This window comes from Burkholderia sp. LK4, from assembly GCF_001043615.1.
GTDB classification, from domain to species: Bacteria; Pseudomonadota; Gammaproteobacteria; order Burkholderiales; family Burkholderiaceae; genus Burkholderia; species Burkholderia cepacia.
On record NZ_LDUL01000108.1, the window covers coordinates 1 to 41,745 of the forward strand.

A 41,745-nucleotide genomic window follows, 5' to 3' on the forward strand; every position below is an offset into this window, starting at 1 on the left:
ATAGGCCCTGCAGCCACTGCAGGTCGGCAGGTGTACTCGCACCTGCAGGCGCTCATGCAGGGTCAGATGCCGGTCGAGCGCATCCGACAGCAGTCGCGTCACGTCAGTACATTTCCCCGGCAGCATCTTCGGTCGTCAGTCCTTTTTCACTGAGGCAGGTTCGCAGGCGCGTGCGCGCCCGATACAGCAGCACGCTGCAATGATTCGTCGTCAGCGTCAATTCGCTGCAGATGTCCGTAATCTCGACATCGAGGAATTCGCGCATCATGAACACGCGCCCGATCTGCTCCGGCAGGTGGTCGAGGCAGGTCTGGAACAGCGTCCAGAACTGCTGTTGCTGCAACAGCGTTTCCGGGCGCGGCCACGGTCGCGGCTTCGCATGCGCGGCCCAGTGCCCGTTTTCCTTGAACAGCTCGCGATCGAGCACCGATTCGCCGTCGAGCTCGGCATCGAGCGCCGACAAGCTCACCGTCCGCTGCCGCGCGCGCAGCACGTCGATCAGCTTGTTGCGCAGGATGCCGAACACCCAGGTCTTGTGGGCCGACAGCCCGGCGAAATCGCCCGCGTGCGACCACGCGGCGGCGAGCGCTTCCTGCACGGCGTCTTCGGCCGCGTCGGCATCGCGGAGCTGGAGTCGCGCGAAGCGCAGCAGGTCGCGCCGCAGTTGCGCGAGATAGGCGGGATCGTCGTATTCGGACGGCATGTCTGGGTTGCGGTGTCTCGAGGCAATCGCGTGCGCCACCGAGCGGGCGCGTCGCGGTGCGAGCAGCTTACTGGGCGCGGTGCCCGCCTGCAATGCATGTTCCGTCGCGAATTCACGAAACCGGTCGACGCGCTGCGCTATGCTTGCCGAACCCAGTGTCGTGTGTCGACTTCGACACGCGGCGGGCAATATGTAACGTCAGATCATAACGGCCAAGTTATCCACAATTTCTGTGGAAAACCTTGTGGAAAGTCGGCCGGGCGGCCCCGTGGGGCGGTTCGCGGGCTGGCTTGCCTATAAACAGACCTTTGTCGCTCGTTCGGAAGCAATCGATCCGATTCCTCGCTCACCGGAAGGAGAATGTCATGTCCTATCGCATCGCCGTGGTCGTCGGCAGCCTGCGTCGCGCTTCGTGGAACCGCGCGCTCGCGCACGCCGTGATCTCGCTCGCCCCCGCCGATTTCTCGTTCGAGTTCGTCGAGATCGGCGAACTGCCGCTGTACAGCCAGGACTACGACGCGGATTTCCCGGAAGTCGCGAAGCGCTTCAAGCAGTCGATCGAAGCCGCCGATGCGCTGCTGTTCTTCACGCCCGAGTACAACCGCTCGATTCCGGGCGTGCTGAAGAATGCGCTCGACTGGGGCTCGCGCCCGTGGGGTTCCAATTCGTGGTCGGGCAAGCCGGGTGCGGTGCTCGGCACGTCGCCGGGTGCGACGGGTACCGCGCTCGCGCAGCAGCACCTGCGCAACGTGCTCGCGTACCTCGACGTGAAGACGCTCGGGCAGCCCGAGATGTTCATCAAGCACGATCCGGCACGCATCGACGATCAGGGCCAGATCGTCAGCGAAGACACCCGCAAGTTCCTGCAGGGTTTCGTCGATCGCTACACGGGCTGGGTGCGCTTGCTGAAGTCGGCCTGAGCGTCGCCCCGTTCATGCCGCCGGCGCCGGCCCGCGCGTAGCGGGTCACGTGCCGGTGTGCCGCGCGTGCCGTGCGTCGCGCGCTTCGCGGATGCCCAGCAGGATCTCGTCGAGCAGCGCGATGTCGAACGGCTTCGACAGCACGCGGACGTTGACGGTGCGCGTGCGGTCGAGTTCCTCCGCGTAACCCGTGACGAGAATCACGGGCAGCTTCTCCGGCCGCTTCTCGACTGCTTCGGCGAGGTCGATGCCATTCAGGTGGCCCGGCATGTGGATATCCGAGATCACGAGGTCGAACGCGTCGTTCGCAGCGGCGCCTTCGATCAGGTGCAACGCGTCGTCGGCGGTGGGCGCGTAGGTCACGCGGTGACCGAGCAGTGACAGCAGCGCTTCGGTGCCGGCCGCGACTTCGCTGTTGTCCTCGACGAGCAGCACGTGCAGGCCGGCGAGCGCGCCCGTGCCCGTGCCCGCGTCGTGCGCGACCGCCGGCGGCCGTGCGACGACATCCTCGGCGCGCGCGCGCGGCAGGTAAAGGCGCACCGACGTGCCTGCGCCGACCGCGCTGTCGATCGTCGCGAGGCCACCCGAGCGTTCGCAGAACGCGAATACCTGCGGCAGGCCGAGCCCCGTCCCCATCCCCTGAGCCTTCGTCGTGAACAGCGGCTCGAACGCGCGGGCGAGCACGTCGGGCGCCATGCCCGAACCCGTATCGTCGAGCGAGATCTGCACGAAATCGCCGGTCAGCGGAAAGCCGTCCTCGCGACGCAGCGTCACGTTGCGCGCGCCGACCGTGAAGCGGCCGCCGGCCGCCATCGCGTCGCGCGCGTTGACCGCGAGGTTGATCACCGCGAGTTCGAGCTCCGCGACGTCGACGCGGATCGGCCACACACCAGGCTCGATCGCGACGACCAGCGACGATTTCGAACCGAGCGACGTCTTCAGCAGTTCGCGGCATGTGCCGACCCATTGCCCGACGTCGATCGTCTCGTTGTGCAGCGGCTGCTTGCGTGCGACACCGAGGAGCTGGCGCGTGAGCGACTGCCCGTTCTTCAGCGCGCGTTCGATCGCGCCGAGTTCCTTGTCGAGATGCTGGACCCCGCGCCGCCGCACGATCTGCACGTTGCTCGAGATGATCATCAGCAGGTTGTTGAAATCGTGCGCGACGCTGCCGACGAGGTTGCCGAGCGCCTGCATCTTGCGCGACTGCCGGTACGCCGATTCGATCGAACGTCGCATCGACGCTTCGGCCTGCCAGCGATCCCACGCCTCCTCTTCCGCCTTCAGCCGCTTGAGCGACAGCCAGATCACCGACCACAGCGCGACCGACGGCGCGAACATCGAGAGGAACAGCACGCTCAGGTGTTCGTACCATTCACGCCAGATCGCCGACGTGCGATACGAGCACGTCACGTAGACGGGATAACTGCCGACCTGGCGATACGCGACGATCTCGCTGCTCCCACCGTCGTGGCGCACCCGCACGACGCCGGCGCGCGGATCGTTGCGCGCGTCGCCGAACGTGGCGGCGCGATCGGTATGCGCGAATGCCGGCGGCGGCGGATACGACGCGATCACCGCGCCGTCCGAGCGCGCGAGTGCCATCGTCATCGGCGTGCTCGCACCGCCGAGCAGGTCGCGGTAGAACGCGTTGAAATACGACGACTTCAGCGCGATCGACACCATCCCGGCGAACGAACCGTCGCTATGGCGACGCGCGACGCCCGTGTTGAACACGGGAATGTTCTCGAGCTTGAGCGGCCCCATCATCAGCCGCGAGATGTGTTCGATCACCTTGCCGTCGCGAATGCCGGCGAAATCGTCGCGGTTCGCGATCGACGCATAGGGCGCCGGATAGTAGAGGCTGTTCGCGAGCAGCATCCCGCTCGCGCCGAAGATCGACACGGCCGCCACCTGCGGATAGCCGCCGCCGATCGTGTTCAGCGCTTCATGGATGTCGGACTCCCTGTTGCGCACGGTCGCGTCGTCCATGTCCTGCACGAGATCGACGATGCGCGCATCGAGCGTCTCGCTCAGGTCGAACACCTTGAGCGCGTGCTCCTCGGCAACCCGCACGGTGCGCATCGTCACGTCGCTCGCGGCGGCCTCGCGCGTCTTCAGGTCGTTGTACGCCATCACCACGACGTAGATGCAGGGCAGCACGATCGCCGCGACGAGCAGCACGATCAGCGTCACGCGCCGCACCGCGAAATCGTGCTCGGGCGCACCGGACGCATAGTTGCCGTCGTCCTGCCAGTCGTCGGCGGGCGGGGAGGCGGGAGCGTGGGAATCGGCGGGCCGGTCGGACGTCATCGAGGAAGCGGGTGAGGCGAAGGTGCCTGCCATCATAAACGAGTTGCGACGGCCCGCCGTACAGCCCCGGATGCACCCGGACGCCAGTAATCCTGTCGATTCCGACAGGCGGAAATTGTCAGATTGAAAACGCGACGAATCCGGCAGCGCAAACGTACACAAGGAAAAATTTTGCGTGCTTATCTCGAAAATGGTCGCGGCTGTTTTCGGAATGGCGCATGTTCGGACCAATTCTGTCCGAAATGGTGAATATGGCGAGTTGCATCGCCTCCGGTTTACTCCGAGAATCGCGCCTTGCTTTCCCTATGACAGATATCTGCGCCTGCCGGCATTCGCCGCGCGGCGCGTCGCGCGCGCCCGCGTTGCGGCGCCCGCGCGCGGTTGCAAGGCGGCTGCCCGCGCCCGAACGCATTGGCGCCTCAAGAAGTGCGCCGCGCGGTCGTTAACGCGAGAGAGACCATTCCGTATACCGCTTCGCCCCATGCCTTTGCCGATTGTAATTGCCGACGATTCGCTGCTCGCTCGCAAACTTCTGACAAAGGCGCTGCCGGGAGGCTGGGACGTCGATGTCGCGTATGCCGCGAATGGTCGAGAGGCCTTGGCGCTGTATCGTGACGGCAAAGCTTCCGTAATGTTTCTGGACCTGACGATGCCCGACATGAGCGGATATCAGGTGCTGGAGACACTGCGCCACGAAGATCTGAATACGTTCGTGATCGTGGTATCCGCCGATATCCAGCCGCAGGCGCAAGCACGCGTGCGCGAATTGGGCGCGATCGCATTCGTTGCCAAGCCCGTGACGTCGGAGGCATTGCTGCCCATTCTCAAGGAGTATGGGTTGTATGCCTGACTCGGTGTTCACGGCGGAGCAACGCGACGCGTTGCAGGAGATCGCCAACCTCGCAATGGGCCGTGCCGCCGCACGGCTCGCGTTGTTGCTCGGGCGCTTCATCGAACTGTCGGTGCCGCGCGTGCGGGTCGTGAAAGCGACCGACGCGGGCGATGCGCTGCGCGAGATGACGGGCATCTACGACAACGTGACCGCCGTGCGCCAGGGCTTCCGTTCCGACATCAAGGGCGAGGCGATCGTGCTGTGCCGTACCGCGAGCATCGCGCGGCTGATGTCGGTCGTCGACCGCACGTTCGGCGAAGGCGTGTACGGCGGGATGGCGACACCCGACGAAGTCGTGTTCGACGTCGCGAACGTGCTGATGGGCGCCTGCGTCGCATCGATCCTCGACGAGCTCGGGCGCAAGCCCGTGTTCTTTCCGCCGGGGCTGCTCGGCGCGAACGTGTCGTTCGACGACGTCTTCCAGCCGACCGAGCTGGCATGGAGCGTGGCATTGCTGCTCGAGGTGAACTTCGGGCTCGAGGACCACGCGTTCCGGGCTCACTTCGTGATGCTGATGGCCGAGGATTCGATCCGGCTGATGGGCGACGCGCTCGACGCGTTGCTGTCCGCGCTATGACGGCCGCTGCCCCGTCGCTGAGCGATCTCGTGATCGAGCGGGTGGGCTTCGGCCTGTTCGTGCTCGACCGCGCGATGACCGTGCTGATGTGGAATCGCTTCATGCAGGACCACAGCGGCATCCCGGCCGCCGACGTGATCGGCCGCAACCTGTTCGACTGTTTTCCCGACCTGCCGCGCGCGTGGCTGTCGCGCAAGCTCGAGAGCGTGTTCCAGCTCGGCAGCTTCGCGTTCAGTTCGTGGGAGCAGCGGCCCTACCTGTTCCGCTTCGAGCACGACCGGCCGATCACGGGCGGCGTCGACTACATGCAGCAGGACTGCACGTTCATGCCGCTCACGCGCGGCCGCGACGTCGAAGCCGTGTGCGTGACGATCTCGGACGTCACGCACGTGAGCGTGATGCAGCGTGAACGCGAGGAAGCGGTCGCGAAGCTGCGCGAACACGCGAATCGAGACGGCCTGACCGGCATCGCGAACCGGCGCTTCTTCGAGGCGCGGCTCGGCGACGAATTCGCGCGCTGGCAGCGCTACGGCGGCGACATGTCGGTGCTGCTGTTCGACCTCGACCACTTCAAGACGATCAACGACCGTTTCGGGCACGCGGCCGGCGACGCCGTGCTGCGCGAGACGGCGCGCCGCGTCGCGTCGATCGTGCGCGCGCAGGATACGTTCGGCCGCTTCGGCGGCGAGGAATTCGCGCTGCTGCTGCCGTGCACGAATCTCGACGAGGCGATGCTCGTGGCCGACAAGGTGCGCGATGCGATCGGCAGTGTGCCGGTCGATGCCGAGGGCGTCAGCGTGCCGGTGACGGCGAGTGTCGGCGGCGCGTGTGCAAAGGCGGGCGCGGCCACTTGCGACGTGCTCGTCAACGAGGCCGACGCCGCGCTCTATCGCGCGAAGCGCCTCGGGCGCGACCGCTCGGTGGCCTACGCGTAGGCGCACCCGCACCGCCCTGCTGCGCGCGCAGCGAATGCGCCCCGCGCGTGCCGTGCTCAGCTTTTCGCGATGTCGGCCAGCACGCCGGCCAGGACGGCCGGCTGCGACATGAACGGCGAATGGCTGCTGTCGAGCTGGTGCACGTGGGTCGGGTTGCCGGGTGCGAACGCGTCGGCTTCGTCGATGAAGCGCTGCTGCAGCGCGGGCAGGATCACGCGATCCTGCAGGCACTTGATGTAGTGGCGGTCGATCGCGCCCCAGCGCGCGGCCGTCGTCGGGATCGCGGTCGCGAACGGTGCGGCCGGCACGTCGCAGGTCATCAGGTTCGCGACGGCTTCGAAGTCGGCTTGCGGCACGTCGTCGTACAGCGCGCGCTTCGCGAGTTCGCGATACGCGGCGTCACCGCTGCGCGGATCGATGCGCAGCGCACCGGCGACGCGCGGGCTTGCCAGCATCAGCGGGCCGAGCATCTCACCCTTGTTCTCGGGCGCGCGCACGTAGTCGAGGCCCGGCACGCCCGACGCGGGCATGAAGGCCGAGAGATAGACGATCTTCGCGATTTTCTCGGGCGCGCGTTCGGCAGCCGCCGTGATCGCGAGGCCGCCCATGCTGTGCCCGACGAGCACGACCTTGCCGCGGCCGAGCGCGTACGCGTCGTCGACCGCCTGCATGACCTGCGTCGCGTAATCGTCGAGCGTCGTGTTCGCGACCGGCGACGGCTCGGCGCCGAACGCATCCTTGTCGAGCGGGCGGGTGAAGTAGGAAACCGGAAAGCGGGCGTTGATGCCGTGCGCGGGCAGGTCGCGCGCGATCGACAGGTGGCCGCGCTCGGCCAGCGCGGCCGCAACGTGCGCATAGCACCACGCGCCGTGCCAGGCGCCGTGCACGAGCACGAAAACGGGATGATCGGACTGCGGGGTGGCGCTTGCGTTCGTCTCCATGGTGTCCGGGTCTTCAGATTTTGAGAAAGGTGTCATCTTAGACGAACCCGCGCGCACCCAGACGGGCCGCTTTCGATCTGTCCCTCTTGTCTCGTACAGGCCACATTTCGTCCGTATCCGATATGAATTTATCCCGAAGCGCGCTAATTTGTTGCTTTGCCTGCGATTGCGCCCCATGAACGTCGACTATCTCTTCTATCGGAAGCCGAACAAACCCGGCCCCTATTCGCTCGACGACCTGGGCGACATCGCGCCGCCGATCGGTCCGGGCGACCTGATACGCGCGGGCATCGCACGCGTGTTCGCGCAGATCGACTGGCAGGAATCGCCCGACGTGCCGGGTGCGTGGTTCGGCACGGGCGGCGCCGTGTTCCAGTTCACCGCGGAGCCCGACGGCCACGTGACGAGCTTCATGGGCTCGCGCCTCGAACGCCGCTCGATGTTGCAGCTCACCCGTGAAATGGGGCTCATTGCGCTCGACCTGCAGCGCGACCTCGTCTACGGCTGACGCAGCGCCGGCGCCGCTTCCTGCCCGGGCCGGGCGCCCTTGCCGGTCAACGGCCTCCGGCATGCCGCCGCATGCGGCGAGTGTCCGCCATCGAACTTCAAAGATTGCTATACTTTCGCCCAATTCCGGCTTCCGGCCGGTAATTTGTGCCTGTCTGCGTCGATCGTTCGCATATCTCGCACGCATTTGACGCCCTGACCATCCCAGCCGGGCATGGCTTCTTCAATCGCCCCGCGTGGGTGTCTCCGTGGAGCTTGTCTTGGCCGTTTCCAATTCCGTCGTGGACGAACAAGAAACCGACGCCGCTGCCGTCACATCGGGCAGTTCTTTCTATCTTGCGATGCGCATCCTGCCGGCCGTGCAGCGCGATGCGATGTTCCAGGTCTATGCGTTTTGCCGCGCGGTCGACGACATCGCCGACAGCGACCTGCCGCGCGCCGAGCGCAATGCGGGCCTCGATCGCTGGCGCGCCGACATCGACGCATGCTACGCCGGCCGCCCGCCGCGCCACCTGGCCGCGCTCGACCGCGAGATCCGTGCCTTCAACCTGCAGCGCGACGACTTCCACGCGATGATCGACGGGATGGCGATGGATGCGGTCGAAGACATCTGCGCGCCCGACGAGCCGACGCTCGACCTCTTCTGCGATCGCGTGGCGAGCGCGGCCGGCCGGCTGTCGGTGAGGATTTTCGGGATGCCTGAAGCCGAAGGGATCAAGCTGTCGCATCACCTCGGCCGCGCGCTGCAACTGACCAACATCCTGCGCGACATCGACGACGATGCGGCGATCAACCGCTGCTACCTGCCGCGCGAGCTGCTCGCGCGCGAGGGCATCGCGATTACCGGCCCGGCGACGATCGTGCGCGATCCGGCGCTGCCCCGCGTGTGCGCGACGCTCGTCGAGCGTGCGCTCGAGCATTTCCGCCAGGCCGACGCGGTGATGGATACGTGCCCGCGTGCGCAGGTGAAGGCGCCGCGCATCATGTCGGGTGCGTATCGCTGCATTCTCGAAGCCGCGGTTGCACGCGGCTTCGCCTTCCCGCGCGCGCCGCTGCGCAAGCCGAAGGCGCGCATGCTGATGATCGCCGCGCGCTACGCGCTGTTCTGAGTCGACCGAGTCGATGCCCAGGACCGTCCACGTGATCGGCGCCGGCCTTGCCGGCCTGTCGGCCGCGGTCGAGCTGCAACGCCGCGGGCGGCGCATCGTGCTCCATGACGCGCACGCGCATGCGGGCGGCCGCTGCCGCTCATGGTTCGACGGGACGCTGAACACGACGCTCGACAGCGGGCTGCACACGGTGTTCGCGGGACAGCCCGCGACGCAGCGCTACCTGCGCGCGATCGGCGCGGCCGACCGGCTCGCGGGGCCCGCGTTGCCTGAATTCCCGGTCGTCGACGTCGCGTCGCAGCAGCGCTGGACGCTGCGCTTCGGCGACGGGCGCTGGCCGTCGTGGCTGTTCGATGCCGCATCGCGTGCGCCGGGCACGACGCCGCTCGACTACCTCGCGCTCGCCCCGCTCGCGTTCGCACGCATGGGCCGCTCACTCGCACAGACGATGCGATGCGACGGCATGCTGTGGGAACGTTGGCTGCGGCCGTATTTCCTCGGTGTGCTGAACGTCGAGCCGCGCCACGCGAGCGCCGAACTCGCGCGTGCGGCGCTGTGCGGCACGTTTGCCGCGGGCGGCCCCGGCTGCCGTCCGCTCGTCGCGCGCCAGGGTCTCGGCAGCGCATTCGTCGAGCCGGCGCTGCGGATGCTGCAGCACGGCGGCGCGCAGATCCGGCTGAACTCGCGGCTCGACGCGTTCGAATTCGGCGCGCACGGCAATGCGGTCGATGCGGTCTCGGTCGGCGGCGAGCGGATCGATCTCGCACCGGGCGACGCCGTCGTGCTGGCCGTGCCGCCCGAGGTCGCGCAGCCGCTCGTACCCGAGCTCACCGCGCCCGACACGTTCAGCGCGGTCGTGACCGCGTATTTCGCGATCGAGGCGCCGGCCGGCACGCCGCTGCAGACGGCGGTCGTGAACGGTGTCGTCGATGCGGTGCGCACCGGCGGCGGCCAGCTCGCGGCGACGATCCGCGACGCCGGCCGCTGGCTCGACACGCCGCGCGACTCGCTTGCGCGGCGCATCTGGGAAGACGTCGCGCGCGTGACGGACGCGAACCCGGAAACCATCCCCGCGTGGCAGCTCGTCGTCGAGCCGCGCGCGGGCTTTGCGGCGGTGCCGTCGCAGGAAATGAAGCGTCCGGCCGTGCGTACGCGCTGGACCAATCTCGTGCTGGCGGGCGACTGGATTGCCACCGGCTTGCCCGCCACGATCGAGGGCGCGATCCGCTCCGGCCAGCTGGCCGCGGACGTGCTCCAGACACAGTAAGCAACAGAGGGACCGATGAACGATCTCACCGAAATGGCTACCTTGTCCGCCGGCACCGTGCCGGCCGGCGTCGATGCGGCCGTCGCGCGTGCGACCGACGCGCTGCTGGCCGCGCAGAACGCGGATGGCCACTGGGTCTACGAACTCGAAGCCGATTCGACGATTCCCGCCGAATACGTGCTGCTCGTCCACTATCTCGGCGAGACGCCGAACGTCGAACTCGAACAGAAGATCGGCAAGTATCTGCGCCGCATCCAGCAGGCCGACGGCGGCTGGCCGCTGTTCACCGATGGCGCGCCGAACATCAGCGCGAGCGTGAAGGCGTATTTCGCGCTGAAGGTGATCGGCGACGACGAGAACGCCGAGCACATGCAGCGTGCGCGCCGCGCGATCCACGCGATGGGCGGCGCCGAGATGTCGAACGTGTTCACGCGCATCCAGCTCGCGCTGTACGGCGCGATTCCGTGGCGCGCGGTGCCGATGATGCCGGTCGAGATCATGCTGCTGCCGCAGTGGTTCCCGTTCCACCTGTCGAAGGTCTCGTACTGGGCGCGCACCGTGATCGTGCCGCTGCTCGTGCTGAACGCGAAGCGCCCGCTCGCGAAGAACCCGCGCGGTGTGCGCATCGACGAGCTGTTCATCGATCCGCCCGTCAACGCCGGCCTGCTGCCGCGCCAGGGTCACCAGAGCCCCGGCTGGTTCGCGTTCTTCCGCGTGGTCGACCATGCGCTGCGCGCGGCTGACGGCCTGTTTCCGAACTACACGCGCGAACGCGCGATCCGCCAGGCCGTTTCGTTCGTCGACGAGCGCCTGAACGGCGAGGACGGCCTCGGCGCGATCTATCCGGCGATGGCCAACGCGGTGATGATGTACGACGTGCTCGGCTACGCGGAAGATCATCCGAACCGCGCGATCGCACGCAAGTCGATCGAGAAGCTGCTCGTCGTGCACGACGACGAAGCGTATTGCCAGCCGTGCCTGTCGCCGGTGTGGGACACGTCGCTCGCCGCACATGCGCTGCTCGAGACGGGCGACGCGCGGGCCGAGGAAGCCGTGCTGCGCGGCCTCGAATGGCTGCGCCCGCTGCAGATCCTCGACGTGCGCGGCGACTGGATCTCGCGCCGCCCGCACGTGCGGCCCGGCGGCTGGGCTTTCCAGTACGCGAACGCGCACTACCCGGACGTCGACGATACGGCGGTGGTCGCGGTGGCGATGGATCGCGCGCAGAAACTCCGGCAGAACGACGCGTATCGCGATTCGATCGCACGCGCGCGCGAGTGGGTCGTCGGGATGCAGAGCAGCGACGGCGGCTGGGGCGCGTTCGAACCGGAAAACACGCAGTACTACCTGAACAACATCCCGTTCTCGGATCACGGCGCGCTGCTCGATCCGCCGACGGCCGACGTGTCGGGCCGCTGCCTGTCGATGCTGGCGCAGCTCGGCGAGACGCCGCTGAACAGCGAGCCGGCGCGCCGCGCGCTCGACTACATGCTCAAGGAGCAGGAACCGGACGGCAGCTGGTACGGCCGCTGGGGGATGAACTACGTGTACGGCACGTGGACGGCACTGTGCTCGCTGAACGCGGCCGGCCTGACGCCGGACGATCCGCGCATGAAGCGCGGCGCGCAGTGGCTGCTGTCGATCCAGAACAAGGACGGCGGCTGGGGCGAGGACGGCGACAGCTACAAGCTGAACTATCGCGGCTTCGAACAGGCGCCGAGCACGGCGTCGCAGACGGCCTGGGCGCTGCTCGGCCTGATGGCGGCCGGCGAGGTGAACAACCCGGCGGTGGCGCGCGGTGTCGACTACCTGATCGCCAACCAGAACGAAGAAGGCCTGTGGGACGAGGCGCGCTTCACGGCGACGGGCTTCCCGCGCGTGTTCTACCTGCGCTACCACGGCTATCGCAAGTTCTTCCCGCTGTGGGCGCTCGCGCGCTATCGCAACCTGAAGCGCGACAACACGACGCGCGTCACGTTCGGGCTGTAACGCGTGGCGACGCAATCCACCGGCATGCTGCCCGTCATCGCCGTGACGGGGATGGCGTTCGAGGCGCGCATCGCGCGCGGCGACGGCGTCGAAGCGGTCTTCGCCGCGCGCGCCGACCGGCTCGAACGCGCACTGACGGAGGCGACCGCGCGCGGTTGCGCGGGCATCGTGAGCTTCGGCACCGCGGGCGGGCTCGCGCCCGACCTCGCGCCCGGCGCGCTCGTGATCGCGAACGCGATCGACGGGCCGTTCGGCCGCGTCGAGACCGATACGCGCTGGAGCACACGGCTCGTCGCCGCGCTGCACGACACGCCGGTGTGGGCGCGCGTCACGCGCGGCACGATCGCGGCCGTGGGCGCACCGGTCGTCGGCGAACAGGAAAAGACGGCGCTGCATCGCGCGAAGGGCGCGCTCGCCGTTGACATGGAGTCGCATATCGCGGCGGCCTTCGCGGCGGCGCGCGGTGTGCCGTTCGCGGTGTGCCGCGCGATCGTCGATCCGGCGTGGCGCACGTTGCCCAGCGCGGCGACGGCCGGCCTGCGCGACGACGGCAGCACGGCGATCCTGCCGATCCTGCGTGAACTGCTGAAACAGCCGTCGCAGCTCGGCCCGCTGCTGCAGGTGGCCGGCGACGCGCGCGCGGCGCGCACGACGCTGATCCAGGCCCGGCACGCATTCGCGCGTGCGGGCGCGATGCGGATCGTCTGAGCGGCGTTCGCCGCTTTTTTCTTTCCCTCCTCTTCCCGTTTCTCGCCGACGAATCGCGGACAAATCGCGGACAAAAAAAGAGCGCTGCAGATTTGAACTGCAGCGCTCTTTTTCCTTGCGGCGGTGGCCGTTGCAGCGTTACTGCGCGGCCGGACTGCTCGCAGGCGTTGCCGGCGCGGTTGCCGATGCCGCGGCAGGCGCAGCAGCCGGCGTGCTCGCCGGCATCGCACCGTCCGCACCCGGATCGTCGTACTGCGGCAGCCCCGGCGCGGCCGGCGCATTGTTCGGCGCCGCGCCCGGTGTACCGCCCGACTCGCCCGGATCCTCGTAGTTCGGCAGCCCCGGCACGGCAGGTGTCGCGGCCGGCACGGCGCCCGATTCACCCGGTTCGTTGTAGGTCGGCAGCGTCGTCGCCGACGACTGGCTGCGGTACGTCAGCGACTTGCGCTGCTGCAGGTATGCGTCGCGCACGAACGAATACGGATCGAGCGCGGCCTGCTTCAGCAGGTCGGTCGCGCCGAGCAGGTCCGAACGCGCGCTGATGAACTGCGCGATGTACATCGGGTTGCGCGCGGCCGGCTCGATGTAGTTGAGCAGGTTGAAGCGCACGTCCACCGCGCGGCCGACGCCGTCGCGGAACGTGCTCGGCCCGAACACGGGCAGCACGAGGTACGGGCCCGACGGCACGCCCCAGCGTGCCATCGTCAGGCCGAAGTCCTGGTGATGCTTCGGCAGCCCGGCCGGCGTCGCGATGTCGATCAGGCCGGCGACGCCGAACAGCGAGTTCATCGCGACGCGCATCAAGTCCTGCGTCGCATCGGTGATGCGCAACTGCAGCAGGTTGTTCGCGATGTTGCCGAGGTCGCCGAGGTTCGAGAAGAAGTTGCTGATCGCGGTGCGCACGGGCGTCGGCGTGACCTTCTGGTAACCCTTCGCGATCGGCTGGGCGATGTTCGTGTCGACGGTGTCGTTGAACTTGTACATCGCCCGGTTCATCGGCTCGAGCGGGTCGTTGGGGTTGCGGTTCGGTCCCGTCGCGCAGCCGGTCAGCACTGCGCTGGCGGCAACGGTCGCCGCAATGATTCGCACCTTATTCATTGATTCCTTGCGATTGGTTCTTGGCGCGTTTGACGCGCGGTTTGCCCATCAGGACGGGCTGGAACACCACGGCGCCGATCAGCGTGCAGGTCAGGGCCAGCGCGAGCAGCTTGCCCATGCTCGACGTGCCCGGATGGTGCGACAGCCACAGGCTGCCGAATGCGGTCGCCGTCGTCGCGGCGCTGAACAGGACGGCGTGCGTGAGGCTCGAGTGCAGCAGCCCGGTTTGCCCCCCGCGCCACGCCATCACGAAATACACCTTGAACGCGACGCCGACGCCGAGCATCAGCGGCAGCGCGATGATGTTCGCGAAGTTGAGCGACATGCCGAGCACGACGCACAGTTCGAGCGTCACGATGCCCGACACGAGCAGCGGCACCAGCGTGCGCAGCACGTCGCCGAAGCGGCGCAGCGTGACCCACAGCAGGATCGTGATCGAGATGATCGACCACAGGGCCGCATGCAGGAACGCGTTGATGATCGTGTCGGCCGAATGCAGGATCGAGATCGGCCCGCCGGTCGCGCCCGGTTCCGCGGCCTTCACGGTCTTCGCGAAGCGGCGCAGCATGTTGTCGTCGTTCGGGTCGACGCCCTTCGGCACCTTCGGCGAAATCTGCACGAGTGCATGGCCGTCCGGTGCGACCCAGTCGCGTACGAGCTGCGGCGGCAGCGATTCGCGCGTGATGTCCTGCGGCTGCAGCAGCGAGGCGAGCTGGTTGAGCGCGATGCGCAGCGTGTCGGAGAACGCACGCTCGGCGCGGTCGCGCGTCGCGGCGTCCGCGGCGGCGAGTTTCGCGAGCGAGGCCGACAGGTGCTGCGCGGCGGCCGCACCCGGGCCCGGATGATCTTCGGCCGCGTAGCTCAGCAGGTCCGACACGCGCTTGAGCGCGGCGACGCGCTGCGCGTCGGTCGCGGGCGGCGCGGCCGGCTGCGTCAGCGCGGGCAGCAGGTCGCTCGCGGCGGCTGCGATCGCCGCGCGCTTGGCCGGCTGGTCGGCGGGGATGAAGGTCGACAGCGTGGTCGTGCGGCCCACTTCGGGCAGTGCGTCGAGGCGCTTCGCGGCCGCGTCGGCATCGGCGAGCGACGGCGCGAGCAGCGTGACGTCGTTGACGGCGGCTTCCGGCGAATCCTTCAGCGCGAGCAGCGTCGCCATCGATTCGCTGTGCGGATCCTTCAGGTGCAGCGGGTTGAAGTCGAAGTGGAGAAATGCGAGCAGCGGCAGCGCGCCGACCACGACCACGAGCGTGCCGATCAGGATCGGCTTGCGATGGCGATCGAGGTAGTCGTCGACCGGCGCGAGCCACGGGAAGCCCGGCGTCTTCGATTCGCCCGGCGGCGCGAACAGGCGCAGCAGCGCCGGCAGCAGCGTGATCGTGGTCAGCAGCGCGACGAACATCCCGACGCCCGCGATCAGGCCGAGTTCGGACACGCCGCGATAGGCGGTGGGAATGAACGAGAAGAAGCTCGCCGCGACGGCCGCGGTGGCCAGCGCGAGCGGCATGCCCATCGAGTGCGCGGCGCCGATCAGCGCGTGATCGATGCGCGGATCGCGGAAGCGCTCCTCGCGGTATTTCACGCCGTACTGGATCGAGAAGTCGACGCCGAGGCCGACGAACAGCACCATGAACGCGACCGAGATCATGTTCAGCGAGCCGACCATCGCGAGGCCGAGCGCGGCGGTCACGACGAGGCCGACGAACAGCGTGACGAGCACCGAGCCGATCATCCGCTTCGAGCGCAGCGCCAGCCACAGGATGACGAGGACGGCGAGCAGCGTGAGCGCGCCGTTGAGCGCCGCGCCATCTTCGACGGACGCGAATTCGTCGTCGGCGAGCGGCTGTTCGCCGGTCAGGCGCACGGCGGCGCCGTAGCGCTTCTCGAGGTCGAGCGAACGGGCCGCGTCGCGGATCACCTGGCTGGTTTCCGCGCCGGCCTTCAGCGCGCCGTAGTTGACCACCGGCTGCACGGTGACGAACGCGCGCGCGGGCTGCCGCGCGGCATCGTTGTCGACCAGCGCGCGCCACGAGAACGCGGCCGGCTTGCCGGCCAGCACGTCGTCGACCGTCGCGGCGCTGCGTGCGAGCAGCTTCGCCATCGCGGGCAGTTTCACCTGGCCGGTCAGGAGCGGCTGGCCGAGCGTGGTGGAGAGTGTGGTCGCGAGGCCGGTCAGGCTCGGGTTCTTCGCGAGTTCGTTGACGAGCGGGCGCGCGCTCGCGAGCTGCGAGGTGGTATCCGTGACCTCCTGCGGCGACAGGAACAGCAGCCCGTTGTGCTCGAAGAACGGCCCGCCGCCGGGCTCGGCGACCTGGCCGATGCGGCCGGCGTCGGCATCCTTGCGCAGCGCTTCGGTCAGCGCATGCGCGGCGGCGTTCGCGAATTCGGGCGCCGGCGCCTCGACGACCGCGAGGATCGTGCCGTTGCGTTGCGGGAACGCCTTGTCGACGGCCTGCCCGAGCGCGGCCCATTGCGGCTCGGCATCGACGAGCTTGCTGATGTCGGTGTTGATCTTGAAATGCTGCGCGACATAGACGCCGCTGAACGCGGCGATGACGAGCGACAGGACGACGACCCAGACGGGGCGGCGCACCGACCATGCAACGAGTCGGACGATGAGAGATGTCACCATGTGGCGGTGGGGAGCGGCTGGCAAGGGCAAAGTAGCCAAGTATACCGGCGCAGCGTGGCGGCGGTCGTGACGTTGGGGGTTTCGGGGCGGGAAGGAGATTTGTTCGCGACGGCGGAATCGATACCGATGGTTCGCCGGTTTGTAAGGGGATATTTACATAATCGGCGCCGCCGTGCCTCGTCGTGCCGCCGCACGCCTGTGACAAAGGAACCTGAAAGGTAACAGTCGGTCACGGCGGCGCACCGAGGCGTCGGGCCCGGTATACTTTGCTCCGTCGGCCGGTGCAATGAACCGGTCGTTTTTTCTCATCGAGCGATATTCGTATGAAACGTCATCTGTTTGCTTTCGTCGCGGCGGCCGCCGTGTCGGTTTCCGCTTTTGCGCAGAGCGCGCCGGTCGATATCGTCCGCAATGCGGTCGAAGGTACCGTCAACGCGATGAAGGCCGATTCGGCCGCACGCGGCGGGGACATGGCGAAGGTCTCGGCGGTCGTCGAGCAGCGCTTCCTGCCCGCGACCAACTTCGAGCGCACGACCCGCATCGCGGTCGGCGACGCGTGGAAGCAGGCCACGCCGCAGCAGCAGCAGGAGCTTTACAAGCAGTTCAAGCTGCTGATGACGCGCACCTACGCCGCGTCGCTCGCGCAGCTCGGCAGCCAGGACGCGAAGTTCTCGTTCAAGGCCGGCGGCGCGTCGGGCGCCGACGCGCTCGTGCAGTCGACCGTCACGACGCCGGGCGACAGCCAGTCGGTCGGCTATCGTCTCGGCAAGGTCGGCAACGACTGGAAGATCTACGACATCGACATGTCGGGCGCGTGGCTGATCCAGGTCTACCAGGGCCAGTTCAAGAGCCAGCTCGCATCGGGCGGGATCGACGGCCTGATCGCGTATCTGCAGAAACACAATTCGCGGACGAACTGACCGCTGCTGCGCGGTTCGGAATCCGGATGCATGAAGGGCGCCCTCGGGCGCCTTTTTTCATGGCTGTGCGTTGGTTGCGCGTCAGGTGCCGACGCCGAGCATCCGCAGGCAATCGTCGACCACCGCGTCGACGAACGCGGCGCGATCCGTTTCCGGCGCCGCGATGATGTGGTCGGTCGCGCCGTGCACGCCCGCATAGATCAGCAGCGCGGTGACCTGCGGGTGCGCGAGCCGCCAGGTGCCGGCCTGTGCGCCGCCGTCGAGAATCGCGCCGAGCTGTTCGAGGATCGCGTTCTTGTCGGCATTCGCGCGATCGTGGTGATGGTGATTCGCGTAGACGATGTCGTGCGTGCGATAGGTCGCCGCGTAGGTTTCGATGTTGGTTCGGATCCACGCGCGCAGGCGTGCGAGCCAGTCGTCGGCGTCGTACGCGTCCACCGCATGCTGCAACCGGTCGAGGAACGACGCCGTGTAGCGCTGCGCGAGCGCGGCGAGCATGTCGGATTTCGATTCGAAGTAGTGGTAGAACGTGCCCTTCGCCACCTGCGCGTGCTCGACGATCTCGCTGATGGTCGTCGCTTCCACGCCCTGCGCGAGGAACAGCGTCTCGGCCGCGGCCATCAGCTCCTCGAGGCGCACTTCCGCCGGCTTCGTGCGCGGCAGCTTGCCCGCCGGCGCGTCGTCCTTTCCTGTCGTGGTTCCTGCCTTTGTCCTGTCCGTCATCGCGCGGCTCGACGCCCGTTCGTGCAAAGCCCGCAGTTTAGGCCAGCGCCCCGTTCGCGGCCAACGCAATCCATTGACCGACGGTCAGTCGATATATATGATGCGAATCATTCTCATCTTCGTGCCCGTGAAGGGCCGACCTCCATGCCTCGCTACCGTCGCGCCGCACTCGTCCTGGCCGCCTGTCTCGGCACCTTTCTCGCCACGCTCGACATCAGCATCGTCAACGTCGCGTTGCCGACGCTGCAGACGGCGCTCGATACCGACATCGGCGGCCTTCAGTGGGTCGTCAACGCGTACGCGCTCGCGCTGTCGGCGTTCATGCTGTCGGCCGGTCCGCTCGGCGATCGCTACGGACACAAGCGTGTGTGGCTCGCCAGCGTGGTCCTGTTCACGGCCGGGTCGGTGGTCTGCGCATGCGCGAGCCGGCTCGAGCCGCTCCTGATCGGGCGCGCGATCCAGGGGCTCGCCGGCGCATTGCTGATACCGGGCGCGATGCCGATCCTCACGCATGCGTTTCCCGATGCGCGCGAGCGCGCCCGCGCGATCGGCGGATGGTCCGCGTTCAGCGCGCTCGCGCTGATCCTCGGGCCGCTGGTGGGGGGCCTGCTCGTCGAGCATGGCGGATGGCAGGACATCTTTCTCGTCAACGTGCCGATCGGCATCGTGACCGTGCTGCTCGGCGCGTGGGGCATTCCGGAGCGCCGGCATCCGCAGCACGCGGCGTTCGATCCGCTCGGCCAGGCGCTGAGCGTGGCCTGGCTCGGGTTGCTCACGTACGGGCTGATCGGCATCGGCGAAGCCGGCGCGTCGCACGTGAAGGTGCTCGCGCCGCTCGCGGGCGCCGCGGTGGCGTTCGTCGTGTTCGTGCGTGTCGAAACGCGCGTCGAGCGGCCGCTGCTGCCGGTCTGGCTGTTTCGCGACCGGCGGCTGGTGCGCGCCAATCTCGCGTCGTTCGTGCTCGGGTTCTCGGGGTACAGCAGCCTGTTCTTCCTGTCGCTGTTCCTGCAGCAGGCGCAGGGCCGCACGCCCGCCGCCGCCGGCTGGCAACTGATGCCGCAGTTCGTGATGACGGCGATCACGTCGATGCTGTTCGGACGCATCGCGGCGCGCATTCCGTTGCACGCGCTGATGGTGGCCGGGTACGGCCTGGTCGGCGCGATGCTCGCGGCCATGGCGGGCTTCGGTGCGGGAACGCCGTATGTGCCGGTCGGCATCGCGCTGGCGGTGCTCGGGGTCGGCATGGGGCTCGCGGTGCCCGCGACCGGCATGACCGTGATGGAACTCGCGCCGGCCGAACGCGCGGGCATGGCGTCGGCGACGATGAACGCGTTGCGCCAGACGGGGATGAGCATGGGCATCGCGGTGCTCGGCAGCATGATGAGCGTCGGTGCGCTGCACCGGATGACGGCCGCAATGCAAGCGGCCGGCAGTGCGCAAGCGGATACGCTGGCGCGGCAGGCGGTGATGGAGCATGTGTTTGCGGCGGGACAGCCGGCACTGCTTGGCGCATATCGGGATGCGATGGCGCACGGGTTTTCGATCGCGGTCCTGTGTTCCGGAATCCTCAGTATCGGTATTGCGGTGATGCTGATGATGTGGCGTGAAACGAAGAAGCAACCGGGGCGCGCGGCGGCGGCGCGTGTGACGTCTTCACGGCCGGAATGATGCGGCTTGCCGGCCGGCGAGCCTTTTGCGGCAGATCGCGGCGCCGAGCTACCTTCGCCGATGCTCGACCGCGAACTTGATCAGCTCGGCCTGTCCCTCGATCTCCAGCTTGCGCTTCAGGTTGAGCCGGTGCGTCTCGACCGTGCGCACCGACAGCCCCGTCTGCTGCGCGATCTGCTTGCTCGACAGCCCTTCCGCCAGCGCGTCGAGGATGTCGCGTTCGCGCGGCGTGAGCCGGTCGAGCGGCGATGCGGTCGTGCTCGCGTGGATCATCCGCGCGGCGAGCCCTTCGCTGAAGAACGTCTGGCCCGCCAGCACCGTGCCGATCGCGCGCACGATCTCGCTCGCGGGCGAATCCTTCAGCAGGTAGCCGCTCGCGCCGGCACGCACGGCCTGCGTCACGTATTCGACGTTGTCGTGCATCGACAGCATCAGCACGCGGATGCCCGGAAAGCGTTCGTGAAACACGCCCGCGAGCGTGATGCCGTTCATTCCGTTCATGCCGATATCCATCAGCGCGAGATCGGGTTCGAGCGACGCGGCGAGCGCGAGCGCCTCGTCGGCGTTGCCGGCTTCGCCGACCACGGACAGGTCGGCCGCTTCGAGCCGCATCCGCAAGCCGTCGCGCACGAGCGGGTGATCGTCGACGAGCAGCAGTCGGGCGACGGGCCGGGCGGTGTCGGGGGCGCTCATGCGAAAGGTCTCCTGTTGTGGGGGGGGCGTCGTCACGCGTCGCTGCGCAGCGGCACGCGCGCGGCGACGATCGTGTGGCCGACCTGCGACGTGATCGTCAGCGTGCCGCCGAGCGCGTCGAGGCGCTCGCGCATGTTGCGCAGGCCGATGCCGTGGCGCACGTCGGCCTGCGAGCGTTCGGCGTCGAAGCCGCAGCCGTTGTCGGCGATGGTCAGCGTGACGGATTGCGCGCCGACGTCGAGCGTGACGGCCGCGCGCGACGCCCGCGCATGATGCACGATGTTGCTCAACGCTTCCTGCGCGATCCGGAACAGCGCGGTATTGACCGCGGCGGGCAGCGGCCGGGCGCCGCTGTGTGCGACCTGCGTATAACCGATGTCGACGCCGCTTTCGGCGCCGAGCTCGCGCACCAGTTGCTCGAGCGCCGCCGCGAGGCCGAGATCGTCGAGCATCGCGGGGCGCAGCGCATGCGAGATGCGCCGTACTTCACGCAGCGTGTCGCCGAGCCGCACGACGCCCGAGGTCAGCGCCTGCTCGGCCTCGGGCATGCGCGCGGTACCGCGTTCGAAGCGCGCGAGCGCGGATTCGAGCATCAGCTTCGCCGATACCATCATCTGGCTGATCCCGTCATGCAGCTCGCGTGACAGCCGCGCCCGCTCCTGCTCCTGCGATTCGACGACGCGCTGCGCGAGCAGCTTGAGCTTCGCGTCGGCACTGCGCGACTCGCTGACGTTCAGCACCAGCGCGCACACGGCGATCGCGGCGGCACCCGTGAGTGCGATCGCGGTGAGCCAGCTCATCGTGCGCTCGATGTTCGCGGACGCGCGCGCGTCGATGCGCTGCAGCGCGGTGTCGACATCGTCGAGATAGATGCCGGTGCCGACCATCCAGCCCCAGCGTTCGAGCGCGATGACGTAGCCCAGCTTCGGCGCGACCCGGCCCGTCGACGGCCGCTGCCACGCGTAGCGCACGTAGCCGCCGCCGCTCGACGCCGCGCCGATCAGCTGCTGGATCGTCAGCGCGCCCTGCGGGTCGCGCATCGACCAGTAGTTGTGGCCGACCCGCTCGGGCTCGCGCGGATGCATCAGGGAATTGCCGTGCAGGTCGTACACGAAGAAATAACCGTCCGGGCCGAAATCCATCTTCTGCAGCATCGCGAGCGCCTGCGTGCGCAGCAGCGCGTCGTCGCGCGCGTTGCGGCCGCTCGCGTCGTAGAGCGGCATGATCGCGCTCGTCGCGAGCTCGACGTAGTGCTTGAGCTCGACCTCCTTGCTCGACAGGTACGCGGCCTGGATCGTCGCATGCTGCGTGCGCGCGAGGGACGTCGCCTGCTGGCGCACGCCGAAACCGATGCCGGCGATCGCGAGCAGGAACGGCACGATGGCCAGAAGGAAGATCTTTGCCTTGAGTCTCATGGTGGTGCGAAGCGGCCGCGACCCGCGCGGGCCGGCCGGGCCAGGCAGCCGCGCGGCGGCGTGTCGAGGCGACATTGTCGGCGATTTTGCGCGCGGGCGGCGACAGGGGCCGGCCAGCCGCCCTGCCGTCGCCCGGCGGTGGCCCGTTCAGGCCCGCCGCGCCGCGAGGCCGCCGGAGGGGGCCGCGAGCACGACGATGCGGTTGCGCCCGCCTTCCTTCGCGCGATACAGCGCGTCGTCGGCCAGCTTCAGCGCGGCCTGCATGTCGTCGTCGTGTTCCGGATAGCTCGTCGTCACGCCGATGCTCACCGTCAGGCGGCCGGTCGCCCCGGCGTCGTGCCGGATGCCGAGATCGAGGACGCCGGTGCGGATCGTCTCGGCGATCGACGCCGCGCCGTCCGTGTCGACGTCGGGCAGCACGACGACGAACTCCTCGCCGCCGTAGCGCGCCGCGTAGTCGGCCGGGCGGCGCAGGCAGCCGGCGATGCAGTGGCCGACCGCGGCGAGCGCGTCGTCGCCGGCCTGGTGCCCCTGGGTGTCGTTGTAGCGCTTGAAGTAGTCGACGTCGATGAACAGCAGCGACAGCGCGTGCTGCGAGCGCGCGGCCCGGCGCCATTCGCGTGCGAGCGTGACGTCGAGCATGCGGCGGTTGTCGAGGCCCGTGAGGCCGTCGGTGCGCGCGAGCGCCTGCAGTTCGGTTTCCGCGCGGTGGCGCTTGCGCAGCTGCACGTCGAGCAGCAGCGACAGGCCGACGAAGCCGATCGCGAGCGCGACCATCGCCGAGCCGATCGGAATCGCACGGTCGTACCACGCGGCGTAGGTATCCGCTTCCGAGCGCGCGACCATGATGATGAGCGGCAGGTGCTCGAGATGCCGGAACACGTACAGGCGGCGCACGCCGTCGATCGACGCGGTATCGGCGAAGCTGCCTTCGTTGGCGGTCATGAAGCGCCGGAACGTGCTGGCGCGGCTGATGTCACGGCCGACGATCTTCGGGTCGTACGGCTCGCGCGCGAGCATCTTGCCGTCGGTGTTGATCAGCGCGATCGAGCCGCGATCGCCGAGCGACAGCCGCGAGAACAGGTTCTGGAAATATTCGAGCCGGATCGACATCACGGCGGTGCCGCCGAACGAACCGTCGGGCTTCGTGATCCGCCGGCTGAGCGCGATGCTCGGCGAGCCGCCGCGCAAGCGCGAGTGATACGGGGGGCTGACGTACAGGCCGACGTCCGGATGGTCGCGGTGCACCGCGAAGTACGGCTCGTTGCCGAAGTTGGCCTTGCGCGGCACGTCGCTCTTGCCGTCGACCGCGATGTCGCCCTTCGCGTCGAGCACGTAGATGCCGCCGAGGTACTTGGCCGTCGTCGCACGGTCGAACAGCACCTGGCGGCGCAGCGGCATCGGCAGCTTGACGACATCCGGGTCGTTCTCGCCTTCGACGACGGCCTGCAGCGACAGCGAGTAGATCTCGATGTTGCGCTCGATGTCCCACGACGCCATCAGCGCGAGATTCTGCTGCATCGAGATCGAGCGGTCGCGCGCGTCGATGCGGCCTTCGTACAGCACGATCCCGCACAGGGACAGCAGGAGCAGCGCGATCAGCAGCCCGGTATAGAAGATCAGGTGCGGCAGCAGGAGCCGGCGCAGATGTGCGGCGACACGGCTCGTCAGGCCGGATTCGCTGGGCACTGCGTAATCGGTTTCTGCCATGGTCCGTGGATCGATGGGCATTGCCGCCGGGCGGCGGGCCGATGCAATTGTTCGTATGACGTGGCGGCGGCGATCCGCCACGCGTCCATTCGACGCCTTTCTGCCGGCCGGCGAGAAAATGGACACTGATTACCGGGAATCGCGGCCAGATATACCGGTAAATCGCGCATTTACTGGTGACATCTACGCCGATTCAACGATCCGACGAATCGGCAGTGTGAATTCAACGGAGTATAACGCGCGCGTTCGCGCGCGCGAAAAATGTTGCGGGCCGTTGATCCGGATCAAGTTTCAGTGAATTCCCGGGCTTGCGAATATCCGGCAAAGCGTTCCGGCGCAAGGCTGTACGGCATGAGCGGCGAAACCGCCGCGCGCGCGGCCGCCGATTCCATCGGGTTAACGGCAGGCGAGTGAAAAAATGAAGGTATCGATATGCGCCGATTATTCGTTTCAACAGCCGGGCGAACGCGAAAATGAAAACGGGCGGCCGTTGCGGCCGCCCGTTTCGTGAAGCCCGGCGTACGGGCTTCCGGCTTACGGGCTCCCGGCATACGGGCTCCCGGCACGCCGGAAACCCGCGGCACGGCCGTGCTTATCCGCCGTGCTGTTGCGCCTTGAACGCGAGCCGGAACCGGTGCAGCAGCGGCTCGGTATAACCGCTCGGCTGCGACGTGCCCTGCAGCGCGAGCGCGCATGCGGCCTTGAACGCGGTCGACTGGTCGTAGCCGGGCGCCATCGGGCGATAGTTCGGGTCGCCGGCGTTCTGCTGGTCGACGACGCGCGCCATCCGCTTGAACACGTCGAGCACGAACGCCTCGGTGATCACGCCGTGGCGCAGCCAGTTCGCGATGTGCTGGCTCGAAATGCGCAGCGTCGCGCGGTCTTCCATCAGGCCGACGTCGTGGATGTCCGGCACCTTCGAGCAACCGACGCCCTGTTCGACCCAGCGCACGACGTAGCCGAGGATGCCCTGCGCGTTGTTCTCGACTTCGCTCAGGATCTCGGCTTCGCTCCACTCGGCACGCTCGACGACCGGCACGGTCAGCAGCCCTTCGAGCAGCGTGTCGCGTTCGCTCGCGTACGGCGTCTTCTCGAGTTCCTGCTGGACGGCCTGCACGTCGACGAGGTGGTAGTGCAGCGCGTGCAGCGTCGCGGCGGTCGGCGACGGCACCCACGCGGTGTTCGCGCCGGCGCGCGGATGCGCGATCTTCTGCTCGAGCATCGCGTGCATCAGGTCGGGCATCGCCCACATGCCCTTGCCGATCTGCGCGCGGCCGCGCAGGCCGGCCGACAGGCCCGCGAGCACGTTGTTGCGCTCGTACGCCTGGATCCATGCCGACGATTTCATGTCGCCCTTGCGGATCATCGGGCCCGCTTCCATCGCGGTGTGCATCTCGTCGCCGGTGCGGTCGAGGAAGCCGGTGTTGATGAACGCGACGCGCGCGGCGGCGGCGGCGATACACGCGGCGAGGTTCACGCTGGTGCGGCGCTCCTCGTCCATGATGCCCATCTTCAGCGTGTTGCGCGGCAGGTTGTACAGATCCTCGATGCGCGCGAACAGCGTATCGGCGAATGCGACTTCGACCGGGCCGTGCATCTTCGGCTTCACGATGTAGATCGAGCCGGTGCGCGAGTTGCGCTTCGCCTTCAGGTCGTGCAGCGAGCACAGCACCGTGACGACGCCGTCGAGGATCCCTTCCGGAATCTCGTTGCCGTCGCGGTCGAGCACCGCGCCGTTGGTCATCAGGTGGCCGACGTTGCGCACGAACAGCAGCGAGCGGCCGTGCAGCGACAGCGTGCCGCCGTCGGGCGTCGTGTACTCGCGGTCGGCGTTCAGGCGGCGCGTGAAGGTCTTGCCGCCCTTCGCGACTTCCTCGACCAGCGTGCCCTGCATCAGGCCGAGCCAGTTGCGGTAGAGCTGGACCTTGTCGTCGGCGTCCACCGCCGCGACCGAATCCTCGCAGTCGATGATCGTGCTGACCGCGGCTTCGAGCACGACGTCCTTCACGTTCGCGAGATCGGCGCGGCCGATCGGCGTCGATGCGTCGATCTGGATCTCGAGGTGCAGGCCGTTGTGCTTCAGCAGGATCGCGGACGGCGCGTCGGCCGCGCCCTGGTAGCCGACGAACTGCGCCGGCTGCGCGAGGCCGACGATCCCCTTGGCGGTTTCGACGGCAAGCTGGCCGTCCTGCACGCGGTAGCGCAGCGCGTCGCGGTGCGAGCCGCTCGCGAGCGGCGCCGCGTTGTCGAGCACGTTGCGCGCGTAGTCGATCACGCGCTGGCCGCGCGTCGGGTTGTAGGCGGTGGTGCGTTCGGCGCCGCCGTCTTCCGGCAGCGCGTCGGTGCCGTACAGCGCGTCGTACAGGCTGCCCCAGCGGGCGTTCGCGGCGTTCAGCGCATAACGCGCGTTCGACAGCGGCACGACGAGCTGCGGGCCGGCCTGCGTCGCGATCTCGCTGTCGACGTTCGCGGTGGCTGCCGCGACGTTCGACGGGACCGGCACGAGGTAGCCGATTTGTTCGAGGAATGCGCGATACGCGGCGTGGTCGCGCACCGGGCCGGGATGCGCGCGGTGCCAGGTGTCGAGTTCCTGCTGCAGGCGGTCGCGTTCCGCGAGCAGCTCGCGGTTGCGCGGCGCCAGGTCGTGCACCAGGGCCGAGAAACCGCTCCAGAACGCGGCCTTGTCGATGCCGGTGCCCGGCAACGCTTCGTTTTCAATGAACTGGCTCAGCGCTGGCGCGACTTGCAGTCCTGCTTGGTCGATCATCGTTAATCCTCCCGGGGAAAAATGCGCGCGCGGTTTGGCTGGTTATGTCGCGACGCTTTGTGTGCCGGCGCGGGCAATCTGCGCGTCCTGTTCGGACTTTACGCCAGACACGCCGATCGCGCCCGCGATCCGGCCACCGACCGTGACCGGCACGCCGCCTTCGAGCAACCCCGTCAGCGGCGCGCTGAGAAACGCGGTGCGGCCACCGTTGATCATATCCTCATACGCCTTCGTCTCGCGCCGGCCGAGCGCCGCCGCGCGCGCCTTGTCCTGCGCGATACAGGCGCTGGCCGGCGATGCGCCGTCCAGGCGTGCAAACGCGAGCAGGTGGCCGCCGTCGTCGACGACGGCGATCGACACGGCCCAGCCGTGGCGTTCCGCTTCCGCGCGGGCGGCGGCAAGCATGCGGTCGGCATCGGCCAGTTCGAGTTCGGGTTTCGTCTGCATGGAGATCCTCCGGAATCAGGTCAGTTGACGAGATGGTTGTCGACGAGCTCGATCCAGTGGCGCACCGGCGTGCGGCCTGCGCCGTTCAGGTGAGTCTGGCAGCCTACGTTGGCCGTGACAATCAGGTCCGGGCGTGCGGCTTCGAGTGCATCGAGCTTGTTGTCGCGCAGCGTCGTCGCGAGTTCGGGCTGCGTCAGCGAATACGTGCCGGCCGAACCGCAGCACAGATGGCCGTCGGCGACATTCGTCAGATCGAAGCCGAGCCGCGTCAGGATGTTTTCCACCGCGCCGCCGAGCCGCTGCGCGTGCTGCAGCGTGCACGGGCAATGAACCGCGATGCGGCGCGGCGTCGATTCGGCCAGCGCGTCGAGCGGCTCGGCCGCGATCACTTCCGCGAGGTCGCGCGCGAGCGCGCTGACGCGCCGCGCTTTCTCCGCGTAGACGGGGTCGGAGCGCAGCAGGTCGCCGTATTCCTTCACGAACGCGCCGCAGCCGCTTGCCGTCAGCACGACCGCTTCCGCGCCCGCTTCGATCGCGGGCCACCATGCGTCGATGTTGCGGCGTGCGCGGGCGAGGCCGGCATCCTGCGCGTTCAGGTGATATTCGGTCGCGCCGCAGCAGCCGGCCTCGCGCGCCGGGCTCACGCTGATGCCGAGCCGGTCGAGCACGCGCGCGGCGGCCGCATTGGTGTTCGGCGACAGCGACGGCTGCACGCAGCCCTCGAGCATCAGCACGCGCCGCGCGTGGCGCACGGGCGGGCGCGGCGCGGCCGCGGGCACGGCGGCCGGAATCTTGTCCCGCAGCGTGCCGGGCAGCAGCGGGCGCAGCGCGCGGCCGGCCTTCAGCAACGCGGCGAACGTCGCCGGGCGCGGCACGACGTGCCGCAGCCCCGCGCGCAGCAGGCGCTCGCGCGCGGGCCGCTGCGCACGTTTTTCGGCTTCCGCGCGGCCGATGTCGAGCAGCGTGTGATAACGCACGCCGGACGGGCAGGTCGTCTCGCAGTTGCGGCACGTCAGGCAGCGGTCGAGATGCCGCTGCGTGCGTTCGCCGCACGGCTCGCCTTCGAGCAGCTGCTTGATCAGGTAGATGCGCCCGCGCGGCCCGTCGAGCTCGTTGCCGAGCACCTGGTAGGTCGGGCAGGTCGCATTGCAGAAGCCGCAGTGCACGCACGCGCGCAGGATCGCTTCCGCTTCGTCGGCCCGGGCGAGGGCCTTGCTTGCTTCGCTGAGATTGGTTTGCATCGGCGGGTCGGGATCGGGGGCGCGTCAGAAATCGGCGTACAGGCGGCCGGGATTGAAAATCGCATGCGGGTCGAGCTGTGCCTTGAGCTGGCGGTGCACGCGCAGCAGCGCGGGCGGCAGCGGCTGGAACGGCTCGTGCGTCGTGCCCGGCGTGAAGCAGGTCGCGTGCCCGCCCCATTGCGCGGCGAGCCGCTGCACGTCGGCCGGTGCGGCGTCGCTTTTCAGCCAGCGCTGCGCGCCGCCCCAGTCGGCCAGCAGCGCGCCGGGCAGTGCGTCGAGCGGCGCGGCGGCCGGCACCGACACGCGCCACAGCGGGCGCGGGTCGTCGAAGAACGGCAGCGCATGGTCGCGCAGCCGTGCCCAGAACGCATCGTCATGGTCGTCCATGGCGTTGCCGCCGATCGTGTCGCGCGCGGCCTTCACCGAGCCCTCGCCGCCTTCGATCCGCACGCGCAGCACGCCGTCCGCGTGGCAGGCGCCCGCGAGCGGCAGCCCCGCGCGCCGCCATGCGGCGACGCGCTGCACGGCTTCGTCCACGGCGAGCGGCAACGCGAGATCGCACGTCGCACGGGGCTTCGGCAGCACCTTCAGCGACACCTCGGTCACGACGCCGAGACAGCCGAAGCTGCCCGCGAGCAACCGCGACACGTCGTAACCCGCGACGTTCTTCATCACCTCGCCGCCGAAGCGCAGGTGTTTCGCGTGGCCGGTGATCACGCGGCAGCCGAGCACGAAGTCGCGTACCGCGCCGGCCCACGGGCGGCGCGGGCCCGACAGCGCCGCCGCGACCATGCCGCCGACCGTGGCCGCGCCGCCGAACGACGGCGGCTCGCACGGCAGCATCTGGCCGGCCGAATCGAGCATCGCCTCGAGGTCGGCGAGCGGCGTGCCCGCGCGCGCGGTGACGACGAGTTCGGTCGGGTCATAGGACACGACGCCGCGATGCGTGCGCACGTCGAGCGTGCGGCCTTCGACGGGGCGGCCGAGGAACGCCTTGGTACCGGCGCCGCGAATGTGCAGCGGCTGGCGGTCGTGGATCGCCGCGTCGACCTGGGCGACGAGTGCCGCGCTGTCGTCGATCGATTCGATTTCGCGTCGCATCAGAAACGCTCCAGTTCGGGAAACGGGAGCTTGCCGTGATGGACGTGCATCGCGCCGAATTCGGCGCAGCGGTGCAGCGTCGGGATGTTCTTGCCGGGATTGAGCAGGCCCTGCGGATCGAACGCGGCCTTCACCGCGTGGAAGAACGCGATTTCGTCGGCGCTGAACTGCACGCACATCTGGTTGATCTTCTCGCGCCCGACGCCGTGCTCGCCGGTGATGCTGCCGCCCGCCGCGACGCACAGCTCGAGGATCTTTCCACCCAGCGCTTCCGCGCGGTCGAGTTCGCCGGGGCGGTTAGCGTCGAACAGGATCAGCGGGTGCATGTTGCCGTCGCCCGCGTGGAACACGTTCGCGACCGGCAGCCCGTATTCGGCGGACAGCGCGGCAATTCCTTCGAGTACGCGCGGCAGTTCGCGGCGCGGGATCGTGCCGTCCATGCAGTAGTAGTCGGGCGACATGCGGCCGACCGCCGGGAACGCGTTCTTGCGGCCGGCCCAGAAGCGCTGGCGCTCCGCCTCGTCGCGCGCGACACGGATCTCCGATGCACCGGCATCGCGCAGCAGCGTGGCGACGCGTTCGGCATCTTCGTCGACGTCGGTGGGCGAGCCGTCGAGTTCGCACAGCAGGATCGCCTGCGCGTCGACCGGATAACCCGCGTGGATGAAATCCTCGGCCGCGCGGATCGCGAGGTTGTCCATCATCTCGAGGCCGCCGGGGATCACGCCCGCGCCGATGATCCGCGCGACGGCGGCACCGGCTTCGGCGACGTCGTCGAAGCTCGCCATCAGCACCTTCACGCTCGGCGGCTTCGGCAGCAGCTTCACGGTCACTTCGGTGACGATGCCGAGCATCCCTTCCGAGCCGGTGAACAATGCGAGCAGGTCGAAGCCGGGTGCGTCGAGCGCGTCGGCGCCGAGCGTGAGCGTATCGCCGTCGATCGTCAGGATCTCGATCTTCAGGATGTTGTGCACGGTGAGCCCGTATTTCAGGCAGTGCACGCCGCCCGCGTTTTCGGCGACGTTGCCGCCGATCGAGCATGCGATCTGCGACGACGGATCGGGCGCGTAGTAGAGGCCGTGCGGCGCGGCTGCCTGCGAGATCGCGAGGTTGCGCACGCCGGGCTGCACGCGCGCGACGCCGGCGTCGGGGTCGATGTCGAGAATCCGGTTGAACTTCGCCATCACGAGCAGGAGGCCCTTTTCGAGCGGCATCGCGCCGCCCGACAGCCCGGTTCCCGCGCCGCGCGCGACCACCGGCACGCCGAGCGCGGCGGCGACGCGCAGCACCGCGCGCACCTGCTCGACCGTGTCGGGCAGCACGACCGCGAGCGGCACCGTGCGATAGGCGGCGAGGCCGTCGCATTCGAACGGCTTGAGCGCTTCGCGCTCGTGCAGCACGTCGAGGCCGGGCGCCGCCGCGTGCAGTGCGGCGACGAGTGTGTCGCGGCCGACGGTCGCCAGCGGGCCGTCGATCCGTTCGTCGTAGGTGAAACTCATCGTGTGTCTCCGTCTCCACTCTTCACCATGCGGGCGGCCGCGGGATGCGCGACGCGCCGGATGGACGGCATTCTTGGCGGCCGGCCGGTGTGTGTCCATACGTCGCGGGCGTGGTCATACCAGTTTTTCAAGACGTGCCGTGAAGCTAGGGTGGGTCTTGACGTAAAAGCCAGTCACGACAAGGGTTTATGAGAAAATCGGCGACATCCGTCAAAAGTGGTCATACCAGTATGGAAATGCAGGATCGACAAGCGCCGGCGCGCAATGTCGCCGATGTCGTCGCCGAGCGGATCGAGCAATTGATCGTCGACGGCGTGCTGAAGGCCGGGCAGGCGTTGCCGTCCGAACGGCGGCTGACCGAGAAGCTCGGCGTGTCGCGCACGGCCGTGCGCGAAGGGATGAAGTTGCTGCGTGCGCGCGGGATCATCGAGACGACGCACGGCAAGGGTTCGTTCGTCGCGAGCCTGACCCCGCAGCGCGAAGTCTCGCCGATGATGCACCTGCTCGGCTCGCAGCCGCGCACGCTGTACGACCTGTTCGAAGTGCGCGGGATGCTCGAGACGGAGGCCGCGCGGCTGGCGGCGCTGCGCGGAACGTCCGCCGATTTCATCCTGATCAAGCGTCGTTATGACGAGATGACCGCGGCCGATGCGCAGGATCTCGACCCGGCCGCGCGCGCGAAGCTCGATCACGCGTTTCATCTCGCGATTTGCGAGGCGTCGCATAACCCGGTGCTCGTGAATACGTTGCAGTCGCTGACGGATCTGCTGCTGAGTTCGGTGTTTGCGTCGGTGAACAACCTCTATCACCGCGAGCCGTTGAAGAAGCAGATCGATCGCCAGCATGCGCGGCTCTATAACGCGGTGACCGGGCGGCTGCCCGAGCAGGCGCGCAAGGCGGCGAGCGAGCATATCCGCCAGTGCGTCGAATATCTGAGGGAGATCGAGCAGGAGGAGCAGCGGCTCGTGCGGTCGACGTTGCGGCTTGAAGGGTGGACTTGATCCCGGCGGTGCGTTGCGGCGTGTCTTGACGGGCATCACGCGCGGCGGGTCGTCTGGCAACGCGTGTCACATGGCTATGTCAGACTGTCAGCCATTCTTCGTGTGGCCTCCTGTCGTTTGCCGTGATGCGTGATGCGTGATGCGTGATGCGTGATGCGTGACGCTGTCGCGTGAGCCGTGCGTGACGGAACCACGCCGGACGAACCGGTGCGCCACGCTTCCCGAAACGGAGGACATCGCATGTCGAACCGGATCCACGATGACGGGCACGACGCCTGCCCCGCCAATGCAATGGACGAATCCGCCGATGCGCAGCGTGACGCGCTGGTCGCGTTGCTGAACGAACTGCTGGAGGCCGAGCGTGCCGGTGCTCGGGTTGCGTCGGAGACGGCGGCGGAAATCGACGATCCTGAACTTCATCGGCTCGTGGCCGGCATTCGGCAGGATGAGGCGCACGGGTGTGCGGTGCTGGTCGACGCGATTCGGTCGCTCGATGCGACGCCGACGCATGCTACCGGGGCGTTTTATGAACAGGCGATGGCGATTGACGGTCTGGCGGAGCGGCTCGCGTTTCTGAATCGGGGCCAGCGCTGGGTCGTGCGGAAGTTGCAGGCGTTGCTGCCGACGCTTGTGCAGCCGGATATGCACCATGCACTCACGCAGATGCTCGTGTCGCATGAGAAGAACATCGGATCGGTCGATGTGCAGTTGCGCATCAAGGGCAGCGAAACGGGGGCGGCGTAACGGCGGTGGCCTGAAGAAACGGTCATCGCGGATTTTCGTCGATGCTGCTTTTCGACCCGACGCGGCTCAAAAGGCCGCCACCATGCGGTCATGCAAAGGCGGCTGCCTGTCTGCCAGACTCACCGTCGAATGATGACCCGCAAACTGGCGACTGGTTGCGAACTCGGCGTAACGAAGATTACTCGCGTCTAAAACCGAGAATCCCCCTTCCTATTGGATTTCCAGGTACCAACGGATTCGGCATCCAGGCGGTGCTGACTTCGAGTGCGTCTCCATCAAGCCTGTAGAACCGTTCCTGCTCAGTGCCGTTCCAGGCTTCATTCCAGGATGCGTCAATCTTGGTGATGAACCTATCCCCGTCTATCCGATACCGACCGGTGTAGGACATCACGGTGCGGAACAGTGCCGCCAGTTTCTCATCGGTATTCCCTGGCTCCCGCGCCTTCGCGGTGACCAGTACCATCATTCGCCCATCAGGGTCGAAAATAAGGTAGCCATTGGGGTCGGCGCCCCACGGTTGAGTACGCTCCTTCGAATCCTGAAACTCAGTATCAAAAGAAACCAATCGCCAGCAACCGTGGAGCCTGGTGTCGCGCTCAGACATCTTCCCTCCTGTATTCATTCACCGGGATGTCCCTGGCTGTCGGATTCAGGGGCTATGCGCTCAGATTGACCGCCCGTTGCAGCATCGTGCGCGACAGGAGCTTATGAAACGGCATGATGACAGACAAGTAGCCTTTTCCAAGGCGATTGTTGATTTTGACCAAGGTTGAAATCGTCACTTCCGATCCCTTCAGCCCCGGTTGGATGCCAATCCAGATCCGAAAATCCAGATGCTTGTCGTTACCGCCGACGACGACTTCATCATTCGTACTCGAAATGATTGGAAAAACGTCGATTTTTCCCAGCCCACGATCGCTGAAATCAATACTCGCCCTTAGTCCGAACGGCGCCACGATTCCGTTACGCAAGGCCATCAGGCATCGGACGGCGTGCGGCGGATCCGCGAACGCGGCGCGCGCCGCTTGTTCGGCGTCGGCGTAGGTTCGATCTGCCTGGCCGGAATATGCATCGGCGAAATCAACGCGCGCCAGCCCTGATGCACAAATTGCCGCCGCCGGCGTGGGAATCGGCAAGACCTTGTTTGTCATGATTATCCAGGCTGAAATTCACAATGTAATGGGTGCAGCAATTGTTGCGGGATAAACGCGCGCACCGACTCGACTCTGCACAACAGTGCCGTAACCGCATGCATCCGGATCAGAACAGCTTGCCGACAAAGCCTTCCTTTTTGCGTGGCGAGTGGCGTCCTGAATATCACGGTTTAATTCGGCGGCTTTTACTTGCTTCTCAGTATTCGGTATTGTCGCCGATTCGACGAGTGCAGTCGATTGTCCGATCCTGGCCGAATGCAGGCGGCTCGTACTGCGTATCTCGCTACACCCTGGCAGCAAAAAAAGCCCGCCGAAGCGGGCAACCTCTCGATGCAGAGGGGGAGATACGAATACGCAGGGCTGCGCGCGTTCAGCCTTTGGTCGCTCCAAACGTCAGCCCCGCCACAAAATGTTTCTGCATCGCGAAGAACATCGCGACGGACGGCAACGCCGCCAGGATCGACCCCGCCGACACGAGGTTCCACGACGTCGTCCATTGCCCCTTCAACGCGGCGACCCCTGCCGTGATCGGCGCGGCCTCATCGCCTTGCGTGAGACACAGCGCCCAGAAGTAGTCATTCCACACGAACGTAAAAACAAGAATCGCCAGCGCGGCCAACGCAGGCCGGATCAACGGCAACACGATCCGCCAGAACACCGTCCATTCCCCCGCTCCTTCGATCCGCGCCGCCTCGATCAGCTCGAACGGCAACTGCTTGATGAAGTTGCGCAGGAACAGCGTGCAGAAGCCCGTCTGGAACGCGACATGAAACAGGATCAGCGCCTCGACCGTATTGAACACGCCGAGCCGCAGCGACAAGTCCCGCACCGGAATCATCAGCACCTGCACCGGCACGAAATTACCCGCGACGAACGTGCCGAACAGCGCCGTGCTCCCGCGAAACTTGTAGGTCGCAAGCGCAAAGCCCGCCATCGCCGCGAGCGCGATCGAGCCAAGCACGGACGGCACCGTGATCTGCACGCTGTTCCAGAAGTAATGCAGCATCGGCGACGTGGTCAGCGCATCGCGATAGTTCTCGATCATCGAGAAGTGCCGCGGCCAGCCCCAGTAGTGGCCTTCGACGAGTTCCTCGGTCGAGCGCACCGACGTGACGAACACGGCGATCATCGGCAGCAGCCAGATCTCGAGCGCGACGGGCAGCGACAGCTTGTACAGCCGGCGCGAAACCGGCTTCCATTGGGCAACGGGTGTCGGAAACATGATGAAGGCATCCCCGGAAGGTCATTGCTCGTTGCGCAGCAGGCGGCGCAACTGGAACACGATGTAGACGAGCATGATCGCGAACAGCACGACCGCGATCGACGCGGAATAGCCGAGCCGGTAGTACTTGATCGCCTGGTCGTACATGTAATACGCAAGCACGGTCGAGCTCTCGAACGGGCCGCCGCTCGTCATCACCGAGATCAGGTCGAAGCTGCGCAGCGCACCGATCACCGTGACGACGATCGCCATGAAGGTGGTCGGCCGCAGTTGCGGCAGCACCACGTGCCACAGCAGCGCGAAGCCGCGCGCGCCTTCCATGCGTGCGGCTTCGATCTGTTCCGGATTGAGCGACGTGAGGCCGGTGAGGTACAGGATCATGCAGTACGCGGTTTGCGGCCACAGCGCGGCGAACACGATGCCGAACGTCGCGTAGCGCGCGTCGCCGAGCACCGGGATGCCGTGCCCGGCGATCAGCGCGAGCAGGCCGAACGTCGGATCGTAGAACCACGAGAAGATCAGGCCGACGACCACGCCCGACAGCACGAACGGCGCGAAGAACAGCGACTTCACGAGCCGGATGCCGGCGACCGCCTGGTTCAGGTACAGCGCGAGCGCGAGGCCGAGCGGCGGCGCGAGCATGAAGAGCGCGAGCCAGATCACGTTGTTGCGCAGCGCCGTGTAGAACGTCGGCGCTTGCAGCAGCTCCGCATAGTTCGCGAGACCGACGAACGTGCGCTCGGTCATCCCGTCCCAGTTGTACAGGCTCAGCCACAGCGTCGACAGGATCGGCCAGATCACATAGACGGCAACCATCGCGCAGGCCGGCGCGAGAAACAGCCACGCAGCACGCCGTTGCCGCCGCACGGCGGGCGACGGGCGGCGCGCGGGTAGTGCAACAGCGGTAACCGCGGCGGGCGCGCGAGGGGGCGGCGGTTCCGGCGGCGCGGCGGGCGGCTCGAGGTGTCGGGACGAAGTCGGACTGGACACGGCAGGGCTCCTGAACGAGCGAACGATGGGACAGCCGCAGCGGCGGAGCACCGCCGCGCGGGTCACGGCGTTACTTCTTGTAGATCCGCTTGCGGGTCTGTTCGAGCTGCGCGAGCACCGTATCGAGCTGCGCCGGATTCGCGAGGAACTGCTGCATCCCCTTCATCCCCTCGTCGGCCATTTCCTTCGTCATGTCGCGGTCGTAGAACTGCGCGACGCCGCCCTTCGTGTCGGCCAGGATCCGGAAGCCGATGCGCGAGACCGGATCGGCCGGCTCGGGCGACTTGCTGTTGGCCGACAGCGAACCGAGGCCTTCCGCGAGCTTCGCGCCCATCTCGGGTGTTTCGACGAACGCGAGGAACGTGTGCGCGTCGGCCTTGTTCTTCGCCTTCGTCGGGATATGCAGCGATTCGACCGGGCCATCCTCGGCGGTCGGCACCTTCGGGTCGATGATCGGGAAGCGGTAGTAGCCCATTTCCTGCTTCACGTTCGGCGGAAAACCCGCCGCGATGAAGGTACCCATCAGCATCATCGCTGCCTTGCCCTGGAACAGGAACGGCTGGGCGCCGTCGAGATCGTAGGACAGCGCGTTGTCGATGAAGTAGCCCGCGTCGATCAGCGACTTCCACGTCGTGTAGACCTTCTTCACGCGCGGGTCGGTGTACGGCACGTCGCCGGCCATCAGCTGCTGGTGGAACGCGTTGCCGTTCAGGCGCAGGTCGAGATAGTCGAACCAGCCCGCGAGGGTCCACGCGTCGCGGCCGCCGATCGCGACCGGCGTGATGCCGGCCGCCTTCAGCTTCTTGCATGCGTCGAGAAACTGGTCCCACGTCTTCGGCTCGTCGGCGATGCCGACCTTGCGGAACAGGTCCTTGCGGTAGAACAGCCCCCACGAGTAGTAGACGGTCGGCGCCGCGTACTGCTTGCCGTTGTACGACGATGCGTCGCGCGTCGATGCATACATCGCGCCCCAGCCGTTCTTCGCCCAGTCGCCGCTCAGGTCCTCGAACAGCCCGCGCTTCGCGTAGTACGCCATCCGCTCGCCGGCGTGCCAGTTCACGACGTCCGGCGCGACGGTCGTGAGCCAGGCGGGGAGCTGCACCTTGTACGCTTCCTCGTCGACGAAGGTCGCCTTCACGTCGATGTCGGGATGCGCCTTGTGGAACGCGTCGAGCGTCGACTGCCAGACCGCGCGCTGGCTGGCGCCCTTGAACGCGATGTTGATCGTCAGCGTGCCGGCATCGGCGGGCGCCGTCGTGCCGAGCGATGCCAGTGCGACGGCGGCGGCCGTGGCGAGCCGGGCGGCGAAGCGAAGGGGGCGATGTGTCATGCGTGTCTCCATTCCTGTGTGTCGTCTTGTGCGTGACCGGCGCATCGTGGCGCCGGTGCCGGGGTGCTACGAACGGCTTCGATACACGGCCACGTCTTGCGGCCCGACTTGCGCGGTGCCTAGCACGAACGCCGACGGCGGTACCGCGTCGATCGTGTGCGGCGTGTCGCCATAGTTGAAAACGTAGGTCAGGCCGCCGCGCCGGCTCACGCGCACACCGTCGCCGAGCGGCGTCGGCATGAGGCCGGCTTCGGCCGCGACATCGGCGAACAACCGGGCGGTGGTCGCGTCGTCGAACAGCGCGGCCCAGTAGTGCAGCGTGCCGTGCGACACGCAGGCCGGGTGACCGTCGGCGAAGCGCGCGCGCACGATGCTGCGCGTGTCGTCGTGCAGTTCGACGAAGTCGCGCCAGTGGCGCGCATGGCCCGCGAGCGGCGTACCGTCGCACAGAGTGCCGTCGATTCGCTCGGTCACGTTCGGCCGCAGCGATTCGACGCGCCATACGCGCACCGGCAGGATCGAGGCGAGCGGGCCGGGCGGCAGCGTCGGCGGAATCTGCAGGTCGACGGTCTTCGAGCCGGTGCGCGGCCCGAACACGGCGTGCGCGCCCGAGGCCGCGAGCCGCGCGGCGAAATCGTCCGGGACGACCGGCAGCGGCGGCACGACGACGAGCCGGTAGCCGTCGAGCGGCGCATGCGCGGAAACGATGTCGACGTCGAGGCCGAGCGAACGTAGCGCCGTGTAGTACTCGAACGCGAAGCGCGGGTAGTGGAAATCGGCGCCTTGCGGCTGCACTTCGAACAGCCACTTCGCTTCGTAGTCGAACACGAGCGCGACGGGGGCACGCACCGCGCCGTTCGCGTCGACATCCGCGCCGGCGTCGAGCACGGCGGCGATCTCCTGAGCGACGCGCTGCGCCTCGCGGCCGCCTTCGTCGAGCCGGTTGTCCGGCGTGTTCAGGCCCGCATGCATCTGCTCCTGCGCGAACGGCGCCTGACGCCAGCGGAAGTACGACACGCAACCGGCGCCGTGCGCGAACGCCTCCCAGCTCCACAGGCGCACCATCCCCGGCAGCGGCGCGGGGTTCCACTGCGCCCAGTTCACGGGGCCCGGCTGCTGCTCCATCACCCAGAACGGCAGCGTCGACATGCCGCGATAGAGGTCGTGATTGAACGACGCGAAATCGGGATGGCCGGTGCGCAGCCAGCGTGCCTTCACGTCGGGCGCGAACCATTGCTCCTCGAGCGCGCCGAGCGGATAGCTGTCCCACGTCGCGACGTCGAGGTCGCGCGCCACTTCGTAATGGTCGAACTCGGTAAACAGCTGCATGAAGTTGTGCGCGACGGGCCGGCCCGGCGAGTGCGCGCGGATCACGTCGACCTGCATCCGGTGATAACGCGCGACTTCGTCCGACGCGAAACGCCGGTAGTCGAGGCGATGCGACGGGTGCGCTTCGGTCACGGTCCCGACGGGCGCATCGACCTCGTCGAAATGGCGATACTCCATGCTCCAGAACACGGTGCCCCACGCGCGGTTCAGCGCATCGATCGTGCCGTAGCGCGCCTTCAGCCACGCACGGAAGCGCACGAGCGCGGCCGGCGAATAACTGACGACGGTCTGGTGGCAGCCCAGCTCGTTGTCGGTCTGCCAGTAGCGCACGGCCGGGTGCCGGCCGTAGCGCTCGGCGACCGCCGTGCAGATCTGCCGCGACGCCTCGAGATAGGTCGGCGACGAGAAGTCGTAGTGGCGGCGCGAGCCGAACGCGCGCGGCCGGCCGTCGGCGCCGATCGCGAGGATGTCCGGATGGCGGTCGACCAGCCATTTCGGCGGCGTCGCGGTCGGCGTGCACATCACGATCTCGAGGCCGGCCGCGCCGAGCACGTCGACCGCCCGATCGAGCCAGCCCCAGTCGTATTCGCCGGGCGACGGCTCGATGCGGCTCCACGCGAATTCGGCGATCCGCACCTGCTCGATGCCGAGCGCTTTCATCCTGCGGGCATCGTCGGCCCACATCGATTCCGGCCAGTGTTCCGGGTAGTAACAGACTCCGAGGCGCATGCCCGATCCTTATGCGTAGTGGTGAACGTGGACGTCGGCGCACGCGGGCACCGCGCGGCCGTCTTCGGTGAAGAGATGGCAGGCCGCGGCCGGCGCATGTACGTGCACGCGCTCGTCGGTACGCACCTGCGCGTCGCCGGGCACTTTCGCGATCAGCGCGTGGCCGCCGGGCTGGTCGAGGTGCACGTAGGTCTGTTCGCCCAGGCGTTCGACGAGCGCGACGTCGCGTGCGAGTGTCGTGGCGTCGTGCGCGGCGCCGAGCGTCAGGTGTTCGGGGCGAATGCCGAGCGTCACGGCGGCGCCGGCGCCGAGCGCCGAGCCGTCGCGCGGCAGCGTGAAGGTCTCGCCGGACGGCGTGAGCGTGACGGTCGTGCGACGGGCATCGCACGCCGTGACGACGGCCGGCAGGAAGTTCATCCGCGGCGAGCCGATGAAGCCCGCGACGAAGCGGCTGGCCGGGTGGTGGTAGAGGTCGAGCGGCGCGCCGACCTGCGCGATGCTGCCGTGCTGCGCGGTGTCGGCGCCGGCGTGCAGCAGCACGATCTTGTCGGCGAGCGTCATCGCTTCGGTCTGGTCGTGCGTCACGTAGACGACGCTCGCGCGTTCGAACTGCCGGTGCAGCCGCGCGATCTCGATGCGGGTCTGGCCACGCAGCGCGGCGTCGAGATTCGACAGCGGCTCGTCGAACAGGAACACGCCGGGCTCGCGCACGATCGCGCGGCCGATCGCGACGCGCTGCCGCTGGCCGCCCGACAGCGCCTTCGGCTTGCGTTCGAGCAGCGTGTCGAGCTGCAGGATGCGCGCGGCATCGCGCACCTTCCGGTCGATCTCGGCTTTCGGCACGCGCGCGAGCTTCAGCCCGAACGCCATGTTCTCGTAGACCGTCATGTGCGGAAACAGCGCGTAGCTCTGGAACACCATCGCGACGCCGCGCTCGGCGGCCGGCACGTCGTCGACGCGGCGGCCGTCGATCGACAGCTCGCCCGCGCTCAAATCCTCGAGCCCGGCGATCATCCGCAGCAACGTCGACTTCCCGCATCCGGACGGCCCGAGGAACACGCAGAACTCGTGCGCGCCGATCTCCAGATCGACGTCGCGAATGACCGGCGCGTGATCGCCATAGGCTTTCTGTACGCGCCGCATCGAGATGCTCGCCATTGTCTCCGCTCCATGTTTTAATGCGCCATCATCGGTGATTAAGCGCTTAATCATCGCGATCAAAAAAAGGGGCGATGCGATCGCGGCCGAGTCGCGCCCGTCGGTCGGGCGGCAGGGTGTGCGGCGATAGTGCGCCGCTTCGGTAGGCGAAGCAAATACTGGATAGACGTCTCATATAGTGAGCAAGCGATGGCAACCCTGGATGAAGTGGCGCGCCGCGCCGGCGTGACGGCCGCGACCGTGTCGAACGTGCTGCGCGAGCGCGGCCGGGTGGGCGAGGCGACGCGTGCGCGGGTGCTGGAAGCCGTGGAGGCGCTCGGGTATCGGCCGCATCTCGCGGCGCGTGCGCTGGCGGAAGGGCGCGCGCCGACGGTCGCGCTGATGGTATCGAGCATCGCGAACCCGTTCTACCCGGAGTTCGCGCTGGCGGTCGAGCGCGCGGTGCGCCGCAACGGGCAGTTCCTGATCGTCTGCAATACGAATGAAGATCCGCTGCAAGGGCGCGCGTATCTCGACCAGATTGCCGGCACGATCTCCGAAGGGATTCTCGTGACCAACGCGAACCTGCATCTGCCGGATCTGCTCGACGTGGCGGCGCGCGGTGTGCCGGTCGTGCTATGCCTGTGGGAGCGGCCGGAGGCGCCGCCCGACGGATTGCCGTGCGTCGCGATCGATTTTCGGGAGGCGGGGCGGATCGCGACGCGGCACTTGCTCGAGCTGGGCCACGAGCGGATCGGCGTGATCGTCGGCGGGTCGGCGAGCGGCGTGCAGGCGGCGCGCTACGACGGCTTCGTCGACGTGATGCGTGAAGCCGGGCTCGATGCGTCGATCGTCGCGGCGGAACCCGATTCGATCGACGGCGGCGTGCGCGCGGCGGGGCGGCTGCTCGACGCGCATCCGCGGCTGACCGCGCTGGTCGCGACCAACGACCTGCCGGCGATCGGGGCGATGCATGCGGCGGCCGATCGCGGCAGGCGTGTGCCGGACGACCTGTCGATCGTCGGGATCACCGACATACACCTGGCCAGCGACACGCGCCCCACGCTGACGACCGTTGCGATCCCGACCGCCGAGGCCGCGGGGCTCGCGGTCGAATTGCTCAATGCGCTACGCGACGCGGGCGAGCGCAGCAGCGCTGCGTCGCGCGTGCGGATCGCGTCGCTGCCGAAACTGGTGGTGCGCGGGACGACCGGCCGCGCGCCCGGCGGGAGCGCGACGCGGTCGATTTGATGTATCGATATGCTGAATGTCGCGACGGAGGTTGGCGCCGCGATCGGCGCGACCCGAGAAGGCCCGACAAGGCCCGACAAGGCCCGACAAGG

36 protein-coding genes and 1 pseudogene are annotated in these 41,745 nt (G+C 67.8%); 14 read left to right on the plus strand and 23 right to left on the minus strand.

What is annotated here, in order from left to right; genetic code table 11:
• The coding region (locus tag VK92_RS41205; protein WP_197094504.1) for a zf-HC2 domain-containing protein at positions 1-126 on the minus strand (126 nt) is incomplete at its 3' end.
• Complete coding sequence (locus VK92_RS36920; protein ID WP_042976293.1) at positions 104-703, minus strand: RNA polymerase factor sigma-70; 600 nt, start codon at positions 701-703, stop codon at positions 104-106. The genes VK92_RS36920 and VK92_RS41205, both read right to left, overlap by 23 nt.
• Positions 704-1,068: 365 nt before the next feature.
• Here VK92_RS36920 and VK92_RS36925 point away from each other — a divergent pair, with 365 nt between their 5' ends.
• Positions 1,069-1,623 (plus strand): NADPH-dependent FMN reductase, encoded by a 555-nt coding sequence (locus tag VK92_RS36925; RefSeq protein ID WP_011353625.1) that lies wholly within the window; start codon positions 1,069-1,071, stop codon positions 1,621-1,623.
• Positions 1,624-1,668: 45 nt separating this feature from the next.
• On the opposite strand, the gene VK92_RS36930 is transcribed toward VK92_RS36925, so the two are convergent.
• The gene (locus VK92_RS36930) at positions 1,669-3,933 is read right to left on the minus strand and encodes a hybrid sensor histidine kinase/response regulator (protein WP_048023914.1); all 2,265 of its coding nucleotides are present in this window, start codon (positions 3,931-3,933) and stop codon (positions 1,669-1,671) included.
• 481 nt (positions 3,934-4,414) lie between these two features.
• Here VK92_RS36930 and VK92_RS36935 point away from each other — a divergent pair, with 481 nt between their 5' ends.
• The 3 genes from VK92_RS36935 to VK92_RS36945 are packed head-to-tail and all read left to right on the plus strand — an operon-like array spanning position 4,415 to position 6,337.
• Entirely contained in the window at positions 4,415-4,783 is a 369-nt protein-coding gene (locus VK92_RS36935) for a response regulator (protein ID WP_021161390.1), read from the plus strand.
• Positions 4,776-5,402, plus strand: a complete 627-nt coding sequence (locus VK92_RS36940; RefSeq protein ID WP_021161391.1) for a chemotaxis protein CheC — start codon at positions 4,776-4,778, stop codon at positions 5,400-5,402. Before VK92_RS36935 ends, VK92_RS36940 begins: the two co-directional genes overlap by 8 nt.
• Positions 5,399-6,337 (plus strand): GGDEF domain-containing protein, encoded by a 939-nt coding sequence (locus VK92_RS36945; protein WP_021161392.1) that lies wholly within the window; start codon positions 5,399-5,401, stop codon positions 6,335-6,337. The genes VK92_RS36940 and VK92_RS36945 overlap by 4 nt, the downstream gene beginning before the upstream one ends.
• 56 nt (positions 6,338-6,393) lie before the next feature.
• On the opposite strand, the gene VK92_RS36950 is transcribed toward VK92_RS36945, so the two are convergent.
• Complete coding sequence (locus VK92_RS36950) at positions 6,394-7,278, minus strand: alpha/beta fold hydrolase (RefSeq protein WP_048023917.1); 885 nt, start codon at positions 7,276-7,278, stop codon at positions 6,394-6,396.
• A gap of 175 nt (positions 7,279-7,453) precedes the next feature.
• Between VK92_RS36950 and VK92_RS36955 the strand changes: the two genes are divergently transcribed.
• From VK92_RS36955 to VK92_RS36975, 5 genes are all read left to right on the plus strand, one after another.
• Complete coding sequence (locus VK92_RS36955) at positions 7,454-7,786, plus strand: hypothetical protein (RefSeq protein ID WP_048023918.1); 333 nt, start codon at positions 7,454-7,456, stop codon at positions 7,784-7,786.
• 259 nt (positions 7,787-8,045) lie between these two features.
• The gene (hpnD, locus tag VK92_RS36960) at positions 8,046-8,894 is read left to right on the plus strand and encodes a presqualene diphosphate synthase HpnD (RefSeq protein ID WP_021161395.1); all 849 of its coding nucleotides are present in this window, start codon (positions 8,046-8,048) and stop codon (positions 8,892-8,894) included.
• 13 nt (positions 8,895-8,907) lie between these two features.
• A complete protein-coding gene (gene hpnE, locus VK92_RS36965) occupies positions 8,908-10,161 on the plus strand; it encodes a hydroxysqualene dehydroxylase HpnE (protein WP_048023919.1) in 1,254 nt (417 codons plus the stop codon).
• Positions 10,162-10,176: 15 nt separating this feature from the next.
• Positions 10,177-12,150 (plus strand): squalene--hopene cyclase, encoded by a 1,974-nt coding sequence (gene shc, locus VK92_RS36970; RefSeq protein WP_021161397.1) that lies wholly within the window; start codon positions 10,177-10,179, stop codon positions 12,148-12,150.
• Between the two features lie 24 nt (positions 12,151-12,174).
• Positions 12,175-12,858, plus strand: coding sequence for a phosphorylase (locus tag VK92_RS36975; RefSeq protein ID WP_122982974.1), 684 nt, complete (start codon positions 12,175-12,177; stop codon positions 12,856-12,858).
• A 138-nt stretch (positions 12,859-12,996) separates the two neighbouring features.
• Here VK92_RS36975 and VK92_RS36980 read toward each other — a convergent pair whose 3' ends face one another.
• Complete coding sequence (locus tag VK92_RS36980) at positions 12,997-13,956, minus strand: MlaA family lipoprotein (protein ID WP_048023921.1); 960 nt, start codon at positions 13,954-13,956, stop codon at positions 12,997-12,999.
• On the minus strand, positions 13,949-16,582 hold the full coding sequence (locus VK92_RS36985; protein ID WP_048023923.1) for an MMPL family transporter: 2,634 nt from the start codon (positions 16,580-16,582) through the stop codon (positions 13,949-13,951). Before VK92_RS36985 ends, VK92_RS36980 begins: the two co-directional genes overlap by 8 nt.
• A 323-nt stretch (positions 16,583-16,905) precedes the next feature.
• Between VK92_RS36985 and VK92_RS36990 the strand changes: the two genes are divergently transcribed.
• Positions 16,906-17,502, plus strand: a complete 597-nt coding sequence (locus tag VK92_RS36990) for an MlaC/ttg2D family ABC transporter substrate-binding protein (protein WP_048023926.1) — start codon at positions 16,906-16,908, stop codon at positions 17,500-17,502.
• An 81-nt stretch (positions 17,503-17,583) separates the two neighbouring features.
• Here VK92_RS36990 and VK92_RS36995 read toward each other — a convergent pair whose 3' ends face one another.
• Positions 17,584-18,225, minus strand: a complete 642-nt coding sequence (locus VK92_RS36995; RefSeq protein WP_048023928.1) for a TetR/AcrR family transcriptional regulator — start codon at positions 18,223-18,225, stop codon at positions 17,584-17,586.
• 144 nt (positions 18,226-18,369) lie between these two features.
• Between VK92_RS36995 and VK92_RS37000 the strand changes: the two genes are divergently transcribed.
• Entirely contained in the window at positions 18,370-19,893 is a 1,524-nt protein-coding gene (locus VK92_RS37000; RefSeq protein ID WP_048023931.1) for an MFS transporter, read from the plus strand.
• Between the two features lie 48 nt (positions 19,894-19,941).
• Here VK92_RS37000 and VK92_RS37005 read toward each other — a convergent pair whose 3' ends face one another.
• The 9 genes from VK92_RS37005 to glcD form a co-directional block, all read right to left on the minus strand.
• Positions 19,942-20,586: a response regulator gene (locus tag VK92_RS37005; protein ID WP_027790218.1), complete on the minus strand. Its 645-nt coding sequence runs from the start codon at positions 20,584-20,586 to the stop codon at positions 19,942-19,944.
• Between the two features lie 32 nt (positions 20,587-20,618).
• Positions 20,619-22,001, minus strand: a complete 1,383-nt coding sequence (locus VK92_RS37010; RefSeq protein WP_048023934.1) for a cache domain-containing protein — start codon at positions 21,999-22,001, stop codon at positions 20,619-20,621.
• A 147-nt stretch (positions 22,002-22,148) separates the two neighbouring features.
• Positions 22,149-23,711 carry a sensor domain-containing diguanylate cyclase gene (locus VK92_RS37015; protein WP_048023936.1) on the minus strand — a complete coding sequence of 521 codons (1,563 nt, stop codon included), beginning with the start codon at positions 23,709-23,711 and terminating at the stop codon, positions 22,149-22,151.
• A 284-nt stretch (positions 23,712-23,995) separates the two neighbouring features.
• Complete coding sequence (locus VK92_RS42275; RefSeq protein WP_131723353.1) at positions 23,996-24,262, minus strand: hypothetical protein; 267 nt, start codon at positions 24,260-24,262, stop codon at positions 23,996-23,998.
• A 41-nt stretch (positions 24,263-24,303) separates the two neighbouring features.
• On the minus strand, positions 24,304-26,478 hold the full coding sequence (locus tag VK92_RS37020; protein ID WP_048023938.1) for a malate synthase G: 2,175 nt from the start codon (positions 26,476-26,478) through the stop codon (positions 24,304-24,306).
• Positions 26,479-26,520: 42 nt separating this feature from the next.
• The gene (locus VK92_RS37025; RefSeq protein WP_048023940.1) at positions 26,521-26,925 is read right to left on the minus strand and encodes a GlcG/HbpS family heme-binding protein; all 405 of its coding nucleotides are present in this window, start codon (positions 26,923-26,925) and stop codon (positions 26,521-26,523) included.
• 20 nt (positions 26,926-26,945) lie between these two features.
• The gene (gene glcF, locus VK92_RS37030; protein ID WP_048023942.1) at positions 26,946-28,166 is read right to left on the minus strand and encodes a glycolate oxidase subunit GlcF; all 1,221 of its coding nucleotides are present in this window, start codon (positions 28,164-28,166) and stop codon (positions 26,946-26,948) included.
• A gap of 24 nt (positions 28,167-28,190) precedes the next feature.
• Positions 28,191-29,267, minus strand: coding sequence for a glycolate oxidase subunit GlcE (glcE, locus tag VK92_RS37035; protein ID WP_048023944.1), 1,077 nt, complete (start codon positions 29,265-29,267; stop codon positions 28,191-28,193).
• Positions 29,267-30,766, minus strand: coding sequence for a glycolate oxidase subunit GlcD (gene glcD / locus VK92_RS37040; RefSeq protein ID WP_048023946.1), 1,500 nt, complete (start codon positions 30,764-30,766; stop codon positions 29,267-29,269). The genes glcE and glcD overlap by 1 nt, the downstream gene beginning before the upstream one ends.
• A 230-nt stretch (positions 30,767-30,996) precedes the next feature.
• Between glcD and glcC the strand changes: the two genes are divergently transcribed.
• Together glcC and VK92_RS37050 are read left to right on the plus strand one after the other, a co-directional pair.
• Positions 30,997-31,767, plus strand: coding sequence for a transcriptional regulator GlcC (gene glcC / locus VK92_RS37045; protein WP_027790226.1), 771 nt, complete (start codon positions 30,997-30,999; stop codon positions 31,765-31,767).
• Positions 31,768-32,070: 303 nt separating this feature from the next.
• Positions 32,071-32,511: pseudogene (locus VK92_RS37050) on the plus strand (DUF6306 domain-containing protein); the annotation flags it as partial.
• Between the two features lie 178 nt (positions 32,512-32,689).
• Here the strand turns inward: VK92_RS37050 and VK92_RS37055 are convergent.
• From VK92_RS37055 to VK92_RS37085, 7 genes are all read right to left on the minus strand, one after another.
• Positions 32,690-33,115 (minus strand): lipocalin-like domain-containing protein, encoded by a 426-nt coding sequence (locus VK92_RS37055; RefSeq protein WP_048023950.1) that lies wholly within the window; start codon positions 33,113-33,115, stop codon positions 32,690-32,692.
• A 52-nt stretch (positions 33,116-33,167) separates the two neighbouring features.
• The gene (locus VK92_RS37060) at positions 33,168-33,662 is read right to left on the minus strand and encodes a DUF2867 domain-containing protein (RefSeq protein WP_081068676.1); all 495 of its coding nucleotides are present in this window, start codon (positions 33,660-33,662) and stop codon (positions 33,168-33,170) included.
• A 373-nt stretch (positions 33,663-34,035) separates the two neighbouring features.
• A complete protein-coding gene (locus VK92_RS37065) occupies positions 34,036-34,887 on the minus strand; it encodes a carbohydrate ABC transporter permease (protein WP_048023952.1) in 852 nt (283 codons plus the stop codon).
• A 21-nt stretch (positions 34,888-34,908) separates the two neighbouring features.
• Positions 34,909-35,877: a carbohydrate ABC transporter permease gene (locus VK92_RS37070; RefSeq protein WP_048023954.1), complete on the minus strand. Its 969-nt coding sequence runs from the start codon at positions 35,875-35,877 to the stop codon at positions 34,909-34,911.
• 70 nt (positions 35,878-35,947) lie between these two features.
• Entirely contained in the window at positions 35,948-37,207 is a 1,260-nt protein-coding gene (locus VK92_RS37075) for an ABC transporter substrate-binding protein (RefSeq protein WP_048023956.1), read from the minus strand.
• A 66-nt stretch (positions 37,208-37,273) separates the two neighbouring features.
• The gene (locus tag VK92_RS37080; RefSeq protein WP_048023958.1) at positions 37,274-39,265 is read right to left on the minus strand and encodes a beta-galactosidase; all 1,992 of its coding nucleotides are present in this window, start codon (positions 39,263-39,265) and stop codon (positions 37,274-37,276) included.
• Between the two features lie 9 nt (positions 39,266-39,274).
• Entirely contained in the window at positions 39,275-40,423 is a 1,149-nt protein-coding gene (locus VK92_RS37085) for an ABC transporter ATP-binding protein (RefSeq protein WP_048023960.1), read from the minus strand.
• 189 nt (positions 40,424-40,612) lie between these two features.
• Between VK92_RS37085 and VK92_RS37090 the strand changes: the two genes are divergently transcribed.
• Positions 40,613-41,653: a LacI family DNA-binding transcriptional regulator gene (locus tag VK92_RS37090; RefSeq protein WP_048023962.1), complete on the plus strand. Its 1,041-nt coding sequence runs from the start codon at positions 40,613-40,615 to the stop codon at positions 41,651-41,653.
• The last annotated feature ends 92 nt before the right edge of the window (positions 41,654-41,745 follow it).

Excerpts from the sequence above, each read along its gene's own strand:
- VK92_RS36975 (WP_122982974.1), top strand. The coding sequence starts at position 12,175 with ATGCTGCCCGTCATCGCCGTGACGGGGATGGCGTTCGAGGCGCGCATC.
- VK92_RS36925 (WP_011353625.1), top strand. The coding sequence starts at position 1,069 with ATGTCCTATCGCATCGCCGTGGTCGTCGGCAGCCTGCGTCGCGCTTCG.
- hpnE (WP_048023919.1), top strand. The coding sequence starts at position 8,908 with ATGCCCAGGACCGTCCACGTGATCGGCGCCGGCCTTGCCGGCCTGTCG.
- VK92_RS36980 (WP_048023921.1), bottom strand. The coding sequence starts at position 13,956 with ATGAATAAGGTGCGAATCATTGCGGCGACCGTTGCCGCCAGCGCAGTG.
- glcE (WP_048023944.1), bottom strand. The coding sequence starts at position 29,267 with ATGCGACGCGAAATCGAATCGATCGACGACAGCGCGGCACTCGTCGCC.
- VK92_RS36995 (WP_048023928.1), bottom strand. The coding sequence starts at position 18,225 with ATGACGGACAGGACAAAGGCAGGAACCACGACAGGAAAGGACGACGCG.
- VK92_RS37065 (WP_048023952.1), bottom strand. The coding sequence starts at position 34,887 with ATGTTTCCGACACCCGTTGCCCAATGGAAGCCGGTTTCGCGCCGGCTG.
- VK92_RS42275 (WP_131723353.1), bottom strand. The coding sequence starts at position 24,262 with ATGCCGGGAGCCCGTAAGCCGGAAGCCCGTACGCCGGGCTTCACGAAA.
- VK92_RS36985 (WP_048023923.1), bottom strand. The coding sequence starts at position 16,582 with ATGGTGACATCTCTCATCGTCCGACTCGTTGCATGGTCGGTGCGCCGC.
- VK92_RS36920 (WP_042976293.1), bottom strand. The coding sequence starts at position 703 with ATGCCGTCCGAATACGACGATCCCGCCTATCTCGCGCAACTGCGGCGC.
- VK92_RS37085 (WP_048023960.1), bottom strand. The coding sequence starts at position 40,423 with ATGGCGAGCATCTCGATGCGGCGCGTACAGAAAGCCTATGGCGATCAC.
- glcC (WP_027790226.1), top strand. The coding sequence starts at position 30,997 with ATGGAAATGCAGGATCGACAAGCGCCGGCGCGCAATGTCGCCGATGTC.
- glcD (WP_048023946.1), bottom strand. The coding sequence starts at position 30,766 with ATGAGTTTCACCTACGACGAACGGATCGACGGCCCGCTGGCGACCGTC.
- VK92_RS37075 (WP_048023956.1), bottom strand. The coding sequence starts at position 37,207 with ATGACACATCGCCCCCTTCGCTTCGCCGCCCGGCTCGCCACGGCCGCC.
- VK92_RS36955 (WP_048023918.1), top strand. The coding sequence starts at position 7,454 with ATGAACGTCGACTATCTCTTCTATCGGAAGCCGAACAAACCCGGCCCC.
- VK92_RS37015 (WP_048023936.1), bottom strand. The coding sequence starts at position 23,711 with ATGGCAGAAACCGATTACGCAGTGCCCAGCGAATCCGGCCTGACGAGC.
- VK92_RS36990 (WP_048023926.1), top strand. The coding sequence starts at position 16,906 with ATGAAACGTCATCTGTTTGCTTTCGTCGCGGCGGCCGCCGTGTCGGTT.
- VK92_RS37080 (WP_048023958.1), bottom strand. The coding sequence starts at position 39,265 with ATGCGCCTCGGAGTCTGTTACTACCCGGAACACTGGCCGGAATCGATG.
- VK92_RS36930 (WP_048023914.1), bottom strand. The coding sequence starts at position 3,933 with ATGACGTCCGACCGGCCCGCCGATTCCCACGCTCCCGCCTCCCCGCCC.
- VK92_RS37005 (WP_027790218.1), bottom strand. The coding sequence starts at position 20,586 with ATGAGCGCCCCCGACACCGCCCGGCCCGTCGCCCGACTGCTGCTCGTC.
- VK92_RS36940 (WP_021161391.1), top strand. The coding sequence starts at position 4,776 with ATGCCTGACTCGGTGTTCACGGCGGAGCAACGCGACGCGTTGCAGGAG.
- VK92_RS36950 (WP_048023917.1), bottom strand. The coding sequence starts at position 7,278 with ATGGAGACGAACGCAAGCGCCACCCCGCAGTCCGATCATCCCGTTTTC.
- VK92_RS37020 (WP_048023938.1), bottom strand. The coding sequence starts at position 26,478 with ATGATCGACCAAGCAGGACTGCAAGTCGCGCCAGCGCTGAGCCAGTTC.
- glcF (WP_048023942.1), bottom strand. The coding sequence starts at position 28,166 with ATGCAAACCAATCTCAGCGAAGCAAGCAAGGCCCTCGCCCGGGCCGAC.
- VK92_RS37010 (WP_048023934.1), bottom strand. The coding sequence starts at position 22,001 with ATGAGACTCAAGGCAAAGATCTTCCTTCTGGCCATCGTGCCGTTCCTG.
- VK92_RS37000 (WP_048023931.1), top strand. The coding sequence starts at position 18,370 with ATGCCTCGCTACCGTCGCGCCGCACTCGTCCTGGCCGCCTGTCTCGGC.
- VK92_RS37090 (WP_048023962.1), top strand. The coding sequence starts at position 40,613 with ATGGCAACCCTGGATGAAGTGGCGCGCCGCGCCGGCGTGACGGCCGCG.
- VK92_RS37025 (WP_048023940.1), bottom strand. The coding sequence starts at position 26,925 with ATGCAGACGAAACCCGAACTCGAACTGGCCGATGCCGACCGCATGCTT.
- shc (WP_021161397.1), top strand. The coding sequence starts at position 10,177 with ATGAACGATCTCACCGAAATGGCTACCTTGTCCGCCGGCACCGTGCCG.
- VK92_RS37055 (WP_048023950.1), bottom strand. The coding sequence starts at position 33,115 with ATGTCTGAGCGCGACACCAGGCTCCACGGTTGCTGGCGATTGGTTTCT.
- VK92_RS37060 (WP_081068676.1), bottom strand. The coding sequence starts at position 33,662 with ATGACAAACAAGGTCTTGCCGATTCCCACGCCGGCGGCGGCAATTTGT.
- VK92_RS36935 (WP_021161390.1), top strand. The coding sequence starts at position 4,415 with ATGCCTTTGCCGATTGTAATTGCCGACGATTCGCTGCTCGCTCGCAAA.
- VK92_RS36945 (WP_021161392.1), top strand. The coding sequence starts at position 5,399 with ATGACGGCCGCTGCCCCGTCGCTGAGCGATCTCGTGATCGAGCGGGTG.